Genomic DNA, 57,533 nt, shown 5'->3' with positions numbered 1-57,533 from the left:
CGATCGACCGAATGGTTATCTGTGAAGACGAACTCCAGGCGGCACTCGGGTGCCATCATTTCTGCCAGTGCGGCCAATCGCCCATAAAGGGCGTCGATGTTGCCTTCCTCGTTGAAGACGGGAATGGCAATGGATATCAGCGGGAGATTTGTCATGGCTCAGGCATGCGAAGTCAATTGGCGCATTTCATCAACTGCGCTTTTAATAGCCTGTGAGAATGTCATTGTTGGTTTCCAGCCTGTAGCTCGTCCGAGCGCATCCGGAGCGCCTACGACACGCGGCACATCATCAGGACGCATAGGTAATGCCCCGAAGCGGAGGAGCCCTGTATCTGCCCCAAGTATGGAGGCCACGGACAAAGCGAAATCTCGCACTGAAGTGCCCTTGCCGCTACATACATTGTAATGTCCAGTGGGCAACGTGCCGCGCAAGGCTGCATTTAACGCAGCTAGGATTGCGGCACATGCGTCATCCACATGGATGAAATCGCGCTGTTGTAGACCTTCTGAAAGTAGAACGGGCCGCCCCATGCTCAGGCTCTCGAATAGAGAAGGCAGCAGGCGGTGTGAAGCTTCCCCAGGTCCGAAGACATTGAACAGGCGCAGGTTTACTGTCGGGAGGCCAAGCGTGAGGCCTATTGCAACAGCGAGAAGCCCTCCGGCGGCTTTAGTGGCTCCATAGGTTTTTGCTGTTTCTAGTGAAGCCCCTTCTCCGATTTGCTCACTATCAATCTGGGCGTACTCTGAACTGCTTCCGGTCATCACGAAAGCTCGGGCGCCAAGATCGCGTGCAAGACAGGTGAGTTCGACCGGCAAGTGACCGTTGATTTCGAGCAGGCGCTGAGCGTCCCGATCGTCCGGATTGACACCTGCCGCGGCCAGGTGGATCAACGCATCGATAGGCTGACCTTGTAAGGCCGAGCGGAGATCCTTTGCATTTAGACGTGGGATGGCCAAGAAATGTACGCCACCTCCCGATACTGGAGTTCTTCCGGTAGCCACCACGGAGATACCAGCGTTGCAGAGGTGTCGAAGCAATCTGTTGCCGATGAATCCAGAAGCCCCGGTCAGCAAGATGCGTATCATGCATCGGCCCACAGTCGGTTTAGAAGAGAGCGACGCCAGTCATTGAGCTGGTCGTGCGTGATTTCGTGTGCTGTCTGTTTCTTAGCATAAAATTCACAGTACCAATCCGCTGTACGGACAATAGTTTCGTTGACGTCCCAGGCTGGCTGCCAAGCAAGCACGTCGCGCGCCAGCGTGCTGTCGAGCGCCAGCAGCTTCGCCTCCTTGGCCGGACTATCCAGATAATGAAGCTTGGGACGTGCCCAGGTGGAGGACAGCGTTTCAAGAACATTGCGTACAGTAAGAGCACGCCCGTCGGTCGGGCCGAGGTTCCAGCTTCGCGCGTGCTGTTCTGGTTTCTCGATGAGACCCGCGGCCAGCATGAGATAGCCTTGCACCAACGCAAGCACGTGCTGCCACGGGCGCGTCGCGTCTGGATAGCGAAGCGTCAGCGGTGCCCCGTTGACTACTGCGCGTACGAAATCTGGAACTAAGCGATCCTCGGACCAGTCTCCGCCACCGATAATATTGCCACCTCTTGCGGTTGCGAGCGGCAATGGTTGGCCGTCGATTGTCTTGAATGCATATTGATAACTCTGAATGACCATTTCGGCCGCCGACTTGGACGCGCTGTAGGGATCTCTACCTCCCAGTGCGTCGTTTTCTCGGTAAGGCCACGGCCATTCCTTGTTCTCGTACACCTTGTCGGTAGTGACGCAAACAATAGCCTGCACATTGACAAGCCGACGGGCCGCTTCTAATACGTTAAGTGTGCCCATGACGTTGGTGTTGAACGTCTCGAACGGTTCTCTATAGCTCCTGCGAACAAGGGGCTGAGCGGCTAGATGAAGAACAACATGCGGGTCAAAGTCTGCGATGGCGCGATCAAGTGCTGGACAGTCACAAATGTCGCCACGGACCGATTGCATACGGTCCTCGAGACGGAGTTCCTCCCAGAGACTTGGCGAGGTTTCGGCGGGTTTTGAGTAGCCGCACACCGTCGCGCCGAGCTGTAACAGCCATGCGGAGGTCCAACTGCCAGTGAAGCCTGTGTGTCCGGTGAGGAATACCCGTTTTCCGTGTAGCGCTCGCTCAAAAGGCAGCAAATCATTTCGTTCCATACTTCGATATCCCTCTAAAGGGCTACTGAGCAGAGCATGCTTTGGGCGACGCCGGCGTCGGCGTCTGTGCTGAATTGCAGACGCCCGGCTCTCAAATTGCGGCGGATGAGTTCGGCAGGTCTGGGTCCGTGTATAGCTACGCTGCCGCTGTTGAGCACATCGATCATGTTACGGTCGACGTCAAAGCAAAGGACATCATTGCTCATCCCTGACAGGCAGCCTTCTGTAATCAGGCCGACATAACCTGATCCAATCACAGTAACTTTCATTTGACTCCCTGATCCTTTATGTGGCCACGCAATATGTCCCGTAAAGCCGTGGCATCCGTAAGAAATTTTCTCTTAATCATGCCACAACCACCGCTTTTTGGGCCACTAACGAGACTCTAATGACAACTCCCTGACGAGGCTGAAAGGTCTTGCGAAATCCCGGAGTGGCCGAGGTGGGCTCGATACACGTTCGGTGATGAGGCTTGGCTTAATGGATAGCGTCGTTTGGGCCGATGTTGGCCGCTCAAGTACTTTCGCCCGCTTCAGGAGTCGGTCTCGGCCTATAGTCAGGGCTGCCGGCGCGGGCAGCCAGGACATTCATGTGGAAGGGAAGTTCGATATGGGTATATAAATGGCCGCCCTTCATGGGCTCCCCATCCCGGCCTGTCATGGCAGAATCCGCCATTCTCAGTATTTAGCGGCGCCAATGACTTCATTTTACGGATATCTGGACCAACTCGAAGCCGAAAGCATCCACATCTTTAGAGAGGTGGTGGCCAATTTCCAGCGCCCAGTGATGCTGTACTCGATCGGTAAGGATTCTTCGGTGCTGCTGCATTTGCAGCGTAAGGCTTTTTACCCTGCGCGGTCACCCATCCCGCTTCTGCACGTCGATACGACATGGAAATTTCGCGAGATGATCGCCTTCCGTGATCAGGTAGCCGCGGCTGGTAATGTGCAGCTGCTTGTGCATGTCAATGAGGAAGGTGTCCGCCAAGGCATTTCTCCACTGGTCCATGGCGCAGCGATACATACGGATGTGATGAAGACTGCCGCCCTGAAGCAGGCGTTGGATAAATACCGCTTCGACGCGGCGGTCGGAGGTGCCCGTCGCGACGAAGAGAAATCACGCGCCAAGGAGCGCATTTTCTCCTTCCGCAACGCGCAGCATCGATGGGACCCGAAGCATCAGCGTCCCGAGTTGTGGAATCTCTACAACACGCACATCCACAAAGGCGAGAGTGTGCGTGTTTTCCCCCTGTCCAACTGGACGGAGATGGATGTATGGCATTACATCCGGCGCGAAGAAATCCCGGTAGTGCCGCTCTATTTTGCAAAGGAGCGCCCGGTGGTGTCGCGTGACGGTACTTGGATCATGGTGGATGACGAACGCTTCGTCCTGCACGATGGTGAAAAGATCGAGCATCGCACCGTGCGTTTCCGCACGCTTGGCTGTTATCCGTTAACCGGTGCGATCGAATCCACCGCGAGCACGCTGGATGAGGTCATTGCCGAAATGGCCGAATCACGGTTGTCGGAGCGTCAAGGGCGGCTCATCGACCAGGATGCAGCGGCGTCAATGGAGCGCAAGAAGCAGGAGGGCTATTTCTGATGGATGCAGCCGATGTCCAGTCTCGCAGCCTCCTGCGTTTCATTACCTGCGGCAGTGTGGACGATGGCAAAAGCACGCTGCTAGGCCGTTTGCTTTTCGATGCGGGCATGCTGCCGGATGATCAGATTGAGGTGCTGCGGCGCGATAGTCGGCGCCTGCATCCCGCCGGGGACATCCTGGATTTTTCGCTGCTGACCGACGGTCTCGATGCCGAGCGCCAGCAAGGTATCACGATCGATGTGGCTTACCGCTATTTCAGCAGCGTACGCCGCAGCTTTATCGTGGCCGACTGCCCCGGACACGAGCAGTACACGCGTAATATGGCCACGGGCGCATCGCATGCGGATCTGGCCATCGTGCTGGTCGACGCTCGCAAGGGTTTGCTGACGCAAACGCGGCGACATACGTACATTTGCGCGTTGCTTGGTATTCGCAAAGTCATTGTGGCTGTCAATAAGATGGACCTGGTCGATTATAGGGAGGGCATCTATGTATCCATCCGCGATGCCTACGGCGAGCTTGCCTCGCAACTGGGCATTGCCGCAGTTCATGCGCTTCCGGTTTCTGCTCTCGGGGGCGATAACGTCGGCAAGCGTTCCACACGGATGGCCTGGTACGAGGGCCAGACCTTGCTCGAATTGCTCGAAAACATACAGGTCGAGCCGTTCCATTCCTCCGACTTTCGCATGCCAGTGCAATGGGTCAATCGTCCGGACCAGACCTTTCGCGGTTATGCGGGAACGATCTGCAGCGGTCGGGTCAAGGTTGGCGAACCGGTCGTGGTGCAGCCTGGTGCGCATCGCGCTCATATCGCAAGAATTGTAACGGCCGACGGCGATCTCGACGAAGCGAATGCAGGGCAGGCCGTGACATTGACGTTGGATTGTGAGATCGACGTCAGCCGCGGTGATGTTATTGCCGATGCAGTGCGACCGGCGCAGGAGACTGATCAATTTGCCGCGCATGTGTTGTGGATGAGTGATGCGCCATTGCTACCTAATCGTGGTTACTGGCTCAAGATCGGCACTCGAACAGTCAATGCCCGAGTCACCTCGATCAAGCACAAGGTGGACGTGAATACGCAGGCCAAGCTGGCCGCGCATCGTCTGCAGTTGAACGAGGTCGGTTATTGCAACATCGACCTTGATCATCCCATTGCGTTCGAGCCCTATGCCGACAATCCAACGCTAGGCGGATTCATACTCGTCGAGCGGCAGAACCATGCCACCGTAGCTTGTGGCATGCTCGATTTCGCGCTTCGTCGCGCTACCAACGTGCACTGGCAGCACCTGGACATAGACAAGCAGGTGCGGGCGCAAAGCAAGGGGCAGCGACCACAATGCCTGTGGTTCACCGGGCTGTCAGGTGCTGGCAAATCGACGGTCGCCAATCTCCTTGAGCGTCGCTTGAACGCATTGGGTTGTCACACCTATTTGCTCGATGGCGACAACCTGCGCCATGGTTTGAACCGTGACCTTGGTTTTACGGCAGAGGCGCGAGTGGAGAACGTGCGGCGTGTAGCCGAAGTGGCGCACTTAATGGTCGATGCCGGGCTTATCGTGCTGGTGTGCGTAATTTCGCCATTCCAGAGCGAGCGCGAATTCGCCCGCGACTTGTTCGAGGAGGGCGAGTTTGTGGAGGTCTTCGTCGATACGCCGCTGGAGGAGTGCGAGCGGCGCGATCCTAAGGGGTTGTACCGCAAGGCACGCTCGGGAGAAATCAGCAACTTCACGGGCATCGATTCTCCTTACGAGGCGCCGGCTAGGCCGGAGGTGCACTTACGCACTAGCGAAAGCTCGATTGAAGCGATGGTTGAAGAGCTGATGTCACAGGTGGCTCCCGACGCGGAACACTGATTGTTCGTACCATGAGAATGCCGGTGATCGCGAGCCTGGAGATTCATTCGCGGGTTTCACCGAACCGGAACATTTTCCCCACTATGCATGCGGATTCGAACTTGAACCCTTCTGAATTGCCGTTTCTTGTTTTCGGCGCGCCGCAGATCGGCGAAGCGGAGATTGCCGAAGTGGAGGCATGCATGCGGTCGGGCTGGCTGGGAACGGGGCCGCGCGTGGCGCAATTCGAGCGAAATTTTGCGACCTTCCGCAGTGTACAGGCGTCACAGGTCGCGGCAGTCAACTCCTGCACGGCGGCCTTGCATGTGAGCATGCTGGCGGCGGAGATCGAGCCTGGCTCTGAAGTCATCACCACCCCGCTGACTTTTTGCGCCACCGTCAACGCTATTCTCCACGCCGGACTCACGCCTGTGTTGGCCGATATCGATCCGCTGACGCAGAACATCAATCCTGTGGCCATCGAGGCGGCCATCACGCCTCGTACGCGGGCGATCCTGCCCGTGCATTTTGCCGGTCGTCCCTGCGACATGGACCGCATCATGGCGATCGCAGATAGCCATAAACTGGCGGTAATCGAGGATTGCGCGCACGCGGTAGAAGCCCATTTTCACGGCAAGCCACTGGGTACATTCGGCGATTTCGGCTGTTTCAGCTTCTACGTGACCAAGAATGTGGTCACCGGCGAAGGGGGCATGATCCTCGGTCGCAGCGAAGCGCAGGTGGCGCGCGCACGTATTCTTGCCCTGCACGGGATGAGCAAGGATGCCTGGCATCGATTCGGTGATCAGGGTTATAAGCACTACCAAGTCGTGGAATGCGGTTTCAAATACAACATGATGGATGTGCAGGCGGCAATCGGCCTGCACCAACTGGCTCGGGTTGAACAGAATTGGCATTGCCGTGCCGAGATCTGGCGGCGTTACGACGAAGCGTTCGCGGGACTGCCAATTTCATTGCCTGCTGCTGCAGCTTCCGATACGCGGCACGGCCTGCACCTCTACACGGTGATGATCGATGCGCAACGCTGCGGCATTACGCGCGATGACTTCCTGGATCGCATGAATGCGATGCGGATTGGCACGGGTGTGCACTACCTCTCCATTCCCGAACATCCGTATTACCAGCGGCGCTTCGGCTGGACACCGGAGCAGTGGCCATATGCCATGAGAGTTGGGCGCGAAACCGTCAGCTTGCCATTGTCGCCGGCCATGTCCGATGACGATGTGCAGCGCGTGATCGATGCAGTGCACTTCATCCTGGGCGCTTGAGCTGATGCGGGCATAAAAAAGGCGGTATGTACCGCCTTTTTCGAGTTATCGGGTGCGTTGACCGTTAGCCGATTGCCTGCTCCAGCTCTGGTATCAGCTTGAACAGATCTCCGACCAGTCCGATGTCGGCCACTTCAAAGATCGGCGCCTCACCGTCCTTGTTGATCGCCACGATAGTGCCGGCGTCCTTGATGCCAGTAAGGTGCTGAATGGCACCAGAGATACCGATAGCAATGTATAGCTCGGGGGCAATGATCTTGCCGGTCTGACCTACCTGCAGCTCATTGGGCACATAACCAGCATCGACGGCAGCACGGGAAGCACCTACGGCTGCGCCGATCTTGTCGGCGAACTTGTAGATGATTTCGAAGTTCTCCTTAGAGCCGACGCCACGGCCGCCGGAAACGACCTTGTTGGCGCTTTGCAGGTCCGGGCGATCACTCTTACCCTGCTTGAGTTCGACGAAGCGCGTGTGCGAAGGAAGGCTTACATTCAGGCTCAACGCTTCGACCGGCGCATTGTTGGCACCGCTAGTGGCTGCAGGCCAAGACGCGGTGCGAATGGTTGCCACGACGGCATGCGAGGGGTCAGCTTCCACCGTAACGATGGCGTTGCCGGCGTAGATTGGCCGCTTGAAGGTATGGCTGCCTTCCACGCTCATCACGTCACTGACCTGTGCCACACCCAGCAGTGCGGCCACACGCGGCGCGACGTCCTTGCCGAACGTAGTGGAGGGGGCGAACACGTGGCTATAGCCCGAGGCAGCATTGGCGATTTGCGGTGCCAACACGGCAGCCAGCGGATGGGCGTTTTCGGCGCGAGCGACGGTAAGTACGCGGCTCACGCCTTCAATCTTGGCGGCTTCAGCGGCCAGATTGTCGACGTTGTTGCTAAGCACGAGCACATCGATGGCTTCGGGCTTGATGGCTGCGGCAGCGCTCACGGCGCGCGCGGTGGAAGGGTTCAGTTTGCCGTCCAGATGTTCGGCGATAACCAGGATCTTGCTCATGGATGTCTCCTTATTCCGGTCGGCTGCTCAGAGCAGCCCCTTCTGCTTCAGTGTTGCCACCAGCTCGGCGGCATCCTTCACCATCACACCCTTGCTGCGTTTGGCTGGCGCGGCGTAGTGCGTGGTCTTGAGCTGATCGTGCGTATCCACGCCCAGCGAAGCGAATTCGATGGTGTCGATCGGCTTGGACTTGGCCTTCATGATGTCCGGCAGCTTAATGAAGCGCGGTTCGTTCAAGCGCAGGTCGGTTGTGATCACGGCCGGTAGTTCGGTTTCGATGACTTCCAGGCCGGCGTCGACTTCGCGCGTTACCGTGGCTTTGCCGGCAGCAATCTCGACTTTGCTGGCGAAGGTCGCCTGTGGACGATCCCACAGCGCAGCGAGCATCTGGCCGGTTTGGTTGGCATCGTCGTCAATGGCTTGCTTACCTAAGATCACCAGGCCAGGTTGTTCCTTTTCCACCAATTTCAGGAACGCGCGCGCCGCGGTAAGTGGCTGCACCGCTTCCGGGGTGACTACGTGAATGGCGCGGTTAGCACCCATCGCCAAGCCGTTGCGCAAGTGGGCAGTCAAATCGGCCGGGCCGATGCCAACTACCAGCACCTCTTCGGCTACGCCCTTTTCACGCAAGCGCAGTGCTTCTTCCAGGGCGATGTCGTCAAAGGGATTGACGGAGAGCTTTACGCCGTCGGTCGCCACGCCGGTGCCGTCGGGCTTGACCTGGATGCGGACGTTGTAGTCCACAACGCGCTTGTAGCCGACCAGAATCTTCATCTGCGTTTCCTTATACCGGACGCCTCGTGGGCGTATGGAATTGTCATGCAAACAACTATTCTAACCGGATTTGAAGCACCATGCGGTGGCGAATGGTCACTGCGCGCGCCGGACTAATTCCGCCAGATTCGCAGCGCTTTGCTGCCAGGAAGGCCATTGCGTTGCGGCAGCTTGATTCGGACGCAGGGGAGTGATCAGCCAATTGCGCAGGAACTCGGCCAGATCTGCCGCAGCCGGCGCATTGAAGTAAGCGGCTTGCTGTCCCATAACTTCGCGGAACACTGGAAGATCGCGTGCGATGACGGGCAATCCTCGCCGGGCCGCCTCGATCAACGGTAGACCGTAACCCTCGCCCCAGGACGCAGCTAACAACCCTGTGCTGGCTTGGTAGATAGCATTCAGTTCACCGTCGTCTGCGTTGTCGATCCAAAACAGGCGACGATCTCGTTCTGCATGCTTGTCCACCTTGGCGACGAAAGCTTCCATCATCCATCCGAAACGACCGATGATGACAAGGTTGACGTCTATGCCGCTGCTCCACAGCAACTCGAAAGCGTCGAGCGCCTGATCGTAGCCCTTGCGCGGTTCGATCGTTCCGACCATCAAGAAAGTGGGGCGAGTACGCATTACATAGACAAGCTGCGGGCGCGGTTTGGACACCACGCCTCCCAGCGTGGCATCGACGCCGGGCGGTGAATGTTCCACGCCGGGTGCGCGTTTGAATTGGTAAGGCATTTTCGTCAACGCTAGCCAACGACTCAAGTCTTCGGCAGTTGCTCGTGAAACACAGATCAGACGATCGGCAAGGGTTGTGATCGTTTTCAGCCAATTTTTGAAGCGATCGCGTGCATAAGGATGAAACGTATCCGGCAGCGTAATCGGCAGCAGGTCGTAGATGAGGAACTGCAGGCTCACGCCACGACGATGCCATTCACGTAGTTGAGGTTCTGCTGCGGTGATGGTATCGACGGCCCAATCGAGGCCGAAGAAGGTGTCGCCGTTGGCCGCTTCAACGGCTTCCTCCGGGAGGGAAACATCCGTAAGTCCTAGCAGGTCAAGCGCATAGCGTCGCGCATAATGGTAACGCCCTTGGCTGAAACGCACGGGCTCAATGCGCACACCATCTGGCGGGGACTTGAGCCAATGCACGAGCGTGTTTCGTACAACACGGTGAACCCCGGTACGGAGATCTTTTTCTGCGATGCTGCTGACATCGACCAACCATCGACGAATTTTCCCGGGCTTGCGTACGGATATCGCCGTAGAGGCAACGGCAGCAAGATCGTCATCGCTCGGCTTACCTTCCATAGCTCCAACGTCGTTGAGCAGCATTGCTTCGCGTGCGAGCGGATGCGTCGCATACAACTGCTTCAGTGCGGCTAGGCAGGCGGGAGCTGTCTTGGATTCGGGCAGTACCCTGATGTCGGGAGGCGACATAGCTGTCACCGAAGCGCGAATCTGGCCGGCAAGCGATTCATCGGCACAAAGTACGGCCAAGGCATGTTCGAATAATGGCGCCAAATTGATGCTGGCGTTGGCGGCTTGGCTGCTCTGTAAAGCAAGTAAGCCGGGATAGCCCATTCCTTTATAGGTGGCATGCCACCTGTCCTGATGGTCTGCTGCAGGCTTGCCGCGCGATACATGCTGGACAAGCAGAACGCCTGGGTGCATCCGCATGGCTTTTTCGAAGGTGGAGGCATTGCCCAGCTCGGCGACGTACAGCAGATAGGCAGCATCCAGGTTGCGTACTTGCGAGATGTCGGAAAACACGCTGGCTTCGATGTCATTCATCCAAGACGGGATAGCTGTTCCAGGAGCCGGAACGCAGACGAGCTTGCGTGAAGCGGGGGCTTCCTTCGCAGCATGCCGAGTTCTTGCTTGCTCTGCCGACATCTGTAACGCGTTCAAGGCGCGATCTGCTACAGCGCTCCAATTGAACTTCGCGGCACGGTCGCGACCGTATCGACGAAGCTCCTCGGCAAAGGATGGGTTGCCGAGTATGTCAGTCATGCGCACAGTGATCCCGTCTACGCGTTGCGGATCGAAGAGCGCATCGCGTCTACCCACGACTTCCGGAAGGCTGGCGGCATGACTAGCGATGACAGGGGCACCACATGCCATGGCTTCTAGCGGCGGCAGGCCGAACCCCTCAAGCAGCGAAGGAAAGACGAATAGCGCGCATTCACCGTAAAGCCTTATCAAATCCCCATCCGGCGCATAACCGGTGTAGATCACGTCATCCGCTGTCAGTCTGGCGCTCTGCATCGCAGCCTGCAATTGCGCCATGTCCTCCTGCCCGGCGCGTCCAACGACGACCAACTGGTGCGCCGCGCGCAGAGATTCGGAGAGCGCTCCAAAGGCTCGGATCAGTGCCGGCACGTTTTTGCGGGGATCGAATCCTCCGTTGTAGAGAACGAACGAACGAGTGATGCCATACTTTGAACGAAGGGAGGCTGAAGCTACCGAATCAGGTGACGATGGTGCGAAGCATGAGTCAACTGCTGCACCTATGTTGATGACGCGCTCAGGCGCCAAGCCAAGCTGCTTGATGGCATCTTGACGAACCCACTCGGATATAGCGAAAAGCAGATTACAGCGGCGCAGCGTCTCGATGCCTTGCTCATACCACTGACGCACGCGTGGGTGATCAAGGTAAGCATCTGGATCATGCAAAGGAATCAGGTCATACAGCGTCGCCACGCTGACGACGCCGGCAGGTGGCTCATCCGGCAATACAGCGTCGTCGTTGTATCCCTCGAGCACACTGCTATACCAGACAACGTTCACGCCAAGTCCTTCTACGGCGTGCCGCATGGTACGTGCGGCGGCTCGGCGCAACCAATCGTTTCCGCCAGGTTGGGCGCGAATACCTTCGGGCACGTCCAGTACGAGCCGGCGATCGGGGTTCGCATGCTTACCAAGGGTGGCGATCAACGCATCCGTGGCATCACCGAACCGCGCATTAAGCAGCAGTCGTGCGTCGTGGTTCGCTTCTGCCTTGTCTAAAAAGGCTCGCGTGAGCGCTAACGTGTAGCGACCGATGCCGCGACTTCTGCTCTGACTTTGGGCACCTTGAAGGTCAAGCAGAAGCTTCATGGACGTTTCACCCGATTGCAAAGCCGCTCATATACGACTTGGACGTCTTCAGGCAAATCGTCTACGTCTAAACGTCGCCATGTTAGGTCGTCACGCTGATTCAGTACTGCGCGCAGACGCATATCGAGTACGGGAATACGATAAACAGCGTTGACGATCTTGCGTCTCAGGCTCGGGTGCCTTGCTAGGAAGCGGTTGACGAGTTGCAGCAGGTTTCTCATGAACTACCTCACCGGTGCAGAGCGATCGGCGAACTCTTGGCCGGAAGGTAATACTCTGCGTAACGTATCTCGTGCCACGTCGGGGGAAAAGTATTGGCGCACGTTGGTGATACTTGCATCGGACAAACGGGTCCAAAGCTGTTCGTCGTGATATGCACGCCATACGGCAGAAGCGAAATCGGTGGCATTGTTCGCAATGAGGGCATCGACACCGTCAGTCAAATGCATGCCTTCTGCGGCAATGGGGGTGACCACCACAGGGAGGCCGTAGCTCATGGCCATGTTCACCTTGCCCTTGACGCCAGCGCCGAAACGCAACGGCGCTATCGAGACCTTGCAGCAGTTCATGAGTGTCGACAAGTCGTCCACACGACCGTGAATGACGACGCCAGGTTGTTCCAGTACGCGACGAGCCTCCGGCGTGATATCCCCGGCGATATGCAAGCATATCGAAGGATCGCGCGAATGTAGCTTGGGCAAGATTTCCGCCACGAACCAGCGCATGGCATCTTCATTCGGCGGATGGCCAAAGCCGCCAACGAAGAGCAGGTCGCGCCTTGTCGAAAACGGACTGCTGCGGCCATGTATCTCATGGATGTTGCTGACCAGCTCGATATGGCTGTCGGGCAACTCTTCTCTGAGGATATCCAGTTCCACCTCGCTTACGACGAAACTCACGTCACTGTCGTGTATTAGCGCAAGCTCTCGTTGCCGTGACGCGACGGATTGCCTGTGCATGCGTCGGCTGCCGGATACTTCAGCCGCGCGCTGTTCGCGCAGGAAATGCAGGTCGACCGTATCGAAGATGCACATGGCCTGAGGGGCCAGGTTCCGGCTTGGTGTCAGATACGGCGCCGCGACGGACAAGCGGCACAACAGTACAGCATCGAGTGAGGTGCCATGCTTACGTAGCCATGTCAACACGCTGCCTGGGTGCACGTGCACGCCATAAATGCGCAGTCGTTCGACGTCTGCGGGAGTGATGCGGCCGTCGTCGGGCAGCAGGTCCACATGCCAACCCTCGTTGTGGAGGAGCTGGAGCATCATGCACAGCCGCAACGATCCGGAATCGCGAGCCGGATTGGGCAGCATGGTATCGATCACCAGGATGCGCCTGCGATTGCGCAAGTCCTTGTCCGCTACGGTGTGGAGATCATCCGGTCCGGCGCTTCCTTGCTGGGCATTGAATTGTTCGACGGCACGACGGAACGTACCTTTCCACCCGCGCAAGGCCAAACTGCCCCATGCGCGACGAATAAGTTGATGCAGGCGCGCGATGCGCCAAGCGAGATCGAGATTCACAGATTTTGGTAGTTCGGTCCGGACCCACCTTCCGGTGGAACCCAGTTGATGATTTCGTAAGGATCTTTGATATCGCAGGTCTTGCAGTGCACGCAATTGGCGGCGTTGATCTGCAGGCGTTTGCCACCCTCATCGTTGACGATCTCGTAGACGTTCGCGGGGCAGAAGCGGGTGCAGGGGTTGCCGTATTCCTGTGCGCATTTCGTCACGCATACCGAAGTATCGGCCACGTGCAGGTGAATGGGTTGGTCTTCGTCGTGTTCGGTGGCGGCGAAGTAGACGCCGGCCAGGCGGTCGCGTGGGGGCAGTTCGCGTTGCACGTAGTCGCGCTTAGCTTGCTCATGCTGGCCAAGTTTGTGCAGGGAGTTCCAGTCGGGCTTGTTCTTCAGTGTCCAGGGCGATTTTCCGCCGATGGCGGTTTCCCAAGCGGCGTTGAAGATGCCGAACCACAGGCCTTTCTTGAAGCCGGGTTTGATGTTGCGCACCTTCTTGAGTTCGGCCATCACGTCCGAGCCGCGCAGTTTGGCGTCGAAGCCGGCGGGGGTCAGATCGTTGGCGGCGAGGTGTTCGGCGGCGAGCATGCCGCTCTTGATGGCCTGGTGCGTGCCTTTGATCTTCGGCACGTTAAGCAGGCCGGCGGTGTCGCCGATCAGCAGGGCGCCGGGTAGTTCCACCTTGGGCAGCGATTGATAGCCGCCGGTGACGATGGCGCGCGCGCCGGCCGAAAGAATGTTGCCGCCTTCAAGCAGCGACTTGATCATGGGATGGTTCTTCCATTGCTGGAAGGCTTCCCACGGCTGGTAGTTCGGATCGCTGTAGTCGAGGCCGCTGACGTAGCCGAGCGCGATGCGGTCTTTGTCCAGGTGATAGAGGAAGGCGCCGCCGTAGGTGTGGTTGTCGGCCGGCCAGCCGAAGCTGTGGAAGATCTTGCCGGGCGTCACGCGTCCTGCTGGCACCTGCCACAGTTCTTTGATGCCGATCGAATAGCCTTGTGGATCGCTATCCTGGTCGAGCTTGAAGCGCTTGATTAGCTGCTTGGTGAGGCTGCCACGCGCGCCTTCGGCCAGCACGGTGACTTTCGCCTTGATGTCGATGCCTTGCGTGTAGCCGGGTTTGTGCGAGCCGTCCTTCGCCACGCCCATGTCGCCGATGCGCACCCCTGCCACGGAACCGTCGTCGTTATAGATGGTGTCAGCGGCGGCGAAGCCGGGGAACACGTCCACGCCTACCGCTTCGGCCTGCGGGGCCAACCATGCGCACATGGCGCCCAGCGATACGATGAAGTTGCCGTGATTGTTCATGGTCGCCGGCACCGGCAGTTTGCGGCCGCCGGTTTTGTTGAGCAGCCAGAACTCATCCTCGGTGGCAGGTACGCAGATCGGCGGCGGGTTGTCGCGCCAGCCGGGCAGCAGGGCGTCCAGTGGCTGGGGTTCGATCACCGCGCCGGACAGAATGTGCGCGCCGATAGTGGATGCTTTTTCGATCACGCACACCGTCACGTCCGGCTTGAGCTGCTTCAGGCGGATCGCGAACGAAAGCCCGGCTGGCCCCGCGCCGACGACGATCACGTCGTATTCCATCGTCTCGCGTTCAGTCATGGGGGCTTGGGCTCCGTCACGTGGCAGGTGGCTGCTGAGGGTAGCCGCACGGGTGGTTCCCGTGGCGGTCAGGACGGTATTCTCCGGGTTCGCCTACCGCGCGGCAAACAGGTGCCTGCTTGTGGGTGAGCTGCCGTGAATGGACATAATCGCGTTTCACCCTGCGCTGGAGCGTGCATGAGTTCCCTACAGCCGATCGCCGATCTCGACCTTCGCCGCGCCACGTTGTGCCAGATCCTGCATTGGCTGGCCGCCGGCCGCGTGCAACCGGGTCGGCTGGCCGAGGTCTACCTCCAGGCCATCGAGCGCATCAATCCGCAGCTCAATGCTTATGTGGGTTTGAGCCCGGCGCTGATGCTCGAACAGGCGCGTAGCGCCGAGCATCGCCGGCGCGACGGCGTGATCGGACGGTTGGATGGCATTCCCATAGCGCTCAAGGACAACTTCGACATCGCCGGCTGGACCACGCGCTCCGGCTTGCCGGGGCCAGGCGTGATGGCCGAACACGATGCGCACGTGGTGGCAAGGTTGCGCGCATCGGGTGCCGTACTGGTTGGCAAAACCAATATGGACGAGGGCGCGCTCGGCGCCACCACGCACAATCCGCACTTTGGGCCCACGCATAACCCCCATCGTCAGGGCTACACGGCAGGCGGTTCGTCCGGCGGTGCCGCGGCAGCGGTGGCGGCAGGCCTGGCAGTGGCGGCGATCGGTTCGGACAGTCTGGGTTCCATTCGCATTCCCGCCAGCTATTGCGGCATGTTCGCCTTGAAGCCCACGCAAGGCGAGATTTCCGCGCGTGGCATGACGCCAGCGGCGCGTCGGCTCGATACCGTGGGGCTGCTCGCGCGTGGCGTGGACGACCTCACCGTGCTGCTGCAGGTGCTCGCCGGTTATGACGCGGACGATTCGCGCTCGCGCCGCCGCCGCGTGGCGCTGTCGCCGCCGGATTGGGAGCCTGGCAAGTTGCGTTGTGGCCTGTTGTCCAACCTGCCTGCGCTCGGTGTGCAGCCGGAAGTCGTGGACGTATTCGAAGCGGCGCTCGCCAAGCTCGACCGCGAATTGGGCGAATGCCGCACGGTGGATTTCGACGACTGGCACTTTGCTCGCACCCGCCGCGCCGGTTTTTTGCTGATGGAGGCGGAAATGCTTGGCACCTTCGCCGTGCAGCTTGCCGATACCGAGCATCCCGTTTCGCCGCAGTTCCGTCGCCTGCTCGATTACGCCACGCGCAAGACCGCCGCCGATTACGCCGATGCCGATCGCGTGCTCGACACCGCTACGCTGAAGATGCGCCGGTTGTTCGCGCAGATCGACGTGCTGGTGACGCCCACCACGCCGCAGGGCGCTTTCCCGCTCGATGGTCCAGCGCCGGATACGCAGGGCGATCTCACCAGCTTCGCCAATCTTGCAGGCTGTCCTGCAGTGAGCATTCCTATGGGCACGCTGCCAAATGGCTTGCCGATCGGCATGCAGTTGGTCGGCGCACGCGGTTCGGATCTGCGCCTGCTAGAGCTTGCGGCGGTGTGGTCTGCCACGCTCGATGCTGCGCCCAACTATCCGGTGATCGCTTAGTGAAGGCCATTGACAACGTTTTGTTACGGGTCGCCGGATAGAGTGATGGAAAATCCCGACCCCACCACCATGCCCGCCATAACCTCGCAACTCACATTTTTCCGCGAATGGATCAAGCATCCGCTGCAGATGGCATCCGTGCTGCCGTCCGGTCGGCCCTTGGCGCGCATGATGGCGGCGGCCATGCCGGCCAAGGCCCGTTGCGTAATCGAACTGGGTGCCGGCACCGGCGTCATCACGGAAGCGCTGCTGCAACACGGGGTGTCCGCAGCGCAGCTGCTGGTGCTGGAAATGAATGCCACCCTACATGCCATCCTGCGCCGCCGCTTTCCGCAGGCGCAGGTGTTGTGCGCCGATGCGAGGCACGTCCACGAACTTGCTCTGCGCACGGGTGTGCTGGCACCCACGGGCGCCGATGCCATTCTCAGTAGCCTCGGTCTGCTGGCCATGCCGCCGGCGTTGCAGCACGACATTGTTTCCGCCGCGCTGGCCGTACTTCGTCCTGGCGGTGTGTTCGTGCAATACACCTATGGTTGGCGCAGCCCCATGCACGAACAGGTGCAGCGGCAACTGCGCTTGCGCTGCACGCGCGTGGGCATGGTGTGGCGTAATTTGCCGCCGGCGCAGGTGTACACCTATGTCCGTGACGACGATTGAGCTGCTTGGCGACAGCTGGCAACGTCTGCCCCTGATCGATGCGGATGTGCGCTACGCGCCATGCTGGCTTGCCCACGAAGAAGCCGATGACTTGCTCAAGCGCCTGCTGGATGAAATCTCCTGGGAGCGGCATCGCTTGCAAATGTTCGGGCGCGAGGTCGATTCGCCGCGACTGAGCTGCTGGATCGGCGATCCCGGCGCTACGTACGTCTATTCGCGCAGCCGCTTCGAGCCGCGGCCGTGGACACCATCCCTGCTTTCCCTGCGCTTGCGCGTGGAGCAGGCATGCCAAGCGAAGTTCAACAGCGTGCTCGCCAATCTGTACCGCAGTGGTGACGATTCCATGGGTTGGCACAGCGACGATGAGCCCGAACTCGGCGCCCAACCAACTATCGCCTCGCTGAGCCTGGGTGCGGAGCGCCGCTTTCGTTTTCGTCGTCGAGTGCCTCGCGGCATGCGTGCGTCGCCGCCGGTCGGCCTCACGCTGCCGCATGGCAGCTTGCTGTGCATGGCGGGCGATACCCAGAGCCACTACCAGCACGATTTGCCCAAGAGCGCTGAAGTTGTCGGACCACGCATCAATCTCACGTTCCGTCTGATACATCGCCAGTCATGACGCCCTGCAGCTTGGATTGACGCAAGGCGCTGGACATAATGCGTGATCCCCTTGTCATTTCCTCACCCTTGCAGGCCCGCAATGACCCAGAAGACCGTACTCAACGCCACCCATCGCGAACTCGGCGCGCGCATGGTCGACTTCGGCGGTTGGGACATGCCGATCAGCTACGGCTCGCAGATCGAAGAACATCATGTCGTGCGCCGCGATGCTGGCATGTTCGATGTGTCGCATATGACCGTTGTCGATCTGCACGGCGCACGCACGCGCGATTTCCTGCGCCATCTGCTGGCCAACAACGTCGACAAGCTGAAAGTGCAGGGCAAGGCGTTGTATACCTGTATGCTGAACGAGCAGGGCGGTGTGATCGACGACCTGATCGTCTACTTCCTCGGCGATGAATTCTTCCGCTTAGTGGTCAACGCGGCCACGCGTGACAAGGATCTGGCCTGGATCGAGCAGCAAGCGAAAGCCTTCGACGTCACGGTGAAGGAGCGTCCGGACTTCGCGATGATCGCCGTGCAGGGCCCCCACGCACGCGCCAAGGTAATCGGCCTGCTGCACGAGGTGGATCGTCCGCGCATCGAGAAGCTCGGCCGTTTCGCTGCCGCGGCCGCGCAAGGCCCGCATGGTGCGCCGCTGTTCATCGCGCGCACCGGCTACACCGGCGAAGACGGTTTCGAAATCATAGTGCCCGAGGAACAGGCCGTTGCTTTGTGGCAGGAGTTGGCTGGCGCCGGCGTGGCACCGTGCGGGCTGGGTGCGCGCGACACGCTGCGACTGGAAGCCGGTATGAATCTCTACGGCCAGGACATGGACGAAAATGTCACGCCGTGGGAAGCCAGCCTGGCCTGGACGATTTCGCTCGACGAAGGCCGCGATTTCATCGGTCGCAAAGCGCTGGAGGCACAGAAGGCTGCCGGCGTTCCGCACGCGATGGTCGGCCTGGTACTGGATGAGAAAGGTGTGCTGCGCCACGGCCAGAAAGTGCTGACACCGCAAGGCGAAGGCGAGATTCTTTCCGGTGGCTTCGCACCCACCTTGAACAAATCGGTCGCGTTTGCGCGTGTGCCGGCGGGCGTCGCCGATAACGTGCGGGTCGATATCCGCGGCCGCGAAGTACCTGTGCGCGTGGTGAAGTTTCCGTTCGTACGCGACGGCAAAGCCTGCGAAGGCATCTAAAGCACGTCGGCGGGAGGTGTCCCAATCCCGCAACGTCAGCAGTTAGAATTCGCACTTCCAACCCCTGATCGAAACCAACGACTGGACCCGACCATGAGCGCGAGCGAGATTCCCGGCGATCTGAAATTCCTCAAGTCCCACGAGTGGGCCCGTGTCGAAGACAACGGGTTGATTCGCGTGGGCATCTCCGACCATGCACAAGAGCAGCTCGGTGACCTGGTGTACGTCGAACTGCCGCAAGTGGGCGCTACGGTGCAGGCCGGCACCGGCGCGGCCACGGTGGAATCGGTCAAGGCCGCATCCGACATCTATTCGCCGGTATCCGGCGAGATCGTCGAGGTGAACGAGAGCCTGGCCGACAAGCCCGAAACCATCAACGAAGATGCTTACGGCGACGGCTGGCTGTTCGTGGTCAAGGCCAGCGATCGCGGCGAACTGGATGAACTGCTCGACGCCGACGCCTACGCCGAACTGATCGAGAACGAAGATCACTGACGCTCGATCCGTGTGTTTCGACAACGGCCGCTTAGGCGGCCGTTGTCATATTGGCGGCATGCGTTGCCATTGGAAGAACGCAACACGATGTCGTTCGCAGGATGAAAAAAATGCATGGCAGACATCGCGAACGATCGTCGCGAACGTCCGTCGCATGTACGCAGCGGCGCGTCTGCTCGGCGCGCAACGAGGGTGTTCGGGGTGTCTTGGACCGTCTTCGGCACCCGTTCGGGCGTCCTTCGGTCTAAATTCGTTCATGCTCCCGGATCACCCTTTCGGGCAGCCGGAACGGCGTCGCATATGGCGTGGCTGCATTGCCTAAATCATTGTCGTGCGTGTATCAGCGCGGATGAGAAAAATCACATTTTTTAGCTTGTTTTTGGCCTTTTTCTAAAAACTCGCGAGGCGAATTTTCTGGACGTTTGGACGGCTGCTCGCATTGCATTTGATGATTGAAATACCTTCCTCCCGACCACGATATCAACCGGTCGTCGGGGCGAAGGGATTGATTTCATGGCAAAAATCAATTGACAGTTGAAATGTTCGGGAATAGCTTTCGCACCATAAACGGGGAACGTTTCCAATGGTGGCATCGAAATACATCCAGCCTTACGTAGAACATGGCGAGAAAGCAGAGGCAGTAAGAAAGATCACTGTCTCGATACCCATGCATGTATTGCGACTGCTGTCGGACCTGCGCACGTACCGGCAGGTGCACAATTTGAGGCACGCCACGAACAGCGATTTGCTGGTTGAGGCGTTCCTCCACGCTTTTACTGGGCAACCACTGCCAACTGATGAGGAGCTAAGACGCACTATGGCCACTGCCAAGAAAACTGCACGTAAGTCGGCGAAGAAAGCCGCCAAGAAAACCACCCGTAAAGCTGCTGCCAAGCGGCCGGTCGCCAAGAAGGCCACCGCCAAGAAGCGCACCGCGCGCAAGACCGCCAAGAAGGCGGGTGCCAAGCGCGTAGGCGCGAAGAAAGCCACCGCCAAGCGCGTTGGCGCCAAGAAGGCTGCCAAGAAGGCGACGCGCAAGCGCACCGCCAAGAAGGCCGCCGCTGCCAAAGTTGTGAAAGCCACCAAGGCCTCCAAGGCCCCCAAGGCAAGCAAGAAGTAAGCACAACAATTAGACGTTTCACTCGATTTGTCTCCCTGCGGTGCCCAGCGCAGGGAGGTGCTTCGAAAGCGTTTCGTCCCGGCCATGTGCCGGGACGCTTCATTTTGGGGGCCTCATTTTCGGCCTCCGAAAATGAGAAATAGGTATGGCAGTTGCTCTGCCTCACTCTTGCCTCCCTTTACCAGCGCGCTTCACGGCTTTTCGTGAAAGTCTCCACATTTGCTGTGCCGCCCTAATCAGGTTACCTTTGCTCCATCCGCGCCGCGGCGAACCTAGGGGAAAGCCGCTCCTGGATAACAGGGGGGAAAGCGCGGGTATCTGATGCCACTGCAGCTAGTGAAAAATCATGGATACCCGAAATAGTCGTCATGCGCGCTCGTTTGAGCGCGGGGCTACCAAGCCCATCATTTTTGCCGTCCTTGCCATTGTCGCGGGTCTCGCGGTCGTGGCCTGGTTCCTCATTATCAAGCCTCACCAGGACTTGATGACGGCGGACACCGGGGGGCATCCGTCCACACCTGTCAGTGCCAGCCAGCAGCAGGCCGCCGCGCCGCCGGTGAACGTGGAGGCGATGAGCCTTAACGATCTGCTGACTGAAGCGCGCAGTGCAATGAACCAGCAGCGCGTCATCGCGCCGGCCGGTAACAACGCCTTCGAGTTCTATCTGAAGGTGCTGCAGAAGCAACCCGGCAACCAGGTGGCAGCCGATGCTTTGCGCGAGACGTTCCCGTTCGCGGCCAGCAACGTGGAGCAGGCGATCAACCAGCGCGACTTCAATGAAGCCCAGCGCGAGATCGATCTGCTGACCAAGGTCGACCCCACCAACTACACACTGACCATCCTGCGCTCCAAGCTGGATGCACAGCGCAAGACGCTCGACCAGGAGCAGCAGAAGCAGCTCGATCAGCAGCACCAGGCTGAACTGGCTGCGCAAAAGGCCGCTGCTGACAAGGCTGTTTCAGATAAGGCGCTCGCCGATAAGACTGCGGCGGACAAGGCCGCGCAGCAGCAGGCCGCACTGGCCGCGCAGCAGAGGGCCAAGGAAGAAGAAACCAAGAAGCCGGTCGAGACGACGAGCAACCAGGTGGCCACCGCGAATACTTCGGCGGGTGGCAGCGAGACGCGCGACGCCATTCCGATCTCGACCATTCGTCCGCGCTATCCGTCTGCGGCGCTTCGCAACAACCAGGAAGGTTGGGTGGACGTGCAATACACGGTCAATGTGGACGGCAGCGTCACTAATATCCAGGTGACCAGCGCCGAACCGCGGCACGTGTTCGACAATGCCGCCATCGATGCGCTGCGCCGCGCCAAGTTCTCGCCAGCGATGCGCGATGGCACCGCGACCGCTTCGCAGCAGCAGAAGCGCATCGAGTTCAAGCTCAACAGCGCGCAGTGATCCTATAACCGTTCCCTCTCCCCTTCGGGGAGAGGGGCCTGCCCTCGACTCGATCGGGGGTTAGGGTGAGGGGACAATCTTGCGGGGATCGATCAATCAGCGAGTAGGCTGTGAGGCAATCCCAGCCTACGTGGCTGCGCTGATATGACGGCGAGGTATGCATGGAGATCACTTCAACCGCAGGTTCACGGTAGGGCGCTGATCTGCTCAGCTACCGTGACGACGTGACTTGTGCCGAGCCTTCACCGGCGCCGCCCGATTCGCCGGCGGATCGCTTTCCACTCCGGCCCAGTCTACGTGCGGCAGGCCGAGCATCGTGTCGAACACCATCGGCATCAGGTCGGTGCCAACCGCGCCCGGCGAGTTCCACATCGACACGATGCCGACACGGTATTTCGGAAAGAACGCGATCATCGTGCGATAGCCTTCCACCGAGCCGGCGTGGAAGATCATGGTTTCGCCCGCATAGGTGAACACGCGCCAGCCCAGCGCGTAGCTGGCGGTGGTGACGCGCGCGTGGCGCCACGGCGTGGCGTGCATTTCGCTCGGCGTGTCTACGCCGGGCGCATGCAGCTCATCCAACAGCGGTTGCGGCAGCACGTCCTGGCGTCCGCCCATCTGCGCAATCAGCCATTGCTCCATGTCGCGCAGGCTGGCGTTTACGCCAGCCGCCGGTGCCACGCGGTAATAGGCTTCCTTCGGATCGAACGACTCCCACGCATGCGCGCCGTGCGGACGGTGCGGGCGCGCCCAGCTCTTGCTGCTTTCCAGCGCTTCGCGACCGTAGCTGGCGGTGGTCATGCCGAGCGGAAAGAAGATGCGCTTGTCGACCTGGTGATAGAAGAAGTCGCCGGTTTCCGCATAGATCAGGTCACCAATCAGGCTGAAGGCGACGTTCTGATAGCCGTAGCACTGGCCCACGTTGCAGGTGAGGGTCACCTCATCCAGCTTGCGCACCAGTTCCTCGTAAGGAACGTTGTCTTCCAGCATCTGATCGTAGGTATTGTGCGGCAGCCCCAGACGTTGCCCGAGAATGTCCCGCACGGTGACCGCGCCGGAGGCCTGCGCATCTTTCAGTTGAAAGAATGGCAGCGCATCGGTTAGCTTGGTGTCCCAGTTGAAGCGTCCATCTTCGATCAGCAAGCCAGTGACGGCGGTGGCGAACGCCTTGGAGAGCGAGGCAAGACGGAATACCGTGGCGGGCGTGATCGGTTCCTGCGTATCGGCATCGGCATAACCGATGGTGCGCTCGAAGGCGACCTTGTTGTTCACCACCACTGCGGTGGCGAGGCCGGCCACTTCATTGCGCTGCGCTACCACGTCCAGCCAGTGCGAATAGGCATCGAGCGCGGCCTTGATGTGTTCGGGTGGAAGCGTGGCGCTCTCGTCGGTGACGTCGCGCGGTGTGGTGCGAATGTCGGCGGTCAGTTGCGTGGTTGAGGAGCCGGCGCGCGTGGCTGACGCGGGAATCAAGATGGCCGCAATGCCGAGTGAACCGGCGATCAGCAGGGAAAGCTTACGAAACTGCATGCTACTCGGCTTCTTTCGGGCGTGGTGCCACGCCTCGGGTCATGGGCTGGTGGGATCGTCCATGGGTATCGCCGGATTGTCCTGTACTTCGGGCAAGGTCACAACAGCGTGACGTTGGGCGCCGCCTTTCCGCACGAGAATATGCGTCATGGCAGCATGCTAGTCTTGCGCCGCCTCCCGCTGGAAGCCACCCGGTGCGTTTGCCGTCCTCCGATTCCGCGCGTCACGACGCCACGCCGATGGTGTCAGCGCTCGCGTTCTTCTTCGTGCTGACCTCGTACTACATCATCCGCCCGGTGCGCGATCAACTCGGCGGTGCAGTGGGTTCTGCACAGTTGCCGTTGTTCTATGCCGCCACCTTTGTGGCCATGTTGTTGCTCACGCCGGTATTCGGCGCGCTGGTGGCACGCTTTCCGCGGCGGCGCCTGCTGGTCTGGAATTACAGCTTCTTCATCGCGTGCCTGCTGGCGTTCATTCCGGCGTTTCTGGCGCAGGACCGCATCGGCGCGCATGCGCTGGGCGTGGTGTTTTTCATCTGGGTTAGCGTGTTCAACCTGTTCGTGGTCTCGCTGTTCTGGAGTTTCATGGCGGATGTCTTCGACAGCCGGCGCGCGCGCGAAGTGTTTCCGTTGATTGCGCTGGGTGGGATGGCGGGTGCGATCGTCGGTCCGTCGGTGACCGGCCTGCTGGTTGGCTGGATCGGCGTGGCGCCGTTGCTGCTGATATCGGCGGCGATGCTCGCCGCCTCCTTGGCGTTGCTGTTGCAGATATCCGTGCAACGCGCGGAAGGTGGTGCGGGCGAGCAGCCGATCGGCGGTTCGCTATGGGCTGGTGTGCGGGAGTTGTGGTCGCGTCCGTTTCTGCGCTGGATGGCGATCCTGATGCTGCTGGGCGATGGTGTCGGCACGCTGGCCTACGCGCTGGTGGCCGACTACGCCAAGGCGCATCTCGCCTCGACCGCCGTGCGTACGGCGTTCTACGCGCACATCGATTTGGCGGTGAACCTGCTCGGCGCACTGCTGCAGCTCACACTGTCACGCTGGCTGCTGATGCATCGCGGCGCGGTCTGGGCGATGGTGTTGCCGCAACTGGTGAACCTGGGACTGCTGGTGATGGTGGCGTTGGGCGGACACGCGCAGTTGGACGTACTCGGCTACGGCGTGCCGTTGCTGGCGTTGATGATGGTAGGGACGCGAGGATTCATGTACGGCATGACCAAGCCGGCCAGCGATGCGCTCTACACGCGGGTGCCGCGCGAGACGCGCTACAAGGGCAAGAATTTCGTGGACACTGCCGTGTGGCGCTTCGGTGATGTGGTGATCACCACCGGCGTCAGCGGCATGGTGAAGCTCGGCATCGGCGTGGGCAGCATTGCCCTCATCGGCGTGGGAGCTTCCTCGCTGGCCGCGTGGATTGCACGCAAGGCAGCCACGTCGCCCGATCTGGCGCCGGAGATCAAAGCAGGGAACGGGGAACAGGGAACGGGGAACGAAAACCTTGCGTGAGGGTTTATGTTTCCCGTTCCCTATTCCCCGTTTCCGAATTTCAACTCGTGATGTACCGCTGCAATTGCTCGATCTGCTCGGCCTGCGCACTGATCACTTCCTTGACCAGGTCGCCGATTGAGATCACGCCCATCACGCGATTACCCTGTATCACCGGCAGATGGCGTACGCGGCTGTCGGTGCACAGTCGCATGCAGTCGAAGACGTCCGTATCGGGTGTAACGGTGAGCACCGGACTGCTCATGATCTCCGAGACCGGCGTCTGTGCCGACGATCGACCCTGCAGGATCACTTTGCGCGCGTAGTCGCGTTCGGAAACGATGCCCACTAGTTGCTCGCCGCGCATGACAAGCAATGCGCCGACTCCTCGCTCGGCCATGTGCTTGATCGCTTCGAGCACGGGCGCTTCCGGCGCAACGGCGAAGATGTCACTGCCCTTCCTGTCCAGCAAATGCTTGACCTGACGCATCCAGACCTCCCCGGCGGCCTCGCAATGGCCGCGTGGGACCAGTTTAGCGCTGCTGTGTTTTATCGGTGTGAACCGCCGCGCGCGACGCGGGCAGCCTTTCTTCCTCGATGAAATACAGCGGCCGCTGCTTACTCTCGGTGTAATTGCGACCCAGGTACTCGCCGATCACACCCAGCGCGAGCAACTGAATGCCACCCAGGAACAGGACCACTACCATCAGACTGGGGTAGCCAGGCACCGGATCGCCGTGCATCAGCGCCTTCAGTAGCACCTTCAGCCCGAACAGAAACGCCAGCACGGCGGCGGCCAAGCCGGTCCAGGTGGCGAGCTTCAGCGGCGCGCTGGAGAACGAAGTGATGCCTTCGATGGCAAGCTGAGTGAGACGCCAGTAATTCCACTTAGTCTTGCCGGCCAGGCGCGGATCGCGCAGATACTTCACTGAGGTCTGGCGATAGCCGATCCACGCGAACAGGCCTTTCATGAAGCGCTGTCGCTCGCGCAGTTGCCTCAGCGCGGCAAGGGCGCGGCGCGAGAGCAGCCGGAAATCGCCGGTATCGCGTGGCACGGCCACGTCGGACATCACTTCCATGGCGCGATAGAACGCCGCCGCGGTGAAACGTTTGAAACCGGTTTCGCCGGCGCGCGCGCTGCGCGTGGCATACACCACGTCGTAGCCGGCTTGCCATTGTTCCACCAATTGCGGGATCAGCTCGGGCGGATCCTGCAGATCCGCGTCGATGACTACCGCGGCATCCGCGTCGACGTGGTCCAGCCCGGCGGTCAAGGCCACTTCCTTGCCGAAATTGCGCGACAGCTTCAGTGTGCCCACACGTGGATCGGCGGCGGCCAGCGATTGCATGATCGCCCAGGTGTCGTCGCGGCTGCCGTCGTCCACGTACAGCACGTCGCAGGCCAGCGGCAGCTGGTCCAGCACCGTGCTCAGCCGCTCATGAAAGGCGGCGAGCACGGCCGATTCGTTGTAGGCAGGAACGACAACCGTAAGCTGCGGCATGCAAGATCCGGAAAGCAAGCAGACGAGCGAAGTGTAAACGTTGGCTCGGCGGCAGTGCTCTAACGCCGTCGCGCTGGGCGCACGTCGCGCGGCGGCTGGCGGCTTTGCAGGTAAGCAGGTCCGCCGAGCTGGTTCATCTGCTGCTCGATCCAGCGCGCGCGTTCCAGTACGTAGCCGCTGGGACGGTCGACGTGGAACCGGTCCGGGCTAGGCAATACCGCCGCCAGGCGCGCCGCCTGCGACGGGCCCAGCTGCGCGGGCGATGCACGGAAGTACGCGTCGCTGGCCGCGCCCACGCCATAGATGCCGTCGCCGAGCTGGGCGATGTTCATGTACACCTCCAGGATGCGCTGCTTCGGCCACATCAGCTCCAGCAGCACGGTGAAATACGCCTCCAGCCCTTTGCGCACGAAGCTGCGGCCATTCCACAGGAACAGGTTCTTGGCCGTCTGCTGGCTGATCGTGCTGGCGCCGCGCAGGCGTTTGCCATCGTCGGCCGCGTCGATGGCGTTCTCGATGGAGTTGAAGTCGAAACCGTGGTGGAACGGAAATTTCTGATCCTCGCCGGCCACCATCGCCACCGGCACCCACGGCGAGACGCGCGACCACGGCACCCAGTGCTGGTGCAGCTGAAAATCTTTTTCGCCATGGATCAAGGCATCCAGGCGGCGTTCCATCATCACGGCCGAGGTCCACGGCGGCACGAAGCGCAGCACCAGCACCACGAACCAGCTCAGGGCGACCCATGACAGGATCACGATACCGGCGTAACGCAACAGACGGCGAAAAAGTGGAAGATGCGACATGGATTCGATCGGCGTGAAAGAGCCTACGCAGTATAGGAGGGCGCCGCCGCGAGCTATTGTTCCTACCGGCGCGAACCCCCATATCGCGCTCCTTGCCGTTTGATGAGGTTGTCCACGTGGAAACCGTGCTTGCCGAGGATGTACTCCATCGCTTCTTGCTGGAACGTGCCGGCGTCCGGGGCGTGATCGTGCGGCTGGGCGCGGCCTGGCGCGAGGTCGCCAGCCGAGCTGAATATCCCGCGCCGCTGTTGGATCTGCTGGGCCAGACGCTAGCCGCCAGCGCGCTGCTGACCGGCAACATCAAGTTCGACGGCGCGCTGTCGGTCGAATTGAAGAGCAAGGGCGCCTTGCGGCTACTGTTCGCCGAATGCACCGATGCCGGCCGCCTGCGCGGCCTGGCACGCTGGAACGATGAGGTGCCCGACACGTTGGCCTTGAGCGAACTGCCGCAAGCCATGATGGCCATCACCATCGGCCAGGCCGAGCGTGGACAGCGCTATCAGGGCCTGGTCGATCTGAGTCATCCGGACTTGGCGGGTGCGCTGGAAAATTACTTTCAGCAGTCCGAGCAGTTGCCCGCGCGCTTTGTGCTGGCGGCGGACGATCAGCATGCCGTTGGGCTGATGCTGCAGAAAGTGCCGGGCGAAGGTGGCCACGATGCGGGACAGGACGAGGATGGATGGCCGCGTGTGGAGCATCTCACCGCCACGCTCGGTCGTGACGAATTGCTCAGCACGCCGTCGGAGGAGCTGCTGTATCGCCTCTACCACGAAGAAACCGTGCGCCTGTTTCAGCCGCGTCCGCTCGCCTTTGGCTGCAGTTGCTCGCGCGAGCGAGTGGAAGCCATGCTGCGCTCACTGGGTCGCGAAGAGATCGAAGCCACGCTGGCGTCGCAGAACGGCACGATCGAGGTCACCTGCGAATTCTGTGCGCGCACGTATACCTTCGATCGCGTGGATGCGGAGCACCTGCTGAGTGGCGGCGCGGCTGCGAGTTCGACGGTGCAGTAACCGTCTTGCGGTGTAGGTTGGGGTGAGCATTCGCTTGCCCAACCTACTTTAGCCACACCTCGACTGGTTCCGGGTGCGCGAATAGAAACCCCTGGCCGAAGCGGCAGCCGATATGCCGCAGCACCTGCCGCTGCGCATCGTCCTCAATGCCTTCGGCGATCACTTGCATTTGCAGCGAATCGGCCAGCACCTGGATCGCACGCACCACTGGCACGCTGTGGCTATTCGCCTTGGCCAGTTCGATGATGAAGCTGCGATCGATCTTCAGCGTTTCGATCGGATACTGGTGCAGATAACTGAGTGACGAATAGCCGGTGCCGAAGTCGTCGAGCGCGATGCTCACGCCGTGCTGGCGCAGGTTGTCCAGCATGCGTTTTACTTGCGAGGGATTTTCCAGCAGCGTGCGCTCGGTCACTTCGATGCGCAGCGAGCGCGGATTCACGCGATGAGCGCGCATCAGATCGAGCAGCCGGTCATCGAGATCGGATTGCCGGAAATGCCGGCCGGAGACGTTGAGGCTGACGAAGCCATCGGTACCCGCCAGCGTGCTGGCCTGTGAAGCGATTTGCTCGAAGATCTGCCAGTCGATGCTTTCTGCGCTGCCGTTTTCCTCTGCGACGGCGAGGAAGTCTCCCGGGCAGAGCAGGCCGCGCACCGGATGGCGCCAGCGCAGCAGCGCTTCATAGCCGACGGTGCGGCCGTCATCCAGCGCCACGATCGGCTGGTAGAACGGCACGAATTCATTGCGGCTCAGCGCGCGGCGCAAATCGCCTTCCATTTCCAACAGCGACAGCACTTCGCGACGCAGGCGATCGTCGAATACCGCGGCGCGATGGCGGCCTTCGTCCTTGGCGCGGTACATCGCCGCGTCCGCATCGCGTAGCAGTTCTTCCGGTTGCTGATAATGCGGGCCGGGCAGGGCGATGCCGATTGATGCGGAGGTGAAGATCTCCTTGATGCCCAACCGGAACGGTATGTGCAGTTCTTCGATGATGCGTTCGGCGACGAGTCTCGCCTTGCCGGCATCGCTGATGCCTTCCAGCAGTACCGCGAATTCGTCACCGCCCAGGCGCGCCACCAGATCGCGCGTCTTCAGGCAGGCGCGGATGCGGCTACCGGCCTGGAATAGCAGATCGTCGCCGATCAAATGACCGACCGAATCGTTGATTACCTTGAAACGGTCCAGGTCGATAAACAGCACCGCGAACAGCTTGTTCGGATCGGCGTGATACGCCTGCAACGCCTGACCCAGCCGTTGCAGCAGCAAGGTGCGATTGGGCAAGCCGGTCAGCGAATCATGCAAGGTTTCGTACATCAGCCGGCGTTCGACGCGTTCGCGCTCGGCGATCTGCTCGCGCAAATCGCGATTGGCCAGCGCCAGTGCGCGTGTGCGCTCGGTGACGCGGCGTTCCAGATTGATGTAGGCCTGCTTCAGCGATTCGCTGGTCTGCTTGCGTTGCAGCGCGTTGGCGATGTGGTAGCTGACGAAGGTGAGCAGTTCCTGGTCGCGCGTGTCGTAGATGTGTTTAGGCGAGTAGCTTTGCACGGCGAGCACGCCTTTCACGCGGTCGTCCCACACCAGCGGCACGCCCAGCCAGCACACCGATTTCGCGCCCATTTCCTGGTATTCGCCGGCGGCGGCCAGGCGTTCGAAGGTTTGACGATCGGCCAATAGCGGCTTGCCGTGTTTGAGCACGTATTCGGTGGCGCCGTTGGCGACGGGACGCTGCGCGCGCGCGCTATCGATCTCGTCCACCGAATAGGGGAAGGTGATGTTCTGGTCGCTTTCGTCTAGCAGCGCGATGTAGAAATTGCGTGCGTAGAGCAGACCGCCGACCACGCGGTGCACGGCGGCGTAGAAGTTCTGCTGGCTCTCCGGCGCGCTGGCCAGCTCCGCGATGCGAAACAGCGCCGATTGCAGGCGCTCGCCGCGTTGGCGCTGCAACACCTGCTGGCGCAGCACGCGGTTGGTGGCACGCAATGCCGCGGTGCGATCGGCCACGCGCCGTTCCAGCTCGGCGTGTGCTTCGCGTCGTTCAAGCGCGGTCTGCATGTGTTGAGCGACGTAGTTGAGCAGGTCGCGGTCGTGGTGCGTGTAATGCGTGTCGGAGCGATAACTTTGCACCACGATGCCGCCAACGGCCTGGCTGCAGCGCATAAGCGGCACGCCCAGCCAGTGTTCGCACGCGGGACCCACCAGCGCAAAGCGGCCTTCGAGCTGGCGCGCCAGTTCCTCCACCGAACCCATGATGGGCTGGCCGCTTTGTAGCAGGTTCCAGGTGAGGCTGTAGCGCATGTCCTGCAGCGGATAGCTTTCGTCCGGCGCGGGCGGCTTCTGGTCGACCGTGTCCATGTAATACGGAAAGCGCACGCTGTCGCTGACCGGGTCATACAGGAAGATGTAGAAGTTCTCCGCGTACATCAGCATGCCGACGATGGAATGCAGCGACTGCATCATCTCGGCCAGGTTGTGCGCGGTGCCGGCCAGCTCGGCGATGGCGTACAGAGCGCGCTGCAGCCGCTCGGCCATGGCCAGCCGGGAAATGGATTCGTAGAGCCGCCCGGTTTCACTCAACTGGCGCAGGCGGATGCCGGCCAGCCGACCCAGCCAGGCCAGTTCAGAATTCGCTGCCTGGTTCAGAAGGGCGGCTTCGCCCTCCAAGGCCAGTACTCTCAGGCTCTGCGGATCGCTAGCCAGATTAAGCCGACCCTGCTCCGCGGCGCCCTCGGCTTCCGGTGGCAGCCAACGGAGCGTTCCTTGCAGCCCCAATTGGTTCAGCGCCGTCTCGCAGATCTTCAAGACGCCATCCGCATCCGCTGCCCGAAACAGCCGCTCCAGCGTCTCGCGCAGCTCCACCGGCAGGACTCCGCCGGGTTCTGTCGCGAAATTGCGGCTGTCTGGCATTGAACTCATGACCTGTGGGCGTGTCCATGCGCGGTGCGTCGGATGACTATATATCGTGAAGATACCGTCATGTGTTGGTGCACATGGCTTTCTTTGACCAGGTGGAAGGATGGTCTTCCTATGCATCCCCCGTGCCACCAAGTAGTTGTTCATGTCACTGTTTTGGCCGACCGTGCCGCAAAAAAACGCGCCTTTTCCGGTTGTTAGTAAAAAGTAAAGTAAGGTATACTGAACTCCGGGAATCCGCACTGTCCAGGTACGGATGGGTCTGCCGAATCAGTCTCGAAATTTCATGCGCCGATCGCTGCTGACATTGCCGCTGCTGTGCATGCCGCTCATCGCGGCAGGGCAGACGCTGTCCGGCGATCAAATCAGCAATACCGCATGGATGCAGCAACAGCAGATCTCGATCAAGAGCGCTCAGCAGCAGCCCGCACCGGGCTCATTGCTGGTGCAGGCGCAGAGCGGCACGACAGCGGATGCGCAGAGCAACAACACCTTGCTGTCGGTCAACCCGCTTGCCGGCGGCACAGTCAATTCCAGCACCGTGCAATATGGCGTTACGCCGAACGTATCGGCGCAGGCAAGTGTCACGCAGCGCTCATGGGTGACGCAGCCGCGCATCATTAGCAGCGAAGTGGGCGCCACGTACAATGCCGGCCGCTACAGCCTGGGCGTGAGTGTTGCGCAGGATCAGGCTCCCAGTCCCACACCGCTGCCGCGCGTGCTGCCTGGCGCGGTGCCCGGCGTGAACGGTCTGTCGGATTTCGACAGCAGCACGCAGCTCAACGCACGCGGCCGTTTCGCGCTGAACGGCAACAGCGGCGTGCTGCTTGGCGCAAGCATGGGGCGCATTCGTCTGCTTCCGGGTAATCAGCTGGGCCTCAATGCGCTGGATCAGAAGGCGTTGAGCTTCGGCATCGAACACGGTCCGGTCAGTACCAGCATCGTAGGTCGCACGATGTACCCCGAGCCTGGCACGGCGGTGCCAGGCATGCTCAATGCCGAGCGCCGGTGGAACAGCATCGATCTGGGCGTGACATGGCGCCTGCCGTGGCAGGGTTCGTTGAGCTTCGGCGCGCAGAACCTATGGTCGTCTGGCAGTGCGGTGAACACGCCGGCCGGTCCGCCGGAACCGGATCAATCGCGCACGCCGTACGTGCAATATCACCAGGATCTTTGATCCATACCGAACGCAAAAAAACGCCCCCGCATGCCGGGGGCGTTTTCGTTAGTAGGAACGGGAAACGTCAACATTGCGCACGAGGCATGTCGCGTTCCCTGGCTTTTTCATTCGCCCTTCCTGATCCGCAAGTCGCCGCTGAAGGTCTCGATGTGGATCTTTCCATTACCGTTGCCGGCCACCGCGTCGAGCGTGCTGCCTGGACCATGTTCCGGACGTGTGGGTGTGCCGAAATCGGTGCGCAGGTCGCCACTGAAGGTGCTGGCGTGCAGGTTGGCGTTGAGCGGTGCGGGAAATTGCAGTTGCACGTCACCGCTCATGCTGTCGATGCTCATGTTGCCGTCCGCAGCAAGATTTCCGGTGAGCTGTACGTCACCCGATACCGTGCTCAGGCTGAGTTGTTGCCACGGGCCGCCGCCAGCTTGGATACGGCCTGAGACAGTCTGCAGTTCCACCGAATTGCCCAGCGACGGCGCAAGAATGTCGCCGCTCACCGACTGCAGCTTCGCCTGCTTGGCATGACCGGAGAAAGCGATGTTGCCGCTCACGGCGACGACGTTGAGCATTGGCGTCTGCGCATTGATGCGCACGCGGCCGCTGACCGAGTTGGCCTCGATGTCGCCGCCGTTGATGCCGTCCACGCTCAGTGGTGCGCTGACGACGTTCACTTTCACCGACGCACTGCGCGGCACGTTGATGTCCAGCGTGCTGGGCTCCATGGCGTTCTCGCCGTTCCAGTTGAACCAGCCGCCGTGGCCTTTGGCCTGTACGTTGATGATGAGGTTGTTTTCGCTGCCATCGATAGCGAGCGGCTCTGCGCCGTCGCCGAGTTGACCGCCCACGTGCACTTCGTTGCGATCCCAGGCGGTGACGGTGACTTCGCCTTTGACGTTGCTGATGGTGACGTGCACGGTGGGAGCCGCGGGGTGGCTGATATTCAGCGGGGTATCGGCAAAAGCCTGCCCTCCCGGCAGCAGGCAGAGCAACAGCGGCAGATAGCGGGCGTTTTTCATCGTTGTTATGTCCTCAGCCGGCTTGTTTCTCGAGTTCGCGCAACTGGTTCTGCTGCGCGTGGGTTCGTTGCAGCAGGCGCTGCAGGGCGGGTGAATCGGGAGCTTGCTGCATCGCCTGTTGCAGTTCCAAGCGCGCTGCATCCAGTACAAGCGCGGCGCCAGTCAGGCGCGGGTCGCTTGGTTTCCAGGACGCGTTGTTGATGTTCGTGCTGTTGGCAGCAACCGATGTGGCGTTATGCGGCGTCACTTGCATGCGCCAAACGATGCCGCCGGCCAATACCACGACGGCGGCAACGCTGGCTGCCAATGCCCACACGCGGCGATGTCGCGCACGTGGGACCGGCAACGAAGGTGTAGCTTCACTTGATGCGTCATCGTCGAGCGCAGCATCGATGCGCGTCCACAGATCGTTCCGTGGAGCGACCGGCTGGTTCAAGTCGCGCATCTGGCGCAGCCATTCGAATTCATTCATCGCACATCTCCGAGTACCTTGCGCAACAAGCCGCGTGCACGATGCAGTTGCGCCTTGGATGAGCCTACTGCCATCTCCAGTTCGTTGGCGATTTCCTCGTGGCGCCAACCTTCCACGTCGTGCAATACCAGTACCGCGCGTGCCCGTGGTGGCAGCTTGCCGATCGCGCGCTCGAGCTCTTCGCGCTCGGCGGCGCAGAACGGGGTTTCGCCATGCTCGGGAACGTTCTCCTGGTCGACATAGCCGACCGGATCGGCGCCCCGCGCGCGGATGTCCATCAGTGCCACATTGACCGCCAACCGGTAAAGCCAAGTGCCGAACGAGCTTTGCTCACGGAAACTGTCCAGTTTCTGCCATGCGCGCACGAATGCATCCTGCGTAAGATCCTCGGCGCGCGCATGATCGTAGCCGGACAATCGCAGCATGGCGCCATGGATGCGTCCTGCGTGCTGGCGGTACAGGCGCTGGAACGCCTGGCGGTCGCCTGCCGCGGCCGCGCGTACGTCATCCATTTCGTTGTTTCCCGCAGCGAGCGCAGGTGGCATAGCGCTTCCGGTGGCGATACAAGCGGCAATCATCTTGCCAGCTTGGATGCGGCTGGGGGGCGATGGGTTTAGAGCAAGGAACGGGGAACAGGGAACAGGGAACAGGGAACGGGGAGCGTGAAGGGTGAGGTGAGTTGGAATTTCCGATGAGAACAGTGGTACGGAAAAAGCGACACACCTTTGCCGTGCGACGCTTTTCCCCGTTCCCCGTTCCCCGTTCCCCGTTCCCCGTTCCCCGTTCCCCGTTCCCGGTCAGGCATTCGCCGCTTTGCGCGGCGTCTGCAAAGCGTGGTGGACGCGTTGCTGCTCTTGCCGCAGTTGTGCGGGCAGACGGTCGCCGAAACTGTCCAGGTACTCGCCGATGGCATGCAGTTCGGCCTGCCAGCCGGAGGCGTCGATATCGAGCAGTTCCATCAGCGTTTCGCGCGGCAGATCCAGGCCATCCAGCTTGAGTTCGCCAGCGGCCGGCACGGTGCCGATGGGTGTTTCGATGCCGCGCGCCTTGCCTTCCACGCGCGCGATCATCCATTCCAGCACGCGCAGGTTCTCGCCAAAGCCAGGCCACAGGAACTTGCCGTCCTTGCCTTTGCGGAACCAGTTTACGTGGAAGATTTTGGGCAGCTTGGTGCCGGTTTTGTCGAACGATAGCCAGTGCGTGAAGTAGTCGCCGTAGTGGTAGCCGCAGAACGGCTTCATCGCCATTGAGTCGCGGCGCAGTACACCCACCGCGCCGGTGGCAGCTGCAGTGGTTTCCGAACCCATGGCTGCGCCCATCAGCACGCCGTGCGCCCAGTCGCGTGATTCCATCACCAATGGCAGCAGCGACGGACGGCGGCCTCCAAAGACAATGGCACTAATCGGCACACCTTGCGCATCTTCGGCCTTGGGTGACCAGGTTGGGCATTGCTTGGCGCTCACGGTGAAGCGTGAGTTCGGATGCGCGGCCGGGCCGTTGGCCGGATCGTACGGGCGGCCTTGCCAGTCGACCACCGGCGTGCCGGGCAGGCCTTCCCACCATGGCTGGTTGTCGGCGGTAAGCGCGACGTTGGTAAAGATCGTGTCGTGCGAAATCGAGGTCAGCGCATTCGGATTGCTCTTCTCGCTGGTGCCCGGTGCTACGCCGAAGAATCCGGCTTCGGGATTGATCGCATACAGGCGGCCATCCTCGCCCGGACGCATCCAGCAGATGTCGTCGCCGATGGTCCACACGCGCCAACCGTTCCGGCGATAGCCTTCCGGCGGAATCAGCATCGCCAGGTTGGTTTTGCCGCAAGCGGAAGGGAAGGCGGCGGCGACGTAGTGCGTCTGGCCCTGCGGATTCTCGATGCCGACAATCAGCATGTGCTCGGCCAGCCATCCTTCACGCTGCGCCTGGAAGCTGGCGATGCGCAACGCGTGACACTTCTTGCCCAGCAGCGCATTGCCGCCGTAGCCGGAGCCATACGACTTGATCGTCAGCTCTTCCGGGAAATGCATGATGAAGCGGCGCTCTGGATCGAGCTCGCCGATGGAGTGCAGGCCTTTGACGAAATGACCTTCGCGCTCGATGCGCGCCAGCGCCGCGGCGCCCATGCGCGTCATCGTGCGCATGTTGATCACTACGTACGGGCTGTCGGTGATTTCCACGCCGCAGCGCGAGAGCGGTGAATCGATCGGCCCCATGCAGTACGGAATGACATACATGGTGCGGCCTTCCATGCAGCCGTCGAACAGCGCATCGATTTTGGCGTGCGCTTCGTCAGGCGCCATCCAGTTGTTGTTTGGACCGACATCCGCTTTCTGTTCGGTGCACACGAAGGTGAGGTGCTCCACGCGCGCCACGTCGGACGGATGGGAGCGATGCAGATAACAGCCCGGATGGGTCTGCTGATTGAGTTCGATCAGGTCCCCGGTCTGCAGCATCTGCTGCACCAGCGCCTGATATTCGGTGTCCGAACCATCGCACCAATGAATTGCCGCGGGACGGGTCTTGGCTGCTACGTCCTGCACCCATCGTTCAAGCGCCGCAAGCTTGCTCGTCATGTTTCCCTCACTTTTGGTATGGCCATAAATGATAGGCGCGACGGTAAGTTACGGTAACTGGCCTTTCAAGGTTGAGTGCAGCATAAGTAGGATTAAATCGAAAATCGAGCACAGATATTCGTAAGGGCGGTCGCATCCCGCCCTTACGATTTCCGATGCTTGATTTACAACCCTGCGGCGTTAAGCCGGGATCAACGTAGCGATCATGTGTTCGACATAGGCGTCGAACTCTTCGTGCGACAACCTCGGCAGACCGAGCGTGAAATTCAGCTGCAGAAAGCCGACGTAGGCGGCGTAAGTGAGGCGGGCGCGGTTGAGCGCTTCGCCGGATCCCATGCCGGCTTCGGTATAGGCCACGTGCAGGAATTCCGTGCGCCGCTTGGAAACGCGCGCCATCACCGGCACTACCAGCGGATGATCCAGTGCCTTCAGCAACGCCGCGTACACGCGATGCGGATGAAGTTCGTGCGCCACGCGCCGGAACAGCTCCGGCAGGCGTTCGCGCGGATCGGGAATGGATTCGATCTGGTTGATGATTTCGCGTTCGCCGTATTGCTCCCAGCGTTCCAGCGCGGCCTGCAGCAGCGCTTCGCGGGTGCGGAAATGCCAGTAGAAGCTGCCCTTGGTGACGCCAAGCTGACGAGCCAACGCTTCCACGGCCAGCGCGCCCACGCCTTGTTCGGCGATCAGGTTGAGTGCGGCGTCTTCCCAGTCTTCGGCGGAAAGACGCGTGCGTTCGGGTTTTTGACGGACATTCATTGCCGTATGGTAGCCCATGCGGGCGGCAAACTGGGCCGTACCAGCACGCGGGGCCGCGGGAAACGGCCGATTCTGGGGTGGGTTGACGCTGTCCCGGCACGCAACCCATACTCATGCGTATGGAATCGCATCAAGCCACCCGAACCGCATTCGCTACGGCAGACGGCCTGTCGCTGGCGGCCGATGTGCGTCATGCGTCGGGCGCGCCCACTTTGCTGTTCGCGCATGGCTTCGGCCAGACCCGCGGCGCATGGAGCGCCGCGTCAGCCACGTTGGCCGCGCGCGGTTGCCGCTGCATCACTTTTGACAGCCGCGGCCATGGCGAGAGCGATCGCGCGCCGGACGGCGACTATCACATGCAGCAATTCGTCGATGATCTGCTTGCGCTCGCTGGCGCGCAGCCAGAGCCGCCGATCCTGGTGGGTGCATCAATGGGCGGATTGCTGGGGCTGGTGACGGCAGGCGAGATGCGACCTGCACCGTTCCGCGCGCTGGTGCTGGTGGATATCACGCCGCGCTGGGAAACCGCCGGCGTCGAGCGCATCCTGGCGTTCATGCAGGCGCATCCGGATGGCTTTGCCAGTTATGCCGAAGCAGCGGAACAGATCGCCGCGTACTTGCCGCAGCGTCGCGAACGCAAGAGCGAACAGCAGTTGCGCCCCTTGCTGCGCGAAGGCGCGGACGGCCGCCTGCGCTGGCACTGGGATCCGGCACTGCTTTCCGGCGGCCTGGTCAGCGAGAGCGAACGCTATCAGCCGCGCCTGTTCGAGGCAGCGGCGAAGGTGAACGTGCCGGTGCTGCTGCTCTCCGGCGAGCGCAGCGATGTGGTTTCCCATCACACCGTCGAAGAATTCCTCGCGCTGGTACCGCATGCCCGGCATGCTCAAGTACCGGGCGCGACCCATATGTTGGCCGGGGATGCGAATGACGCATTCACGGCCGCGATTGCAGGCTTCATCGAAAGCCTGGAACCGGCCGGCGTCCAGTAGGGCGTGGCCAAGTCATCTGCCATGAGGTGTTGAGATGTCCGTACTACTGACCGTGTTGGCGGCGCTCATTGCGTCCGGCGCCTGCGCTTACCACCGCAGCAGTCTGCGCACATGGGCGATAGCCACGATAATCACCACCGTCGTGGTGGGGCTGCTGGCGCATGCACCGATCACGATGGTGATCCTGCTGGTGATCGAGCTGGCCATCGCGCTGCCGCTGTTGAACCTCGCCTTCCGCCGCAAGCAGATCAGCGCACCCTTGCTGAAAGTGTTCGCAAAGGTCACGCCGAAGCTATCGGATACGGAGCAGACGGCGCTGGAAGCGGGCACCGTCGGTTTCGAAGGCGAACTGTTCTCCGGCAAGCCGGACTGGCACGAACTGCTCAAACAGCCGAAGCCCGAACTGAGCGTGGAAGAAAAAACCTTCCTCGACGGCCCGGTGGAACAGCTGTGCGGGATGCTCGACGACTGGCAGATCACGCACGAACTGGGGGACTTGCCACCGGAAGTGTGGGACTTCATCAAGAAGCACAAATTCTTCGGCATGATCATCCCGAAGCAGTACGGCGGCCTGGGCTTCTCCGCGCTCGCGCATTCGGCAGTGCTGCAGAAGCTGGCGACGATGTCGGCGACGGTGGCCTCCACGGTGGCGGTACCGAACTCGCTGGGTCCGGCCGAACTGCTGCTGCATTACGGCAGCGACGAACAGAAGAACTACTACCTGCCGCGCCTCGCCTTTGGCGAAGAAATTCCGTGCTTCGCGCTCACCGGCCCGTACGCTGGCTCGGATGCCACCTCGATTCCGGATTACGGCATCGTCTGCAAGCAGATGGTCGACGGCGTCGAAACCATCGGCATGCGGCTGAATTTCGACAAGCGTTACATCACCCTGGCACCGATCGCCACCGTGGTTGGCTTGGCGTTCCGTCTGTACGATCCCGAGCATCTGCTGGGCGAGAAGGACGACCTCGGCATCACGCTCGCGCTGCTGCCGCGTAGCACGTCGGGCCTGGAAATCGGCCGTCGTCACTTCCCACTCAACATTCCGTTCCAGAACGGACCGGTGCGCGGCAAGGACATCTTTGCGCCGATGTCGACGCTGATCGGCGGTCCGCATATGGCCGGTCACGGCTGGCGCATGCTGGTGGAATGTCTCTCGGTGGGTCGCGCGATTTCACTACCGTCCAATGCGACGGGCGGCGTGCGCATGGCGGTGGCGGCCACCGGTGCGTATGCGCGCATGCGCAAGCAGTTCGGTCTGGCCGTGGCGCGTTTTGAAGGCGTGGAAGAAGCACTGGCACGGATCGGTGGTCTCACTTACGCAACGGCTGCGTTGTCGCGCGCGACGGCAGCAGCAGTGGATCGCGGTGAAAAACCGGCTGTACCGTCGGCCATCGCCAAATATCACGCCACCGAATGGGGCCGCGCGATCGCCGGCGACGCGATGGACGTGCACGGCGGCAAAGCCGTGCAGCTCGGCCCGAAGAACTATGCGGGCCGCGCCTGGCAGGGCGTACCGATCGCGATCACGGTGGAAGGCGCGAACATCATGACGCGCAGCCTGATGATCTTCGGTCAGGGCGCGATCCGCTGCCATCCTTACGTGCTGAAGGAAATGCAGGCACTGTCCATTGCCGATTACGGCGAGCGCCTGAAAACGTTCGACCGTGCGCTGTTCGGTCACATCGGCTTTGGCATATCCAATGCTGTGCGCAGCTTTGTGTTCGGCATCACCGGCGCACGCATCGGGGATGCGGCGGGCGATGCCTACGTGCGCCGCTATTACCGCAAGCTCAATCGCTACTCCGCTGCGCTGGCGCTATGCGCCGACACCTTCATGGGCGTGCTCGGCGGCAAGCTGAAGTTCAAGGAAAAGCTCTCCGCGCGCCTGGGCGACGTGCTCAGCTATCTCTACATCGCCAGCGCGATGTTGAAGCGTTACGAAGATACCGGCCGTCCGGAAGCGGATCGTCCGTTGCTGGCGTGGGCCTTCCACGAATGCATGTGGCGCACGCAGATGGCGTTGGATGGCGCGATTCGCAATTTCCCCGTGCGCCCGGTTTCGTGGCTGTTGCGTGTGCTGGTGTTCCCGTTCGGCCGTCGTGAAGTGCCGCCGTCGGATCGGCTGGGACGTCGTGTCGCGGCCATCATCACCGCGCCGGGCGAAGCGCGCGATCGTTTGCTGGAGTGGACCTATCTCACGCCCACGTCCAACAACACCGTCGGCCGCATGAATCAGCTATTGCCGGACGTGATTGCTGCCGAACCGGTGGAGCGCAAATTCCTCAAGGCGCAGAAAGCGGGACAGTTCAAGTCGCACGATTATCTTGGGCAACTGGATGAAGCGTTGAAGGCTGGTGTGATCGATGCCTCCGAAGCCGCTCTGCTCAAGCGCGTGCGCGAAGGCGTGTTCGAGTTCATCTCGGTGGATGATTTCGATCCGGCGGAGCTGCGCTCGGCGATCACGCGCAAGGATCCGAAGAAGTTGGCGGATGCGGCTTAAGAGCTGCATTTTTCCTTTGCCTGAATTAATCCGAGAAGCTGCTCCCTCCCCTGCTTGCAGGGGATCGCTGGGGTGGGGTGAACACTTGCCTGAGACTTTCCCGCAAGTGTTCACCCTCTCCTAACCTCCCCCTGCAAGCAGGGGGAGGAGGTCATTCGACGCTTCGTTTTACGGGGGCTACAAGGCGTGAGCACATCGCTGCTTTCTCTATACCAACGCATCACCCGCTGGCCCTGCGGTCACTGGCTGTTCTCCCGCGCCGTCTGTTTGCGCGCGCCTTACTTCGCCACCATCGCCCCGTATTTCGTCACGCTGGAACCAGGCCGCTGCGAAGTTCGCATGCGCGATCGGTGGCGTGTGCACAACCATATCGGTACTGTGCACGCGATTGCACTGTGCAATCTTGCCGAACTTAGCGCAGGCGTGATGGCCGAAGCGACCCTGCCACCGGATGCGCGCTGGATTCCCAAAGGCATGAGCGTGGCATACCTCAGCCGGGCAAAGGGAAGCATGCATGCGGTTGCCACGCCGGAAACACAGCTCGGCGAAGTGGATAACGGCCGGGAATGGCCGGTGGTCGTCGAGGTTACGGATCCGACGGGAACACCGGTCTTCCGCGCGCACATCACGATGTGGGTGTCGCCTCGTAAGAAGTCGTAGCGCGGCGTGACCAGCTTGGCCGCACGATGCTTCCGCGCCGCAATGCAATCACCAGCAGCGCTATCGACACTGAGGTGCACACGGCCAACGCTACTACTGAGGCCTCCGCACCGAACGCGCCGCCGCTCAGCCAATCCGGTCCCGTGCGCGACGAAATCAACCAGCCCTTTGCATCGCCACCCGATACCGGAATGCCGTAGATTGTGCCTTGTGTGATGTTCCACGCGGCATGCAGGCCGATGCATGCCCATAGCGTTCGCGTCACGTGGAAAACCAGCGCCAGCAGAATGCCAGCTTCGATCGCGATGGCCAGCGAACTCCACAGTGAGGCGCCGGGATTGAAGAAGTGCGCACCACCAAAGAAGATGGCCGAAATCGCGAGTGCCCACCAGGTGCCGAGCCCTTCCTCGACGATGCGAAATAGTACGCCGCGTGTGAGAATCTCTTCTCCGATACCTGCGCCGACACCTGCAACGAGCACGGCCGGCAGCCAATTGACGTCAGCGTTGATGCCAAGCACGTGATAGCTGCCGAACAGCCATAGCAGGCCGACCACGATGCTGAAGATCAGGAAGCCAGCCAACAAGCCCGCTGCGCCGTACGTGGGGATTGTCCGCAAGGACAGCTCGCGCATGCGCCTGCGTTCGATCAACAGCACAAGGACAAGGTAGCTGATGACAGTGGACAAAAGCTGCATCGACAGCGCGGCCAGCGCGTGTTGCAGCGGCGTGGCTGTCTTGCTCATCCAGCCCAGCATGACAAGACCGCTGTGGACCACGTAGCCGATGCCGAACACCATTGCCGCGTAGATCACGATGCGGGCGAGCGGCGAAAAAATGAGCCAGCGTTGCCAGTTTGGCGCGAGTGCCGGCGTGCGGAAGGCGACGGTTTCCTGCATGGCAATCCCCTTGATTGGTGGAGCTCAGGCTACGCAGTTGGTTCGGCGGCATGCAGTGCCACACGTCATCCACCGGCGTGAGCCTCAGGACGAAGCCAGCGCGCATCCGTTCTTGCCATGTTCCTTGACCTGGTACAGCGCTCGGTCGGCAGCCTGGATCAGCACCTCGTCCGAATCGATCTGCTCGTTCCACAGTGCGATGCCGATGCTGGCGCTCACTCGTGCGAGGATGGCGCCTTGTTCGGCCTGCAGTGGATAGGGCTGCGCAAGTACGTTGCAGATGTCTTGGCAACGTTGCAGCAGCGGCGTGATGTCGCCGGCCTCCTGGAAGATCACCGCGAACTCGTCACCGCCGAGACGCGCGGCCGTGTCGTTGGCGCGCACGTGACGGCTCAGGCGCGAAGAAATGGCCTGCAGCAGCGCATCGCCCGCCGGATGGCCGTAGGTGTCGTTCACGCCCTTGAAGCCGTCGATATCGACCAACGCCAGCGCAAACGGCACGCCATGCACGGTGCTGTACTGAACCGCAGCACGCAGGCGGTCGTGGAACAGTACGCGATTGGGCAGCCCGGTCAGCATGTCGTGGGTGGCCTGATGGCGCACCTGGGCCTCGATACGTTGGCGCTCGGCAATTTCCACCTGCAACTGCCGGTTGCGCTCGGATAGTTCCTCCAACGTCTGCTGCAATTGCATGCGCGCGTTGTGCAGTTCCAGGAACACGCGCACCTTCGATTTGAGAATGGTGTCGTTGATCGGCTTGGCGATGTAGTCGACTGCGCCGGAGCGGTAACCCTTTAAACGGTTGATGTCATCGGCGTACGCGGCCGTTACGAAGATGACCGGCGTATCGCGCAGCTGTTCTGTTTCGCCGAGCAGTTGCGCGACTTCGAAGCCATCCATGTCGGGCATGTTCACGTCGAGCAGGATCAGCGCGAAATGTTGGTCGAGACATCGCGACAGCGCTTCGTTGCCGCTGCTGGCTTCCACCAGTTCGGCACCGCTGTCGGCCAACAGATGACGCATGGCCACGAGGTTGGCGCGGGTGTCGTCGACCACCAGAATCTTGGGAACGTGAGTAGTCATGCCAGGCAGAGTCGGTTTAGCACGTGGGCGATCTCCGAAAGGGGCACGCAGTAATCCGCGCCGGCGGTATCCAGGGCCGCTTGCGGCATGGTGGCTGCTTCGGCGTCCACCGGAGATTGCACCACGGCGAGGCCGCCAAGCTGGCGAATGCGTCGCAGTCCGGCGGCCCCATCGGCATTGGCGCCGGTGAGCACCACGCCGATGAGCCCGTCGCGCCAGGCCTCGGCGGCGGAATAGAACAACACATCGATCGATGGCCGCGCATGGTTCACACGCGGATCGATAGACAAGGCGAAATGCAGATCGCTTTCCACCAGTAGATGGTAGCCCGAAGGCGCAAGGTACACGACGCCCGGTTGCACCACTTCACGCTCGACAGCCTCGATCACCGGCAAAGCCGACATGCGCCCCAGCACGTCGCACAGCATGTCCACCGTGTCGGCATGGCTGTGCAGGCATACCAAGATGGCCTGCGAAAGCTTTGCATCCAGGCCGCCGAGCACGCTCTTGAGCGCATCCACGCCGCCGGCCGAGCAACCGATCGCGATGGCGGTGGGCCTGCTCATGCGTGGTTGCCATCCGCGTGGGTAGCAAGCCGGTAGATACGCATCGCCGAATCGAATGGCGAGAAATCTTGTGCGTGCGGCGCCGGATTGAGGTTTTCGCGCAGACCCAGGCATAGAAAACCACCGCGCACCAGGCTGTCGCGAAACAGTGTCAGCGCGCGATCCTGCAACGCATCGGAAAAATAGATCAGCACGTTGCGACACAAGATCAGATGCGCTTCGCAGAACACGCCATCGGTGGCGAGGTTGTGCACGGCGAAAGTTACGTGCCGGCGCAGGCGCTGATTGAGCTTGATTAGCTTGTAGCCCGCGCTACAGTAATCGGCCAGCGAATGAATGCCGCCGGCAGCCTGGTAGTTACGCGACCACTGTTGTGCGTCCTTCACTGGGTAGATGCCTTCGCTGGCGCGGTGCAGGGCGCGGTCGCTGAGGTCGGTGGCAAAAATCTGCGAACGATCGTAAAGCCCCGCTTCCTCCAGCAGGATCGCCAGCGAATACACTTCCTGGCCGTGCGCGCAGCCGGCTTGCCAGATGTTGATGTGCGGATAAGACGCCAGCAGCGGGAACACTTTTTCGCGCAGCGCGCGGAACATGGCCGGGTCGCGGAACATCTCCGAGGTCGGCACGGTCAAGCCTTCCAGCACGTTCGACAGCAGTTGCGGTTCGTGCAGTACGCGCTCGGTCAGGCCACTGATGGTCTTGCAGCCGAGCTGGTCGGCCAGCAGGCGCACGCGGCGCCTTAGCGAGGCCGGCGCGTATTGGCCGAAGTCGTAACCGTGGCGTTTCTGCAGCGCCTGCACGAACAGCCCCACCTCGATACTGTCCAGTTCCGATGCGTCCATGATCACCACGCTCCGTCAGTCGCGCAGCCACATGCGAATCAGTGAAGCCAGCTTGTCCACGTCGACCGGCTTGGACAGATAGTCGTTGGCGCCCGCTTCCAGGCAGCGCTCGCGATCGCCGCGCATGGCCTTGGCTGTCAGTGCGATGATCGGCAGGCGGGACAGGGTTGGTTGTGCGCGAATGGCACGCGTAGCTTCGTAACCGTCCATGCCCGGCATCATGATGTCCATCAGCACCAGTTCTACCTGCGGGTTTTCGGCGAGCACCTGCAGCGCCTTCTGTCCGTCCTGCGCCATGCTCACTTGCATGCCCCAGTCGCGCAGCACCTTGGAAAGCGCAAACAGGTTGCGCATGTCATCGTCCACCAGCAGTACATGATGTCCGCGTAAACCATCATCCGTTGCGGCAGGACTGCCGGTCGCCTGCTTGCTGTTGCGAATGCTGTGCAGGAACAGGCTGACTTCATCCATGAGCCGCTCGGGCGCGCGCGTGCCTTTCATGACGATGCTGTCGGTGTACTGGCGGATGCGCAGGCTTTCCTCGCGGCTCAGTTCGCGGCCGGAGTACACCACCACCGGCGGTACGTTGCCGCTTTCGGCGAGCTTTTCCAGAAAATCGATACCCGACATGCCGGGCAGGCCGAGATCGAGCACGATGCAGTCGTAACTGGCAGACGAGATCTTCTGCAGGGCTTCCTCGCCTGACTCGGCCTGCTCGATCTTCAGGTCTTCGTCCTGGCTCAACAGGATTTGCAGCGATTCGCGCACGAGACGGTCATCGTCCACCACTAGCAAATGCCGCGTGCGGCCCTTGGCGAACGAGAGCAGCCGTTCAAGCGCACCGTAGATGGCCTCTCGCGTTACCGGCTTGGTGAGGAAGCCTACCGCGCCGAGCTCGCGACCGCGTCCTGCATCGTCGGTTGCAGTGAGGAAATGCACGGGGATGTGGCGTGTGACGGGATCGGCCTTGAGCCTCTCGATCACCGTCCAGCCATCCATGCCTGGCAGCATCACGTCCAGCAGAATGCCTACCGGGTGATGGCGGCGAGCCAGTTCGAGACCGGCTTCGCCATTGGGGGCGTGCAGCATCCGGTGCCCTTTCTGCCGCACGATGTCGGCGAGGATGTGTGCGAATGCCGGATCGTCTTCGACGACCAGAATCACGCTGTCGCCAGGGGCGATGCGTTCGCGATCGTCTTTCATGCCCTCGGCCGGCAGCAGTGCGCGCGTCACCGGACGAGGTGCCGGCATGGCGTTGGAGGTTGCGGGCGCGCCAACGCTCGCGGTGGTACCGGTGCTGCGCTCGGGCAGCAACAGCACGAACTCGCTGCCTTGTCCGACTTCGCTGCGCAGCACGATGTCGCCGCCCAGCAATGCCGCCATGCGCCGTGAAATGCTCAAGCCTAGCCCGGTGCCGCCGAATTGCCGGCTGGTGCTGCTGTCCGCTTGCTCGAAGGCGTTGAAGATGCGCTCCAGCTTGTCGGTCGGTATGCCGATGCCGCTGTCCTTGACACTGATCGCCAGCAACGCGTTGCCGCGTAATGCTTCGGGAACGGGCAGGTCGCCGACGGGCCGGCTTATGTGGACGCGAATGCTGCCTTTGGCCGTGAACTTGAAGGCATTGGCCAGCAGGTTGTTGACGATCTGTTCCAGCCGGGTGGGATCGGTATGGATAGCCTCGGGCAAGGATTCGCCAACGGTGACCTCGTAGTCCAACTGCTTGTCGCGCGCCACGTGATCGAAGTTGCGCCGGAAGCTGCGTGCCAGATTCTGCAGCGGGTAATCCACCAGCGACAGCTCCATCTTGCCGGCTTCGATCTTGGAGAGATCGAGGATGTCATTGATCAGCCGCAACAGGCTGGAGCCGGCGTCATGAATGATCCGCGCCGATTCCACTTGCTCGCCGTCCAAGTTGCCTTCGCGGTTGTCGGCCAGACTACGCGACAGGATCAGCAGGCTGTTCAAGGGCGTGCGCAGTTCGTGCGACATGTTGGCGAGAAATTCGCTCTTGTACTGGCTGGCGCGTGCCAGTTCGTCCGCCTTCTGCTCGGTTTCCTGCTGCAGGACTTCCACTTGCTGCTTCTGCTCGCGCAGCGTGTCGGTCATCATGCGCAACTCTTCGTTGGAAGCCTGCAGTTCGTCGGCCTGCACACGCAGCTCTTCCTCGGAAGCAAGCAGGCGCTGGGATTGTTCTTCCAGCTCGATGGTCTTGGTCTGCAAGGTGTCGTTGGCCGCGCGCAACGCTTCCTGCTGTTGACGCATGGTGACAGCGGAGATGCGCAATTCGTCTGCCTGCTCGCGTGTTTGTTCCAGCAATTGTTCGGTGTTCACCGCGCGGTTGAGGTTTTCCAGCGTGAGCGCCGCCAGCGGCAGCAATTCTTCCAACAACTGTTCGTGATGCGGCGTCGGCGCGCCAAAGCCGCCGAATTCCAGCACGCCCACGAGCTGGTTGCGCACCAACAGCGGCAGAATGGTGAGATAGCGCGGCACCGCTGCGCCGCTGCCGGAATCGATGCGGAAATAGTTGTGTGGCACGTCGTCCAGCACGATCGGCTGGCGCGAGGATGCGCATTGGCCGACTAGCCCTTCGCCCGGCATGTATGCGTCCGGACTGTTCTGCAGGCGTAGACCGTAGCTGCCAAGCAGGTCGAGGCGCTGGCGCGATTCGTCGAAGCCGTAGAACAGCACCACCCCGGCATGAATCAACGGCGCCAGCTGGGAGACCAGTCGCTCAGCAAAATCGCGATGATTCGTGGCGGCCTGCAGGCTGGCGGAAATCGCTGTGGCGTCGCTCTTCAGCTTTGCCTGGGCATGCGATTCGATCACCATCTGCTTGAACACCTGCAGCGCGCGCGAGATCTCCCCGATTTCATCTTTGCGTTCGACACCGCGGATCGGAATGGTGTGATCGTGGTTGGCCAGCCGGGTCATCGATTCGCCCAGCCGGCGGATCGGGCGCGCGACCATGCGTGAGGTCAGCGAGATCACCATCAGACCGAGGGCAAGGCCGATCAGCGCGCTGACGATGTTGACGTAGAGCGTCTCCTTCAACAGCCGCTCCACACTGCGGACGCGCGTGATGAGCAGCTCGCGCTCGGTCTCGCTCATCTGGTCCAGCACCGCCGTGCAATCCTCGATGTGCACGGTGCGGTGCGCGATGTAGTTCGCCTCGATTGTCGCTACCTGCGCGGCGATCTGCGGATCACCGGGCTTGAGCGAAGCGGCCGGATCCACAACCATCGCCTGCATCTCGCGGTTCCACTGCAGCGCCAGCGTCTGGATGCGGTCGATACGCGCCTGCTGCAGCGGGTTGTCGGAGGTGAGGTGGCGCAGTTCGGCAAGCTGCGCCAAGAACATGGTGTTGCTGCTTTTTGCGCGCGCCAATTCCTTGGGATCGTGGATGAGCATGAACCCGCGCAGCCCGACCTGGCCGGAGAGGGCCGTGCGTTGCAGTTCCTCGATCTGCAGCAGCACCTGATAGGTGTGATCCGCCCATCGGCGCGTTTCCGACTGCCTGTTCTGCGAGGTGACATTGATCAGGCTGTTGAGAATGAACAAGCCGAGCAACAGCCCGATCGCGATAATGATCTTGTAGCGGATGGGCAGATTGGCCAGCCAGCCATACTTCCTTGGAGTCGGCGTCACAGTGGAGCTGACCATGCGTAATCCCGCTGAGGTGACAGTTGGATATGCCGCGTCCGGTAGCCCGAACGGCGGTCCCCTGGCACCAGATTAGCGAGATGCCTGGCCGGGCGGTACTGTCCGGCTAGGTGATGACTGCGTGAAGGCGGCGAGGTTGCCGCGGGTTTAAACGTCGACGGCGGTGGCGTGCTCGCGGGTGGCAGAGAAGCGCACGGCAGGCGAGCGCTCCTGGGTGAGCTGCAGGTTCACGCGGGTAGGGGCGAGATAGACGAGTTCACCGGCCCCGTCGATGGCGAGGTTCATGATGTTCTTCTCGCGGAATTCTTCCAGCTTCTTTGCGTCATCGCAGTGGATCCAGCGGGCCGTCACCACGCCGACCGGTTCGAAGCTGGCGTCCACGCCGTATTCGTCCTTCAGGCGGTAGGCCACCACGTCGAACTGCAGCACGCCAACCGCGCCCAGGATCAGGTCGTTGCTCATCAGTGGGCGAAAGAACTGCGTGGCACCTTCCTCGGATAGCTGCGCCAGGCCTTTCTGCAGTGCCTTCATCTTTAGCGGATCACGCAGGCGCGCGCGACGGAACAGTTCCGGGGCGAAGTTGGGGATGCCGGTGAAGCTGATGGCTTCGCCTTCCGTGAAGGTATCGCCGATGCTGATGGTGCCGTGGTTGTGCAGGCCGATCACGTCGCCGGGATAGGCGCTTTCCACAATCTCGCGGTCGCTGGCCATGAAGGTGAGCGCATTGGCGATGCGTACTTCCTTGCTGGTGCGCGTCTGCACCATCTTCATGCCGGCGGTATAGGTGCCGGAGCACACGCGCATGAAAGCCACGCGGTCGCGATGCGCCGGATCCATGTTGGCCTGGATCTTGAACACGAAGCCGGTGAGTTTTTCTTCTTCCGGCTTCACATCACGGTTGAGTGTGGTGCGCAGGCGCGGCGAGGGCGCGTGCGCCACGAAGAAATCCAGCAGCAACTGCACGCCGAAGTTGTTCACGGCCGAGCCGAAGAACACGGGCGTGAGCTTGCCGGCAAGGTATTTTTCAATGTCGAAGGGATGCGACGCGCCTTGGACCAGTTCCAGTTCTTCGCGTATCTCGTTCAGCGCTTCGCTGCCGATGGCTGCTTCCAGACCCGGTGCGTCGAGCCCTTTGAAAATGGTCGAATCCTGCCGCGTGAAGTTCTTGCCGGGTTCGAATACGTGCACCTCGTCCAGCAGCAGGTGGTATACGCCCTTCAGGCGTTTGCCCATGCCGATCGGCCAGGTCAGCGGCGCGCAGGCGATGCCGAGTACCGATTCCACCTCGTCCAGCAACTCGATCGGCGAACGGCCTTCGCGGTCGAGCTTGTTGATGAAGGTCATGATCGGCGTATCGCGCAGGCGGCACACCTCCATCAGCTTGATCGTGCGTTCCTCCACGCCCTTGGCGCAGTCGATCACCATCAGTGCCGAGTCCACCGCGGTGAGCACGCGGTAAGTGTCCTCGGAGAAGTCCGCGTGGCCTGGGGTATCGAGCAGATTGACGATCTTGCCCTCATACGGGAACTGCATCACCGAGGAGGTGACCGAAATACCGCGCTCTTTTTCCAGCGCCATCCAGTCCGAGGTGGCATGCCGCGCCGCCTTGCGGCCCTTCACCGAGCCGGCCATCTGGATCGCGCCGCCGAACAGCAGCAGCTTTTCCGTCAGCGTGGTTTTGCCCGCGTCGGGATGGCTGATGATGGCGAAGGTGCGGCGGCGATTGGTTTCTTGCAGATGGTTGGACATAAGGAGGGTAGGCAAATGGCGCTAACCCACTATTGTACCCGACGGCGTTGTCCCGGCTGTTTTTTGAGTCATTTGCGGCTTGTTTGGCGGGAGGTTCAACGCTGGTCGGGCAGTCGGCTTCGCCGCAAACGCCGTTCGCTGCGCATGACGTAGAGGATGATCACGACGTCATGATCAACGCGGTAAAAGATCCTGCAGGGTGGTTCCACGATCTGCCGATAGCGCGAACCTCTCAGCTCCGGCGGTCGGGAGCCGCTCTCAGGATGGTTGGCAAGCTGCGCCACATGAGCGAAAACGCGCTGGACGAGTTCACGCGCTGCATCGGGATTATCTAGTGCGATGTAATCGGCAATCTCGTCCAATTCGCTGAGCGCCGGTTCGGTCCAGATTATTTCAGCCATCGTTTCAGGCGGGTCCTTGCCTGCTCATGGGACAGCGTGCGTTGTTCTTCTACGGCGCGCTCGCCACGTGCAATACCTTCCAGCAGTTTCATGCGTTGCTGCATGGCCTCGAAGGATTCGACATCGATCAGGTAGGCGCTGGGTAGGCCGTGCTGTGTGATCAGGATTGGCTCGCGATCGCGCTCCAGTTCGGCCAGTAAATCCGTGGCCTGGCGTTTGAGCGTGGTGACGAGTTCAGTGCGCATGGAGTGATACTAAAGTGGCACTCGCGAAAGATGCAAGTGGAGGCATGAAACAAAAGCCCGGGGATCGCCCCGGGCTTTTCGTTTTTCATCAGGAAAGCGAAGAATTACTTCGCTTCCTTCTCCATCAACTTCGCCACCATGCTCGCCGGCACTTCTTCGTAATGATCGAAGATCATCGTGAAGGTACCGCGGCCGCTGGTGGCGGAGCGCAGGAAGTTGATGTAGCCAAACATTTCCGCCAGTGGCACGAAGCCCTGCACGAAGGCATTGGTGCCCTTCTGGCCCTGTTCGCTGATCGAGCCGCGGCGACGGTTGATGTCGCCGATCACGTCGCCGAGGTAGTCGGCTTCAGTGACTACTTCGAGCTTCATGATGGGCTCAAGCAGCTTGGGCTTGGACATCTTCTGCGCTTCGCGGAAGCAGGCGCGGCCGGCGATTTCGAAGGCGAGTGCGGAGGAGTCCACGTCGTGGTACTTGCCGTCGACCAGGCGTGCTTTGAAGTCCAGCACTTCGTAACCGGCCACCTGGCCTTCGCGCGATTCCACCGTGATGGCGTGTTCCACCGCTGGGATGTATTCGCGCGGCACGCGGCCGCCGACGACTTCATCGGAGAACACCACGCCGCTGCCGGGTTCACCGGGTTCGAAGATCATCTTCACTTCAGCGAACTGGCCCGAACCGCCGGACTGCTTCTTGTGCGTGTAGGTGTGTTCCACCGTCTGACCGAACGCTTCGCGGAAGCTGACCTTGGGCTTGCCCATGTTCGCTTCCACGCCCAGTTCGGTGCGCATGCGGTCGATGGTGATTTCCAGGTGCAGCTCGCCCATACCCTTGAGCACGGTCTGGCCGGTTTCCTGATCCACTTCCATGCGCAGCGACGGGTCGGCCTTCACCATCTTGTAGAGCGCGGTGGAAAGCTTGTCGATGTCGTTGCGGCTCTTGGGTTCCACCGCCACGCTGATCACCGGATCAGGGAAGCGCATGCGCTCCAGCAGCACCGGATGCTGCGGATCGGTGAGCGAGTCGCCGGTCTCGGTTTCCTTCAACGAGACGAACGCGCAGATATCACCGGCGCGCACTTCGTCGATTTCCTTGGTGGCATTGGCCTGTACTTCCACGATGCGGCCGATGCGCTCTTTCTTGCCACGGGTGACGTTCTGCAGCGTGTCGCCCTTCTTGATTACGCCGGAGTAGATGCGGGTGAAGGTGAGGGTGCCGAACTGGTCGTTGATCACCTTGAAGGCCAGCGCGCGCACCGGGGCGTCATCCGTCACAGCCTGTTCGCCGATGATGTTGCCGTCCTCGTCCACCATCGAGATGCCGCCGTTCTCGCCCGGGTACGGCATGTAGTCGACCACGCCGTCGAGCATCTGCTGCACGCCCTTGTTGCGATAGGACGATCCACAGAACACCGGCACGAGCTTGCCGGCCACGCAGCCCTTGCGGATGCACTTCTTCAGCGTTTCCAGCGTCGGTTCCTGACCATCGAGGTAGGCGTGCATGGCATCGTCGTCCATTTCCACGGCGCTTTCGATGCTCTGCGAGCGCAGCTCAGCGAGCTTGGACACCCATTCCGTGTCGGCGGTGGTGGTGAATGCCTTGACTTTCGGATGGTCGGCGACCTGGTCCAGCGGGATCGTCTCCCACTTGCTGTCTTTGTCGCTGCTGTCCCAGATATAGCCCGCGCCGGCGATCAGGTCGACCATGCCGATGAAGTCGTCGCTGCTGCCCAGTGGCACCTGGCAGAGCACGATGTTGGCGCCAAGACGGTTCTTGATACCGTCCACGGCGTGCTTAAAGTTCGCGCCGATGCGGTCCATCTTGTTGACGTAGCACATGCGCGGCACGTTGTACTGGTCGGCCAGGCGCCAGTTGGTTTCGGTCTGCGGTTCCACGCCGGCCACGCCATCGAACACCACCACGGCGCCGTCGAGCACGCGCAAGCTGCGGTTCACCTCGATGGTGAAGTCCACGTGCCCAGGGGTGTCGATCACGTTGATCTGGTGACCCTTCCACTCGGTCGACACGGCGGCGGACTGAATGGTGATGCCGCGCTTTTTTTCCTGTTCCAGGTAGTCGGTGGTGGTCGAGCCCTTGCCATCCTTCGTGTCGTGCACGTCGATGATCTGATGCTTCTTGCCGGTGTAGTACAAGATGCGCTCAGTGGTGGTGGTCTTACCGGCGTCGATGTGCGCGATGATGCCGATGTTGCGATAGAGGTTGAGAGGTTTCTGGCGGGCCACAGTCTTGGTTCCGTAGTAGAAGTCGTTTGTCGAACAGAAAGCTATTGTCTCTTCCCGGACGGGAGAGCGTGATATGTGGTGAAGGGGCCCTCCATGGTCCGCAGCGTACGTTTCAAATGTGTAGGCAGCATTGCCGAAACGAGCGCGTTCATGGCGCAGATTCAACAAGCAAGTCTTCGTAAAAAGCGCCGAACGGTTCGGTAGGGTGCGCAATCTGGATTTCGAGGATCCACAGGCCCTTGGCAGGTGTGTGGTCCAGGTCGCCCAGATCGCCGCCCTTGTGCACCGAGTGCGGGAAGTCGCTCACGCGATGGCCTTTGATGGCGTGATTGAAACGCCAGCCCATCGCTTCGGCGCGCTCGCAGGCGTAATCATAAAGCTTTCGGCCGCTTAAGCCCTCATGGCGCCACATGCCGGCTACGTCGTGGAACAGCGCGCGCGCCGCCTGGGCACACGCCAGGCGCTCAGGCGCGTGGCCGATCACGAAGGTGTCGCCGACGTCGCCCTCGTGGCCGTCGAAGACCAATCCTAAGTCAATGAAGTAGCTGTCGTTCTCGCCCAAACGCACGTCCGGCAGGGAAGGCTGCCGGTACGTGCGGGTGGTGTTCGGGCCGATGCGGATGATCACCGGATGCCACAGCCGCTCCATGCCCAGTTCCGCAAACACCTGCATGGCCTCGGCGCGCGCTTCGTCCTCGCTGATGCCGGGGTGCATGCGCTCGCGAATGCCCCGCAGGGCCGTCCAGCTCAGATCGCGGGCACGCTGCATGAACGCGGGATCGAACCGCTGCCCGACCGCTTCGCGATCGTGCTCGTCCACGCGCTCAGCTCGCCAGCACCAGGGCGATGCCGATCGCGGCCGGAAGCCCCTGAATCCACAGCACCTTGCGTGTGGCGCTGAAGCCGCCGTACACGCCGGCCACCAGGATGCAAGCCAGGAAAAAGAGCTTCACGTGCGTACCTTCCATGCCGCCTACGATCAGGCCCCAGAACAGGCCGGCGGTGAGAAAGCCGTTGTACAGCCCCTGGTTGGCGGCCAGCACCCTGGTTTGTGCGGCATATTCGGCCGTGGTGCCGAACGCGCGCCGGCCTGCGGGCTTGTCCCACAGCACCATCTCCAGGATCAGGAACCATACGTGCATCAGCGCGATGATCGTGACGACGATGTTGGCAAGGGTCGACATGGCTTTTCTTTCCGCTTCAGCTCAGCGCGTAGCCGAACTGCTCCTTGAACTTGGCGGCAAATTCGGCGTAGGTGAAGTGCTGGTTCTGCGTGCCGGGGTGTTCCACTTTCAGCGCGCCCATCAGCGAGGCCATGCGGCCGACGGTGGGCCAGTCCAGGCCGTTCATGATGCCGAAGATGAGTCCAGCGCGATACGCGTCGCCGCAGCCGGTGGGATCCACCACCTGGCGCTCGCGCGCGGGCGGAATCTCATGCGTGGTTTCCGAGGTGTGGATCAACGAACCGCCCGGGCCCAGCGTCACGATGTACGCCTTCACGCGCGAGGCGATTTCCTCGGCGCTCCAGCCGGTGCGCTGCTGCAGGAGCTGTGATTCGTAGTCGTTGACGATCACGTAGGTGGATTTTTCGATCATCGCCCGGAATTCCTCGCCGCTGAACAACGGCATGGCCTGGCCGGGATCGAACACGAACGGCACGCCGCGCGCGGCGAATTCGTCCACATGCTGCAGTATCGCTTCGCGGCCGTCGGGCGCGACGATGCCGAAGCTGATATCGGGGATGTTGCGCACGTGGTTGGCGTGCGCGCTAGACATCGCACCGGGGTGGAAGGCGGTGATCTGGTTGTTGTCCAGGTCGGTGGTGATGAAGCACTGCGGGGTGAACTGGTCCTCGAACACGCGGATGCAGTCCAAGCGGATGCCGCAACGTTCAAGGTGTTCGCGATAGGGGCCGAAATCCTGGCCCACCGCCGCCACCGGCAGCGGATCGCCGCCCAGCAGCTTGAGGTTATAGGCGATGTTGCCGGCGCAACCGCCGAATTCGCGGCGCATCCGCGGCACCAGGAACGAGACGTTCAGAATGTGGACCTGGTCCGGAAGGATGTGATTCTTGAACTGGTCCTGGAACACCATGATGGTGTCGTAGGCAAGCGATCCGCAGATGACGGCAGACATGGGTTGGCGGTCCGAATAGGGTTGGCTGGGCGCGGCTGGGTCGCGGCGGCAAACGGATTATCGTAGCGGTTAGTCGGGGAACGGGAAACAGGGAACGGGAAATATGTGGATCGCGGTAACTCGTCGATTTCGCACATTTGCGCTTTCGAGAGAGGATGAGGAAGCAAAAGCCCAACATCAACGCGAATCGGCATGTTCCCCGTTCCCCGTTCCTCGTTTCCCCACTCTCCCTCATCTTTGCCCGAAAAAAGCCGCTTTTCTTAACGCGAATGTCCTTGCGGACAAGGTATTTGCTTACTAGACTGGCGCGCTTACTTTTTAGCCAGAGTCGATACGCGGCGGACCCATGTTCAAGAAGTTTCGCGGGATGTTTTCCAACGATGTTTCCATCGACCTTGGCACGGCCAATACGCTCATTTACGTGCGCGGCCAGGGTATCGTCCTGAACGAACCTTCTGTCGTGGCGATTCGCCAGGATCGTGGTCCGGGCGGTCCGCGCACCGTTGCCGCCGTAGGTGGCGAGGCCAAGCGCATGCTGGGCCGCACTCCGGGCAACATCGCCACCGTGCGGCCGATGAAGGACGGCGTGATCGCCGACTTCACCATGACCGAGGCGATGCTGCAGCACTTCATCCGCCAGGTGCACCGTTCGCGCTTCTTGCGTCCCAGCCCGCGCGTGCTGGTGTGCGTGCCCTGCGGTTCCACCCAGGTGGAGCGCCGCGCGATCAAGGAATCGGCCGAAGGCGCCGGCGCCCGTGACGTGTTTCTGATCGAAGAACCGATGGCCGCCGCAATCGGCGCCGGCATCCCGGTGCACGAAGCCCGTGGCTCGATGGTGCTGGATATCGGCGGCGGTACTTCCGAAGTGGCCGTGATCTCGCTCAACGGCATCGTCTACTCGCAGTCCGTGCGCGTGGGTGGCGACCGCTTCGACGAATCCATCATCAACTACGTGCGCCGCAACCACGGCACGCTGATCGGCGAATCCACCGCCGAGCGCATCAAGCTGGAAATCGGTTGCGCCTTCCCGCAGAGCCAGGTCAAGGAGATCGAGATCTCCGGCCGCAACCTGGCCGAGGGCGTGCCGCGCATGTTCACGGTCAACTCCAACGAAATTCTCGAAGCCCTGCACGAGCCGCTGGCCGGCATCGTCGCGGCGGTAAAGGCTGCGCTGGAGCAGACTCCGCCGGAACTGTGCTCCGACGTGGCTGAGCGCGGCATCGTGCTCACCGGTGGTGGCGCGCTGCTGCGCGATCTGGATCGCCTGCTTTCCGAGGAAACCGGCCTGCATGTGCAAGTGGCGGACGATCCGCTCACCTGCGTGGCCCGCGGTGGCGGCAAGGCGCTGGAGCTGATCGATCAGCACGGCAGCGATTTCTTCGCTCCCGAATAATCCGCACACGGGGGGTGTAGGCCATGCCGCTCGCGCGCGAGGAATCCTCGCCCCTGTTCGCCGGTACCGCCGCCGGCACCCTGCGACTGATCTTCTACCTCGCCATGGCGATGGTGCTGATGGTGCTGGATCATCGCAACGGCTGGCTGTGGCGGCTGCGTTATGCCACCGCCATCGTGATCGAGCCGGTGTACCGACTGGCGAGTCTCCCGGCCGATGGTTTTCATGCACTTAGCGTGGCGTTCGCCGACCGTCGCATGCTCACCGAGCAGAACCAGCGCCTGCGCGAAGATCTGCTGCTGGCCAACGCCAAGCTCAACCGCATGGCGGCCGTGGCCGAGCAGAACCAGCGCCTGAAAGAACTGCTCGACACCCAGCACAGCTTGGAATTGCACGTGCAACTGGCGCGTGTGATTGGCATGGATATGGGTGCTTTCCGCCATCGCATCATGATCAACCTGGGCGCGCGCGACGGCATCCGCTCCGGCCAGCCGGTGATCGATGCACACGGCGTGGTGGGGCAGATCGTAGACGTGCTGCCGAACTCCGCCACTGTGATGCTGGTGACCGATCCGGATCACGCGCTGCCAGTGGTGGTCCAACGCACCGGTCTGCGCACCGTGGCCTACGGTTCTCGCAACGACCAGCAGCTCACCTTGCCGAATGTGCCGATGGCGGCCGATGTGCGTCCGGGCGATAAGCTGCTGACCTCGGGACTCGGCGGGCGTTTTCCGCAGGGCTTCCCGGTTGGCGAGATCAGCAGTGTGGATCCAGCCCCCAGCGGCATGTTCCTGGAAGCGCACGCGCAACCCGGCGCCGATCTGGATCGCAGCGACGAAGTATTGGTGCTGCACGATCTGGCCGAGCCGGCCGGCCCACCGCCGCCGGCAACGCCTGCCGGTCCGCCGGCCAGTGAAGCGCCTGCGCCGGCGTCCACTGTCGCAGTACCACGCGCGTTTGCGCCAGGTTCCACCGCACC

49 protein-coding genes (2 of these 49 running past the window's edge) are annotated in these 57,533 nt (G+C 61.3%); 18 read left to right on the top strand and 31 right to left on the bottom strand.

Annotation, left to right across the window (positions count from 1 at the left end; genetic code table 11):
* The 4 genes in view from ISP18_RS14630 to ISP18_RS14615 are tightly spaced (at most 14 nt apart) and all read right to left on the bottom strand, a layout consistent with a single transcriptional unit that may run on beyond the window.
* Positions 1-155: the beginning of a glycosyltransferase family 2 protein gene (locus ISP18_RS14630; protein WP_380013356.1), read on the bottom strand. The gene continues 805 nt to the left of window position 1, outside the view; 155 of the gene's 960 nt are visible here — the first part of the coding sequence; the start codon lies at positions 153-155; its stop codon lies off the left edge, out of view.
* A 3-nt stretch (positions 156-158) separates the two neighbouring features.
* Positions 159-1,085: an NAD-dependent epimerase/dehydratase family protein gene (locus ISP18_RS14625; protein ID WP_380013353.1), complete on the bottom strand. Its 927-nt coding sequence runs from the start codon at positions 1,083-1,085 to the stop codon at positions 159-161.
* A complete protein-coding gene (gene rfbG, locus ISP18_RS14620) occupies positions 1,082-2,185 on the bottom strand; it encodes a CDP-glucose 4,6-dehydratase (protein WP_380013350.1) in 1,104 nt (367 codons plus the stop codon). Before rfbG ends, ISP18_RS14625 begins: the two co-directional genes overlap by 4 nt.
* Before the next feature lie 14 nt (positions 2,186-2,199).
* Positions 2,200-2,454 (bottom strand): hypothetical protein, encoded by a 255-nt coding sequence (locus ISP18_RS14615; protein WP_380013347.1) that lies wholly within the window; start codon positions 2,452-2,454, stop codon positions 2,200-2,202.
* Between the two features lie 427 nt (positions 2,455-2,881).
* Between ISP18_RS14615 and cysD the strand changes: the two genes are divergently transcribed.
* From cysD to ISP18_RS14600, 3 genes are all read left to right on the top strand, one after another.
* Positions 2,882-3,787 carry a sulfate adenylyltransferase subunit CysD gene (gene cysD / locus ISP18_RS14610; RefSeq protein ID WP_380015859.1) on the top strand — a complete coding sequence of 302 codons (906 nt, stop codon included), beginning with the start codon at positions 2,882-2,884 and terminating at the stop codon, positions 3,785-3,787.
* Positions 3,787-5,643: a sulfate adenylyltransferase subunit CysN gene (cysN, locus tag ISP18_RS14605; protein WP_380013344.1), complete on the top strand. Its 1,857-nt coding sequence runs from the start codon at positions 3,787-3,789 to the stop codon at positions 5,641-5,643. The genes cysD and cysN overlap by 1 nt, the downstream gene beginning before the upstream one ends.
* A 101-nt stretch (positions 5,644-5,744) precedes the next feature.
* Entirely contained in the window at positions 5,745-6,911 is a 1,167-nt protein-coding gene (locus ISP18_RS14600) for a DegT/DnrJ/EryC1/StrS family aminotransferase (protein WP_380013341.1), read from the top strand.
* Between the two features lie 64 nt (positions 6,912-6,975).
* On the opposite strand, the gene ISP18_RS14595 is transcribed toward ISP18_RS14600, so the two are convergent.
* The 5 genes from ISP18_RS14595 to ISP18_RS14575 form a co-directional block, all read right to left on the bottom strand.
* Complete coding sequence (locus ISP18_RS14595) at positions 6,976-7,920, bottom strand: electron transfer flavoprotein subunit alpha/FixB family protein (protein ID WP_380013338.1); 945 nt, start codon at positions 7,918-7,920, stop codon at positions 6,976-6,978.
* A 27-nt stretch (positions 7,921-7,947) separates the two neighbouring features.
* The gene (locus tag ISP18_RS14590) at positions 7,948-8,694 is read right to left on the bottom strand and encodes an electron transfer flavoprotein subunit beta/FixA family protein (protein WP_380013335.1); all 747 of its coding nucleotides are present in this window, start codon (positions 8,692-8,694) and stop codon (positions 7,948-7,950) included.
* A gap of 96 nt (positions 8,695-8,790) precedes the next feature.
* Positions 8,791-11,790 (bottom strand): glycosyltransferase, encoded by a 3,000-nt coding sequence (locus tag ISP18_RS14585; protein WP_380013332.1) that lies wholly within the window; start codon positions 11,788-11,790, stop codon positions 8,791-8,793.
* Between the two features lie 224 nt (positions 11,791-12,014).
* Positions 12,015-13,313 (bottom strand): glycosyltransferase, encoded by a 1,299-nt coding sequence (locus tag ISP18_RS14580; RefSeq protein ID WP_380013329.1) that lies wholly within the window; start codon positions 13,311-13,313, stop codon positions 12,015-12,017.
* Positions 13,310-14,911: an electron transfer flavoprotein-ubiquinone oxidoreductase gene (locus tag ISP18_RS14575; RefSeq protein ID WP_380013326.1), complete on the bottom strand. Its 1,602-nt coding sequence runs from the start codon at positions 14,909-14,911 to the stop codon at positions 13,310-13,312. The genes ISP18_RS14580 and ISP18_RS14575 overlap by 4 nt, the downstream gene beginning before the upstream one ends.
* A gap of 177 nt (positions 14,912-15,088) precedes the next feature.
* Here ISP18_RS14575 and ISP18_RS14570 point away from each other — a divergent pair, with 177 nt between their 5' ends.
* From ISP18_RS14570 to ISP18_RS14540, 7 genes are all read left to right on the top strand, one after another.
* Positions 15,089-16,486: an amidase gene (locus ISP18_RS14570; protein ID WP_380013323.1), complete on the top strand. Its 1,398-nt coding sequence runs from the start codon at positions 15,089-15,091 to the stop codon at positions 16,484-16,486.
* A 45-nt stretch (positions 16,487-16,531) separates the two neighbouring features.
* The gene (locus ISP18_RS14565; RefSeq protein WP_380013320.1) at positions 16,532-17,143 is read left to right on the top strand and encodes a class I SAM-dependent methyltransferase; all 612 of its coding nucleotides are present in this window, start codon (positions 16,532-16,534) and stop codon (positions 17,141-17,143) included.
* On the top strand, positions 17,124-17,759 hold the full coding sequence (locus ISP18_RS14560; RefSeq protein ID WP_380013317.1) for an alpha-ketoglutarate-dependent dioxygenase AlkB family protein: 636 nt from the start codon (positions 17,124-17,126) through the stop codon (positions 17,757-17,759). Before ISP18_RS14565 ends, ISP18_RS14560 begins: the two co-directional genes overlap by 20 nt.
* An 81-nt stretch (positions 17,760-17,840) precedes the next feature.
* Positions 17,841-18,941, top strand: a complete 1,101-nt coding sequence (gcvT, locus tag ISP18_RS14555; protein WP_380013314.1) for a glycine cleavage system aminomethyltransferase GcvT — start codon at positions 17,841-17,843, stop codon at positions 18,939-18,941.
* Between the two features lie 93 nt (positions 18,942-19,034).
* Positions 19,035-19,436 (top strand): glycine cleavage system protein GcvH, encoded by a 402-nt coding sequence (gene gcvH, locus ISP18_RS14550; RefSeq protein ID WP_380013311.1) that lies wholly within the window; start codon positions 19,035-19,037, stop codon positions 19,434-19,436.
* A gap of 583 nt (positions 19,437-20,019) precedes the next feature.
* The gene (gene metJ, locus ISP18_RS14545) at positions 20,020-20,556 is read left to right on the top strand and encodes a met regulon transcriptional regulator MetJ (RefSeq protein ID WP_380013308.1); all 537 of its coding nucleotides are present in this window, start codon (positions 20,020-20,022) and stop codon (positions 20,554-20,556) included.
* 346 nt (positions 20,557-20,902) lie between these two features.
* The gene (locus ISP18_RS14540) at positions 20,903-21,955 is read left to right on the top strand and encodes an energy transducer TonB (RefSeq protein WP_380013305.1); all 1,053 of its coding nucleotides are present in this window, start codon (positions 20,903-20,905) and stop codon (positions 21,953-21,955) included.
* A 207-nt stretch (positions 21,956-22,162) separates the two neighbouring features.
* Here ISP18_RS14540 and ISP18_RS14535 read toward each other — a convergent pair whose 3' ends face one another.
* A complete protein-coding gene (locus ISP18_RS14535; protein WP_380013302.1) occupies positions 22,163-23,485 on the bottom strand; it encodes a serine hydrolase domain-containing protein in 1,323 nt (440 codons plus the stop codon).
* A gap of 239 nt (positions 23,486-23,724) precedes the next feature.
* On the opposite strand from ISP18_RS14535, the gene ISP18_RS14530 reads away from it, so the two are divergent.
* Positions 23,725-24,990 (top strand): NTP/NDP exchange transporter, encoded by a 1,266-nt coding sequence (locus ISP18_RS14530; protein ID WP_380015857.1) that lies wholly within the window; start codon positions 23,725-23,727, stop codon positions 24,988-24,990.
* A gap of 40 nt (positions 24,991-25,030) precedes the next feature.
* On the opposite strand, the gene ISP18_RS14525 is transcribed toward ISP18_RS14530, so the two are convergent.
* From ISP18_RS14525 to mtgA, 3 genes are read right to left on the bottom strand one after another with little or no spacing between them, the layout of a single operon-like run.
* Positions 25,031-25,459 (bottom strand): CBS domain-containing protein, encoded by a 429-nt coding sequence (locus ISP18_RS14525; RefSeq protein ID WP_380013299.1) that lies wholly within the window; start codon positions 25,457-25,459, stop codon positions 25,031-25,033.
* A 43-nt stretch (positions 25,460-25,502) separates the two neighbouring features.
* Positions 25,503-26,471 carry a glycosyltransferase family 2 protein gene (locus ISP18_RS14520; protein ID WP_380013296.1) on the bottom strand — a complete coding sequence of 323 codons (969 nt, stop codon included), beginning with the start codon at positions 26,469-26,471 and terminating at the stop codon, positions 25,503-25,505.
* A gap of 59 nt (positions 26,472-26,530) precedes the next feature.
* Positions 26,531-27,277, bottom strand: a complete 747-nt coding sequence (gene mtgA, locus ISP18_RS14515) for a monofunctional biosynthetic peptidoglycan transglycosylase (RefSeq protein ID WP_380013293.1) — start codon at positions 27,275-27,277, stop codon at positions 26,531-26,533.
* Positions 27,278-27,393: 116 nt separating this feature from the next.
* Here mtgA and hslO point away from each other — a divergent pair, with 116 nt between their 5' ends.
* Entirely contained in the window at positions 27,394-28,287 is an 894-nt protein-coding gene (gene hslO / locus ISP18_RS14510; RefSeq protein ID WP_380013290.1) for an Hsp33 family molecular chaperone HslO, read from the top strand.
* Between the two features lie 43 nt (positions 28,288-28,330).
* Here hslO and ISP18_RS14505 read toward each other — a convergent pair whose 3' ends face one another.
* Positions 28,331-31,201, bottom strand: a complete 2,871-nt coding sequence (locus tag ISP18_RS14505) for a bifunctional diguanylate cyclase/phosphodiesterase (protein WP_380013287.1) — start codon at positions 31,199-31,201, stop codon at positions 28,331-28,333.
* Between the two features lie 283 nt (positions 31,202-31,484).
* Here ISP18_RS14505 and ISP18_RS14500 point away from each other — a divergent pair, with 283 nt between their 5' ends.
* The gene (locus ISP18_RS14500) at positions 31,485-32,375 is read left to right on the top strand and encodes a hypothetical protein (protein ID WP_380013284.1); all 891 of its coding nucleotides are present in this window, start codon (positions 31,485-31,487) and stop codon (positions 32,373-32,375) included.
* 107 nt (positions 32,376-32,482) lie between these two features.
* Here the strand turns inward: ISP18_RS14500 and ISP18_RS14495 are convergent, their stop codons facing one another.
* From ISP18_RS14495 to ISP18_RS14475, 5 genes are all read right to left on the bottom strand, one after another.
* Entirely contained in the window at positions 32,483-33,388 is a 906-nt protein-coding gene (locus ISP18_RS14495) for a DUF4097 family beta strand repeat-containing protein (RefSeq protein WP_380013281.1), read from the bottom strand.
* A gap of 13 nt (positions 33,389-33,401) precedes the next feature.
* Positions 33,402-33,860, bottom strand: coding sequence for a hypothetical protein (locus tag ISP18_RS14490; RefSeq protein ID WP_380013278.1), 459 nt, complete (start codon positions 33,858-33,860; stop codon positions 33,402-33,404).
* Positions 33,857-34,405: an RNA polymerase sigma factor gene (locus ISP18_RS14485; protein WP_380013275.1), complete on the bottom strand. Its 549-nt coding sequence runs from the start codon at positions 34,403-34,405 to the stop codon at positions 33,857-33,859. Before ISP18_RS14485 ends, ISP18_RS14490 begins: the two co-directional genes overlap by 4 nt.
* A gap of 252 nt (positions 34,406-34,657) precedes the next feature.
* Positions 34,658-36,427 (bottom strand): phosphoenolpyruvate carboxykinase (GTP), encoded by a 1,770-nt coding sequence (locus ISP18_RS14480; protein WP_380013272.1) that lies wholly within the window; start codon positions 36,425-36,427, stop codon positions 34,658-34,660.
* A 180-nt stretch (positions 36,428-36,607) separates the two neighbouring features.
* Complete coding sequence (locus tag ISP18_RS14475; protein WP_380013269.1) at positions 36,608-37,186, bottom strand: TetR/AcrR family transcriptional regulator; 579 nt, start codon at positions 37,184-37,186, stop codon at positions 36,608-36,610.
* A 113-nt stretch (positions 37,187-37,299) separates the two neighbouring features.
* Here ISP18_RS14475 and ISP18_RS14470 point away from each other — a divergent pair, with 113 nt between their 5' ends.
* The 3 genes from ISP18_RS14470 to ISP18_RS14460 all read left to right on the top strand — a co-directional run bounded on the left by ISP18_RS14470 (position 37,300) and on the right by ISP18_RS14460 (position 41,338).
* Positions 37,300-38,175, top strand: coding sequence for an alpha/beta fold hydrolase (locus ISP18_RS14470; RefSeq protein ID WP_380013266.1), 876 nt, complete (start codon positions 37,300-37,302; stop codon positions 38,173-38,175).
* 34 nt (positions 38,176-38,209) lie between these two features.
* Complete coding sequence (locus tag ISP18_RS14465; RefSeq protein ID WP_380013263.1) at positions 38,210-40,678, top strand: acyl-CoA dehydrogenase; 2,469 nt, start codon at positions 38,210-38,212, stop codon at positions 40,676-40,678.
* Between the two features lie 186 nt (positions 40,679-40,864).
* Positions 40,865-41,338, top strand: coding sequence for a hotdog fold domain-containing protein (locus ISP18_RS14460; protein WP_380013260.1), 474 nt, complete (start codon positions 40,865-40,867; stop codon positions 41,336-41,338).
* Here ISP18_RS14460 and ISP18_RS14455 read toward each other — a convergent pair.
* The 12 genes from ISP18_RS14455 to ISP18_RS14400 all read right to left on the bottom strand — a co-directional run bounded on the left by ISP18_RS14455 (position 41,304) and on the right by ISP18_RS14400 (position 55,161).
* A complete protein-coding gene (locus ISP18_RS14455) occupies positions 41,304-42,236 on the bottom strand; it encodes a CPBP family intramembrane glutamic endopeptidase (protein ID WP_380013257.1) in 933 nt (310 codons plus the stop codon). The genes ISP18_RS14460 and ISP18_RS14455 overlap by 35 nt on opposite strands.
* Positions 42,237-42,320: 84 nt before the next feature.
* Positions 42,321-43,319 (bottom strand): diguanylate cyclase domain-containing protein, encoded by a 999-nt coding sequence (locus ISP18_RS14450; RefSeq protein ID WP_380013254.1) that lies wholly within the window; start codon positions 43,317-43,319, stop codon positions 42,321-42,323.
* On the bottom strand, positions 43,316-43,885 hold the full coding sequence (locus ISP18_RS14445) for a chemotaxis protein CheB (protein ID WP_380013251.1): 570 nt from the start codon (positions 43,883-43,885) through the stop codon (positions 43,316-43,318). Before ISP18_RS14445 ends, ISP18_RS14450 begins: the two co-directional genes overlap by 4 nt.
* Complete coding sequence (locus ISP18_RS14440; RefSeq protein WP_380013249.1) at positions 43,882-44,727, bottom strand: CheR family methyltransferase; 846 nt, start codon at positions 44,725-44,727, stop codon at positions 43,882-43,884. Before ISP18_RS14440 ends, ISP18_RS14445 begins: the two co-directional genes overlap by 4 nt.
* Positions 44,728-44,742: 15 nt before the next feature.
* On the bottom strand, positions 44,743-48,387 hold the full coding sequence (locus ISP18_RS14435; protein ID WP_380013246.1) for a response regulator: 3,645 nt from the start codon (positions 48,385-48,387) through the stop codon (positions 44,743-44,745).
* A 147-nt stretch (positions 48,388-48,534) separates the two neighbouring features.
* The gene (locus tag ISP18_RS14430) at positions 48,535-50,136 is read right to left on the bottom strand and encodes a peptide chain release factor 3 (RefSeq protein ID WP_380015855.1); all 1,602 of its coding nucleotides are present in this window, start codon (positions 50,134-50,136) and stop codon (positions 48,535-48,537) included.
* Between the two features lie 95 nt (positions 50,137-50,231).
* Entirely contained in the window at positions 50,232-50,537 is a 306-nt protein-coding gene (locus ISP18_RS14425; protein ID WP_380013243.1) for a type II toxin-antitoxin system RelE/ParE family toxin, read from the bottom strand.
* The gene (locus ISP18_RS14420) at positions 50,525-50,782 is read right to left on the bottom strand and encodes a type II toxin-antitoxin system prevent-host-death family antitoxin (protein WP_380013240.1); all 258 of its coding nucleotides are present in this window, start codon (positions 50,780-50,782) and stop codon (positions 50,525-50,527) included. The genes ISP18_RS14425 and ISP18_RS14420 overlap by 13 nt, the downstream gene beginning before the upstream one ends.
* A gap of 104 nt (positions 50,783-50,886) precedes the next feature.
* Entirely contained in the window at positions 50,887-53,025 is a 2,139-nt protein-coding gene (fusA, locus tag ISP18_RS14415; protein ID WP_380013237.1) for an elongation factor G, read from the bottom strand.
* 148 nt (positions 53,026-53,173) lie between these two features.
* A complete protein-coding gene (locus ISP18_RS14410) occupies positions 53,174-53,845 on the bottom strand; it encodes a M24 family metallopeptidase (protein WP_380013234.1) in 672 nt (223 codons plus the stop codon).
* Between the two features lie 4 nt (positions 53,846-53,849).
* Positions 53,850-54,209 (bottom strand): DUF1304 domain-containing protein, encoded by a 360-nt coding sequence (locus ISP18_RS14405; RefSeq protein WP_380013231.1) that lies wholly within the window; start codon positions 54,207-54,209, stop codon positions 53,850-53,852.
* 16 nt (positions 54,210-54,225) lie between these two features.
* Positions 54,226-55,161: a carbohydrate kinase family protein gene (locus ISP18_RS14400; RefSeq protein ID WP_380013228.1), complete on the bottom strand. Its 936-nt coding sequence runs from the start codon at positions 55,159-55,161 to the stop codon at positions 54,226-54,228.
* 346 nt (positions 55,162-55,507) lie between these two features.
* Here ISP18_RS14400 and ISP18_RS14395 point away from each other — a divergent pair, with 346 nt between their 5' ends.
* Positions 55,508-56,554 carry a rod shape-determining protein gene (locus ISP18_RS14395; RefSeq protein WP_380013225.1) on the top strand — a complete coding sequence of 349 codons (1,047 nt, stop codon included), beginning with the start codon at positions 55,508-55,510 and terminating at the stop codon, positions 56,552-56,554.
* A 23-nt stretch (positions 56,555-56,577) separates the two neighbouring features.
* A protein-coding gene (gene mreC, locus ISP18_RS14390; protein WP_380013222.1) for a rod shape-determining protein MreC crosses the window boundary here: on the top strand, positions 56,578-57,533 show its 5' portion. The gene runs 49 nt beyond the window's last position; only the first 956 of its 1,005 coding nucleotides appear in the window; the start codon lies at positions 56,578-56,580; its stop codon lies beyond the right edge, outside the window.

This window comes from Dyella humi (assembly GCF_044904605.1).
Lineage (GTDB): Bacteria > Pseudomonadota > Gammaproteobacteria > Xanthomonadales > Rhodanobacteraceae > Dyella_B > Dyella_B humi.
Note: the sequence above shows the minus strand (reverse complement) of the source record. Positions and strands in the feature narration are given on the sequence as shown.

Excerpts from the sequence above, each read along its gene's own strand:
- ISP18_RS14420 (WP_380013240.1), bottom strand. The coding sequence starts at position 50,782 with ATGCGCACTGAACTCGTCACCACGCTCAAACGCCAGGCCACGGATTTA.
- cysD (WP_380015859.1), top strand. The coding sequence starts at position 2,882 with ATGACTTCATTTTACGGATATCTGGACCAACTCGAAGCCGAAAGCATC.
- mtgA (WP_380013293.1), bottom strand. The coding sequence starts at position 27,277 with ATGTCGCATCTTCCACTTTTTCGCCGTCTGTTGCGTTACGCCGGTATC.
- ISP18_RS14445 (WP_380013251.1), bottom strand. The coding sequence starts at position 43,885 with ATGAGCAGGCCCACCGCCATCGCGATCGGTTGCTCGGCCGGCGGCGTG.
- ISP18_RS14425 (WP_380013243.1), bottom strand. The coding sequence starts at position 50,537 with ATGGCTGAAATAATCTGGACCGAACCGGCGCTCAGCGAATTGGACGAG.
- ISP18_RS14585 (WP_380013332.1), bottom strand. The coding sequence starts at position 11,790 with ATGAAGCTTCTGCTTGACCTTCAAGGTGCCCAAAGTCAGAGCAGAAGT.
- ISP18_RS14530 (WP_380015857.1), top strand. The coding sequence starts at position 23,725 with ATGGTGTCAGCGCTCGCGTTCTTCTTCGTGCTGACCTCGTACTACATC.
- ISP18_RS14500 (WP_380013284.1), top strand. The coding sequence starts at position 31,485 with ATGCGCCGATCGCTGCTGACATTGCCGCTGCTGTGCATGCCGCTCATC.
- ISP18_RS14520 (WP_380013296.1), bottom strand. The coding sequence starts at position 26,471 with ATGCCGCAGCTTACGGTTGTCGTTCCTGCCTACAACGAATCGGCCGTG.
- ISP18_RS14540 (WP_380013305.1), top strand. The coding sequence starts at position 20,903 with ATGGATACCCGAAATAGTCGTCATGCGCGCTCGTTTGAGCGCGGGGCT.
- ISP18_RS14485 (WP_380013275.1), bottom strand. The coding sequence starts at position 34,405 with ATGCCACCTGCGCTCGCTGCGGGAAACAACGAAATGGATGACGTACGC.
- gcvT (WP_380013314.1), top strand. The coding sequence starts at position 17,841 with ATGACCCAGAAGACCGTACTCAACGCCACCCATCGCGAACTCGGCGCG.
- ISP18_RS14480 (WP_380013272.1), bottom strand. The coding sequence starts at position 36,427 with ATGACGAGCAAGCTTGCGGCGCTTGAACGATGGGTGCAGGACGTAGCA.
- ISP18_RS14525 (WP_380013299.1), bottom strand. The coding sequence starts at position 25,459 with ATGCGTCAGGTCAAGCATTTGCTGGACAGGAAGGGCAGTGACATCTTC.
- ISP18_RS14450 (WP_380013254.1), bottom strand. The coding sequence starts at position 43,319 with ATGACTACTCACGTTCCCAAGATTCTGGTGGTCGACGACACCCGCGCC.
- ISP18_RS14565 (WP_380013320.1), top strand. The coding sequence starts at position 16,532 with ATGGAAAATCCCGACCCCACCACCATGCCCGCCATAACCTCGCAACTC.
- gcvH (WP_380013311.1), top strand. The coding sequence starts at position 19,035 with ATGAGCGCGAGCGAGATTCCCGGCGATCTGAAATTCCTCAAGTCCCAC.
- ISP18_RS14440 (WP_380013249.1), bottom strand. The coding sequence starts at position 44,727 with ATGGACGCATCGGAACTGGACAGTATCGAGGTGGGGCTGTTCGTGCAG.
- rfbG (WP_380013350.1), bottom strand. The coding sequence starts at position 2,185 with ATGGAACGAAATGATTTGCTGCCTTTTGAGCGAGCGCTACACGGAAAA.
- ISP18_RS14465 (WP_380013263.1), top strand. The coding sequence starts at position 38,210 with ATGTCCGTACTACTGACCGTGTTGGCGGCGCTCATTGCGTCCGGCGCC.
- ISP18_RS14615 (WP_380013347.1), bottom strand. The coding sequence starts at position 2,454 with ATGAAAGTTACTGTGATTGGATCAGGTTATGTCGGCCTGATTACAGAA.
- ISP18_RS14490 (WP_380013278.1), bottom strand. The coding sequence starts at position 33,860 with ATGAATGAATTCGAATGGCTGCGCCAGATGCGCGACTTGAACCAGCCG.
- ISP18_RS14590 (WP_380013335.1), bottom strand. The coding sequence starts at position 8,694 with ATGAAGATTCTGGTCGGCTACAAGCGCGTTGTGGACTACAACGTCCGC.
- ISP18_RS14495 (WP_380013281.1), bottom strand. The coding sequence starts at position 33,388 with ATGAAAAACGCCCGCTATCTGCCGCTGTTGCTCTGCCTGCTGCCGGGA.
- ISP18_RS14400 (WP_380013228.1), bottom strand. The coding sequence starts at position 55,161 with ATGTCTGCCGTCATCTGCGGATCGCTTGCCTACGACACCATCATGGTG.
- ISP18_RS14470 (WP_380013266.1), top strand. The coding sequence starts at position 37,300 with ATGCGTATGGAATCGCATCAAGCCACCCGAACCGCATTCGCTACGGCA.
- ISP18_RS14455 (WP_380013257.1), bottom strand. The coding sequence starts at position 42,236 with ATGCAGGAAACCGTCGCCTTCCGCACGCCGGCACTCGCGCCAAACTGG.
- ISP18_RS14625 (WP_380013353.1), bottom strand. The coding sequence starts at position 1,085 with ATGATACGCATCTTGCTGACCGGGGCTTCTGGATTCATCGGCAACAGA.
- ISP18_RS14430 (WP_380015855.1), bottom strand. The coding sequence starts at position 50,136 with ATGTCCAACCATCTGCAAGAAACCAATCGCCGCCGCACCTTCGCCATC.
- ISP18_RS14435 (WP_380013246.1), bottom strand. The coding sequence starts at position 48,387 with ATGGTCAGCTCCACTGTGACGCCGACTCCAAGGAAGTATGGCTGGCTG.
- cysN (WP_380013344.1), top strand. The coding sequence starts at position 3,787 with ATGGATGCAGCCGATGTCCAGTCTCGCAGCCTCCTGCGTTTCATTACC.
- ISP18_RS14475 (WP_380013269.1), bottom strand. The coding sequence starts at position 37,186 with ATGAATGTCCGTCAAAAACCCGAACGCACGCGTCTTTCCGCCGAAGAC.
- ISP18_RS14595 (WP_380013338.1), bottom strand. The coding sequence starts at position 7,920 with ATGAGCAAGATCCTGGTTATCGCCGAACATCTGGACGGCAAACTGAAC.
- ISP18_RS14405 (WP_380013231.1), bottom strand. The coding sequence starts at position 54,209 with ATGTCGACCCTTGCCAACATCGTCGTCACGATCATCGCGCTGATGCAC.
- ISP18_RS14535 (WP_380013302.1), bottom strand. The coding sequence starts at position 23,485 with ATGCAGTTTCGTAAGCTTTCCCTGCTGATCGCCGGTTCACTCGGCATT.
- ISP18_RS14560 (WP_380013317.1), top strand. The coding sequence starts at position 17,124 with ATGTCCGTGACGACGATTGAGCTGCTTGGCGACAGCTGGCAACGTCTG.
- ISP18_RS14395 (WP_380013225.1), top strand. The coding sequence starts at position 55,508 with ATGTTCAAGAAGTTTCGCGGGATGTTTTCCAACGATGTTTCCATCGAC.
- ISP18_RS14575 (WP_380013326.1), bottom strand. The coding sequence starts at position 14,911 with ATGACTGAACGCGAGACGATGGAATACGACGTGATCGTCGTCGGCGCG.
- ISP18_RS14570 (WP_380013323.1), top strand. The coding sequence starts at position 15,089 with ATGAGTTCCCTACAGCCGATCGCCGATCTCGACCTTCGCCGCGCCACG.
- metJ (WP_380013308.1), top strand. The coding sequence starts at position 20,020 with ATGGTGGCATCGAAATACATCCAGCCTTACGTAGAACATGGCGAGAAA.
- ISP18_RS14505 (WP_380013287.1), bottom strand. The coding sequence starts at position 31,201 with ATGAGTTCAATGCCAGACAGCCGCAATTTCGCGACAGAACCCGGCGGA.